Here is a 56917-nt window from a genome sequence, read left to right on the forward strand (position 1 = left end):
GTAAATACCTCGGTCAGGCCGCCCGCCTGATGGTCGGCATGCCCGACTACGACAACTACGTCGAGCACATGCAAACCAAGCACCCCGACAAACCGCTGATGGACTACGAGGCGTTCTTCCGCGAACGCCAGGAGGCCCGTTACGGTGGCAAGGGTGGGCCCAAGTGTTGTTGAGTTGAGGTAAATCCTGTGGGAGCGAACTGTTCGCTCCCACAGTTGTTTTGTGCGCCTTCCTTCATTTCAAAACAGGAGATCCAGTTTGTCCTCTCCCATCCCGGTCACGATCCTCAGCGGCTTCCTCGGTGCGGGCAAGACCACGTTGCTGCGCCACCTGCTCAAGGCCGAGCACGGCCTGAAAATCGCTGTGATCGAAAACGAATTCAGCGACGCCGGGATCGACACCCAGCTACTGGGTGACGAGCCGGTGCAAGTCATGACCCTGGCCAACGGTTGTGTCTGCTGCACGATTCACACCGACCTGACCAAGGCCCTTTATCTACTGCTGGAACGGCTGGACAGCGGAGAAATCCACTTTGATCGCCTGGTGATCGAATGCACGGGACTGGCCGACCCGGCACCCGTGGCCCAGACCTTTTTCATCGACGAGGATCTGCGCGAGCGCTATATCCTCGACGGCATTCTGACCTTGGTAGACGCGGCCCACGCCGAAATCCACCTGACCCAGGCCATCGCCCAGGCCCAGGTCGGATTTGCCGACCGGTTGCTCCTGAGCAAGACCGATCTGGTGGATGCGGCTCAGGTCAAGGCACTGGGCGAGCGGTTGACGCGCATTAACCGACGGGCGCCGATCCGGGTCGTAGAACACGGCAACATCGACTTGGCCGAACTGCTCGACATCCGAGGATTCAATCTCAACGCGGACCTGGGCGCCGGGTTCAGTCTTCGTCCGGTTGGCAAGGCAACCACAGGCGATCGAATCAGCAGCCTCGTGCTGCGCACCGACAAGGCGCTGAATATCGACAAGCTCAGCGAGTTCATGAACCAGCTGCTGGAAGAGCACGGCAAACAGCTGCTGCGCTACAAGGGTGTGCTGAACATTGCTGGTGAACCCCGTCGACTCGTCTTCCAAGGGGTACTCAAGCTGTACGGTTTCGACTGGGACACCGAATGGGCCCCAGGCGAAACCCGGGAGAGCGTGATCGTATTCATTGCCGATGAGCTGCCCGAAGAGAAAATTCGCGCGGGTTTCGAAGCCGTGCTGCTTTAACTGGAGATGTCCCACGGACTTGCCTTGATACAGCAGCTGGGCGGCCACACGTCGCCGCTGTACCACCTTTGTTAAAGAAGACTCAGGATAAACGTTATCTTGGATTTTCCTTCTGACTCAGCCAGATAAAGATAAGGCGAACCGCGTACCTTTAATGCGCCTATATAGTTATTGTTTTGTGTCCTTAACGAGACTGGTAAGTGCACGGCGGTGATGCTTTCCCGAGTGATCGTTCGGTTCTGATGATCCAAGAGGGTAAACACTGTTGGAGTCTTGGTATCTGGGCCCTTGGCACCAAATACTTCCGACCAGCTTTGGCTGATGAATTTGTCGTAATGCTTGCCGGTATTTTTTATAACCAGATTATAGCCACCCGCGGTGGGGCGAAACTGTAACGTCAGGGCTGCGGCGGTAATGCCTTGGCCTTTGGGCCTCATGCCAAGCAGGTTGGAGTGGTCATGGGTTTGCGGCCTGCCGCTGTAGAAACCACCGCTGAATGCGCTGACGGTGGCCAGGGTCGGTTGACCGTGCAGTATTTCAAGCAAGTTGACGTGAGCATCAAACATCCTGAGTGTTGCTTCAAAAGATTTATTGTCCATTGGCCATCGATTCCTTTCTGGCTATTTGAAGGGGAATCGAATGTTAATGGGTTTTCTTTAAGTAGCGAGGGTGTGTGTATTGCAAGTCGTAAGTTGCCAATAGATGTTCGGTTTGGATTAAATAATAGGGGCGTTAAAACAGAACTAATAAAAAAGCCCGCGTCTTTCGACGCGGGCCCTTTTTATGGCAAGTTGAATTAAGCGCCGTACACCGGCAGCTTCTTGCAGATAGCCTTGACCTTCTCACGCACGGCGTCGATCACCGCTTCGTTGTTCAGGTCAGCCAGGATGTCGCAGATCCAGCCGGCCAGTTCCTTGCACTCGGCTTCCTTGAAGCCGCGAGTGGTCACGGCCGGGGTGCCGAAGCGCAGGCCCGAGGTGACGAACGGGGAGCGCGGATCGTTTGGCACCGAGTTCTTGTTCACGGTGATGAACGCCTTGCCCAGCGCCGCATCGGCGTCTTTGCCGGAGATGTCCTGCTTGATCAGCGACAGCAGGAACAAGTGGTTCTCGGTACCACCGGACACCACGTCAAAGCCGCGTTCGATGAATACACCGGCCATGGCCTTGGCGTTTTTCACCACTTGCTGCTGGTAAGTCTTGAACTCAGGCTGCAGGGCCTCTTTGAAGCAGATCGCCTTGGCTGCGATCACGTGTTCCAGCGGACCACCTTGCGCGCCTGGGAAGACAGCGGAGTTCAGCTTCTTCTCGATGTCGGCGTTGGCACGAGCAAGGATCAGGCCGCCACGTGGACCGCGCAGGGTCTTGTGGGTGGTAGTGGTGACCACGTCGGCGAACGGTACGGGGTTCGGGTAGACGCCCGCGGCGACCAGACCGGCAACGTGAGCCATGTCGACGAACAGGTAGGCACCGACTTTATCGGCGATTTCGCGAAAGCGCGGGAAGTCGAGGATCTGCGAGTAGGCGGAGAAGCCGGCCACGATCATTTTCGGCTTGTGCTCGAGGGCCAGGCGCTCGACTTCGTCGTAGTCGATCAGGCCGTTGCCGTCGATACCGTACTGGATCGCGTTGTACAGCTTGCCGGAGGACGAAACGCTGGCGCCGTGGGTCAGGTGACCGCCGTGGGCCAGGCTCATGCCCAGGATGGTATCGCCGGCCGACAACAGCGCCAGGTACACCGCGGCGTTGGCTTGGGAGCCGGCGTGGGGCTGGACGTTGGCGTAATCGGCGCCGAACAGTTGCTTGGCACGGTCGATGGCCAGTTGCTCGACCACGTCGACGTACTCGCAGCCACCGTAGTAGCGCTTGCCTGGGTAGCCTTCGGCGTACTTGTTGGTCAGTACCGAGCCTTGAGCTTCCATCACCGCGGGGCTGGTGTAGTTTTCCGAAGCGATCAGCTCAATGTGCTCTTCCTGGCGCTGAGCTTCTTGCTCCATGGCGGCAAAGAGATCGGCGTCGTACTTGGCAATAGTCAAATCACGGCTGAACATGGCGGTCCTCAAGGATCGGGGCAGAAAAGGGGGGCATTCTAACCCAACCGGTTTTGGAAGGCATATGAAAGGAATTCAGCTTCAAGCTGCAAGCGACAAGCTGCAAGTGGAAGCCGATTCGCGTTAGCTTGAAGCTTGCCGCTTGAAGCTCGCAGCTGCTTCAATCAATCTGCAAGCCAACGCAGACCGGCTTCTGCCTTTAGCTTGAAGCTTACCGCTTGAAGCTCATAGCTGCGTCAATCCAACATAAACAACGCATCATTGCTGAACTGCGCTTCAAACCGATTGGCCGGCATCGGCCGACCGAACAGATAGCCCTGGACTTCGTCGCAGCCATGCTCACGCAAAAATTCCAATTGCTCGTGGGTCTCGACGCCCTCGGCGATCACCGCCAGGTTGAGGCTGTGGGCCATGGCGATGATTGCCCGGGCGATCTGCGCGTCCTGTTCGCCGGACGGCAGGCCATCGACGAAGGTACGGTCGATCTTCAGCACGTCGATCGGGAATTGCTTGAGGTAGTTGAGCGATGAATAACCGGTGCCGAAGTCATCCACCGCGATGCTCAGCCCGAGGTTTTTCAAACTGGCCAGGATCTGCATCGCTTCGCTGACCTCACGCATCAGGATGCTTTCCGTCAGCTCCAATTCCAGGCATGCCGGCGGCAGGCCGGTGCTGCGCAGGATATTGGCGATGCGCGTGCCCAGTTGACCATCGGAGAACTGCCTGGCCGAGATATTGACCGAGACTTTCGGCACCCTGACCTTGGTCTGGTGCCAGGTCTTGAGTTGGCGACAGGCCTCGCTGATCACCCAGTCGCCGACGTCCACCACCAGCCCAAGCTCTTCGAGCACCGGGATGAAATCCCCCGGCGGCACCAATCCGCGACGCGGATGACGCCAGCGCAGCAAGGCTTCGGCACCGGTCAGGCGCTTACCGTCGCCGCTGAACTGGGGCTGGTAATACAACACGAATTCGTTTTGCTCCAGCGCATGGCGCAGGTCGCTCTCCAGTTCCAGGCGCTCCAGGGCGCTGGCGTTCATGTCGGCCTGGTAGAACTGGAAATTGTTCTTGCCGCGCTCTTTGGCGTGATACATGGCCGTGTCGGCGTTTTTCATCAATTGGCTCAGTTCGTTGCCGTCCTGGGGGCTCAGAGCGATGCCGATACTGGCGGTAACGAAAAACTCCCGGCCTTCGAGCACGAATGGCCGGACCAGGCTGGCAAGAATCTGTTCGGCCACGGTAATCGCCCGGTTCAGCGCCATTTCCCGACTGGCTCTTGGTTGCAGCAGCAAGGTGAATTCGTCGCCGCCCATGCGCGCCACGGTGTCGTCGTCAGCCACGCAGCCGAGCAGGCGCGTGGCCATTTCCTTGAGCATCCGATCGCCAGCGGCATGGCCCAGGGAGTCGTTGATCGGCTTGAAACGGTCGAGGTCGAGGAACATCAGCACGACCCAGGTTTTCTGCCGCTCGGCCGATTGCAGTGCAGTGTGCAGGCGGTCCTGGAACAGCGTGCGGTTGGGCAGGTGGGTCAGGGCGTCGTAGTAGGCCAGGCGATGAATGCGCTGTTCGCTGGCCTTGCGTTCGCTGATGTCGCTGAAGAAGCACACATAGCTGGCCAGGTCGCCCTCGTCATCCAGCACGGCGGTGATGCCGACCCAGGCCGGATAGTGTTCGCCGTTGCGGCGCTTGAGCCAGACTTCGCCTTCCCAGGTGCTGTGCTGTTGCAGTTGCTTGAGCACGTAGCGCAGGTGGGCTTCCTGCTGGTCGTCCACGGTCAGCATGTTGGGCAACTGATCCAGCACTTGCGACACGGCGTAACCGCTGACGCGACTGAACGCTTCGTTGGCCTGGACGATGTAGCCGGCCGGGTCGGTGATCAGGATCGCCGAGGTCGAGTGCTCGAATACCGTCGCGGCCATGCGCAGGTCCTTTTCGGCGCGACGCTGCTGGCTGATGTCCCGGCCTACGCCCAGTACGCCTTCGAACGCGCCATTGTCATCCCAGACCAGCACCAGCCGCAGCTCGATGGGAATCTTGCGCCCGTCGGCACGCAGGCAGTCGAACAGGAACAACTGGGTCTGCATCTGATTGCGCAGCTCGGCCAGTTGTTCGGGCTTGTCGAGGGCCTTGCTGACCCGGTCCATGAGGGAATGGATACCGGTCAGTTGGGCCGGATTGGCGATGGTCGATTGCCAGCCGCTCTGGAAGATCCAATCGGCGGTATAGCCCAGCACCGCCTGGACCGACGGACTGACGTAGTTGAGCGACAGCTTGCTGTCGGTGGAGAAAATCACGTCGCTGATGCTTTCGGCGAGCATCCGGTAGCGTTGCTCGCTGTCGCGCAGCGATTCGCTGGCCTCGATCTGCTCGGTGATGTCCTTGGCCACGCCGATGATCCGGGTTACCTGATCGTAGCGGTCACGCGCGAGGGCCTGTTCGCGAACTTCGAAGCGTCGCCATTTGCCGTCGCGATGACGAAAGCGCAACTGGCATTGAAGCAGTTGCGTATACCCACCCCGTCGCTGCTCCTGCCGCAGGTTGTGGTAGTGATCGGCATCGTCGCTGTGCAGCAGGATTTCCCAGAAATATTCGCCCATCTGGTGCAGTTCGGTACGGTCGTAACCGAGCGTCTGGCCCAGGTGATGGTTGCTGAAAATCATCCGCTGGCTGATGACGTCCTGCACATAAAGATGATCCGGGACGGTGCGTACCACGTCGGACCAGAAACCCTCGCGCTCAAGCAGCGACAGCTCGATCAGCTTGCGACTGGTGATATCGCTGATGCTCAGGATGACGGCGTTGTAGTCGTCCTGTGTTTCGGGCAGGCGCAGCACCAGCCACAAGTGCTGATCCCGCCCATGGGCGTCCTGAAGCCGGATTTCCAGTTCCAGTTGCTTGTGCTGGTCAAGCAACGCTTCGAGCAGTTTCGAGCCGATCGGGTTGTTGTCCTTCGGGGCGTTGCCGACCAGCAATTGCCACGCTTGCCCACAGGAGTCGACATTGAGCAGCTTCAAGGCCATCTGGTTGACTTCGGTGACGTGCACTTGCTGTTGCAGCTGTTCGAGCTGTTGCCCAATCTGCAGCCAGGCCCGCAGTTGCTCCCCGTCATGCAGGCCGGCCTTGGCGAAGAACGCCTTGAGTCCGGACAGGTCAAGCACGCAGAGGGCCACGCCGGTGCCCTCGAAGATGTCCTGGTAGCGACGACGTCCTTCATGCAATTGACGCTGGCGCCGACGCATGTTCAGCAACGCAATCACCGGCAGCATCGAAAACGCCAGGCCCAGCAAGCATTTGCCGATAAAGGCGGGCAGCAGTTGCTCAAGCACCTGGCTTCGATCGAACAGCCCGCGCAGCTGCCAGTCGCTGCTGCTCAGCGGTACGGTCAACACGGTGTTGCTGAGGTCCTGCGTGGTCAACTGGGCGCGGCTGGACGTCGGCAGGCTTTCGTCGCGGCTGATGATTTGCTGGTTGAGACGGTTCTCCACCAGCCACAACGGACGCAGGCCCGTATCGGCCTGCTTGGTCAAGGTCGAAAAGAAGCTCGGGTTCAGGCGCAACGCCCAATAGCCACGAGTGCTGCCGCTGGCCTGGTGCAACAACAGATGCACGACGGAGCCGTCTTCGGCGTTGCTGAAATAGTGCGCCTGGGCGCGGCTGCGCCGTACGAGTTCGCTCAGGTACTCGGCGTCGTGGCTGTTGGCGTCGCTGTCACTGAGTACCCTGCCGGAGGGGCTCAGCAAGGCGAGGCTGCGCAACTCGGGCAGCGATTGCTGGAGCTTGCGCAACAGCGACTGCTGTTCGTCGGCGCTTTGCGGTTGTTCGACGATCGGTAACAGATTGAGGGCGATTTGCGCATTCAGGGCCATGTTCAGGCTGACTTGCGCGGCCAGGTCGGCGGTGTAGTCAATGGTGTATTGGCGCTGTTGCTGCTGGGTTTCGCGCAGTTGATCGAGCAACTGCCAGAAAAGCAGGCCCAGTAGCAACAGCACAAGCGAGGCCAGTCCGCCCTTCAATGTCCCGCGCAGGGGCAGGCCAGGCACAGCAGTCGGTGCACGTGGGGACGAGGGCGGCGTGACATTGGACAAGCTGTAATCCTGCGGTTTGCTGGACTGGCGCGACGTGCACTATAAGCCGGACGCCCAAAGGGCGGCTAGCATGCCTCGGCTTGTGGCAAAGTGCCAGCCCTGGGCGGCTGGACCTTGACCGACGGTTGAGGTAGCTTTGCCGGTCAAACAAGAGCGTTCCAGCTCCAGATTCCCAGGCTCTATCCGTCCGCAGGCATTGATGATCGTCAAGAGCCCGCGCCGCGCATGGCCTGGCTCGTTCTTTTCACCTGTCACTGACGCTAGGTTCACCATGGCTCAATACGTCTTCACCATGCATCGGCTGAGCAAAGTTGTTCCGCCGAAGCGGGAAATCCTGAAAAACATTTCTCTGTCCTTCTTCCCTGGCGCCAAGATCGGCGTGCTGGGCCTCAACGGTTCGGGTAAGTCCACGCTGTTGAAAATCATGGCCGGCGTCGATAACGAATTCGACGGCGAAGCCCGTCCGATGCCGGACCTGAACATTGGCTACTTGCCGCAAGAGCCGCAGTTGGACCCAACCAAGACCGTCCGTGAAGTGGTCGAGGAAGCGGTCAGTGTGATCAAGGACGCCCAGGCGCGTCTCGACGAGGTCTACGCCGCCTACGCCGACCCGGATGCCGACTTCGACAAGCTGGCCGCCGAACAGGCCAAGCTCGAAGCGATCCTGCAGGCCAGCGACGGCCACAACCTCGACCGTCAGCTGGAAGTGGCTGCCGATGCACTGCGCCTGCCGGCCTGGGACGCCAAGGTCGAGCACCTCTCCGGTGGTGAGAAGCGCCGCGTGGCCTTGTGCCGCCTGCTGTTGTCGGCCCCGGACATGCTGCTGCTCGACGAACCGACCAACCACCTGGACGCCGATTCCGTCGCCTGGCTCGAACACTTCCTGCACGACTTCCCAGGCACCGTGGTTGCGATCACGCACGACCGGTACTTCCTGGACAACGTCGCCGGCTGGATCCTGGAACTCGACCGCGGCGCGGGCATTCCGTACGAGGGCAACTATTCGGGTTGGCTGGAAGCCAAGTCCGATCGTCTGGCCCAGGAATCCAAGCAGCAGTCGGCCCATGAAAAAGCCATGAAGGAAGAGCTGGAGTGGGTGCGCAAAGGCGCCAAGGCCCGCCAGTCGAAATCCAAGGCACGCCTGCAACGCTTCGAGGAAATGCAGTCCCAGGAATTCCAGAAGCGCAGCGAAACCAACGAAATCTACATCCCGGCCGGCCCGCGCCTGGGTGACAAGGTCATCGAGTTCAAGAACGTCAGCAAGGGCTACGGCGACCGCGTGTTGATCGACAACCTGTCGTTCTCCATGCCCAAAGGTGCCATCGTCGGTGTGATCGGTGGTAACGGCGCGGGTAAATCCACGCTGTTCCGCATGCTGATGGGCAAGGAAACCCCGGATTCGGGCAGCATCGAGATCGGTGAAACCGTGCAACTGGCCTGCGTCGACCAGAGCCGCGAGGACCTGGACGGCAGCAAGACCGTGTTCCAGCAGATCTCCGATGGTTCCGACCAGATCCGCATCGGCAACTATGAAATCCCGTCGCGCACTTATGTGGGCCGCTTCAACTTCAAGGGCGGTGACCAGCAGAAGTTCGTCAAGGACCTCTCCGGTGGTGAGCGCGGTCGCTTGCACCTGGCGTTGACCTTGAAAGAGGGCGGCAACGTCCTGCTGCTCGACGAACCGTCCAACGACCTCGACGTTGAAACCCTGCGTTCCTTGGAAGAAGCGCTGCTGGACTTCCCAGGCGCCGCCATTGTGATCTCCCACGATCGGTGGTTCCTCGACCGTGTGGCGACCCACATCCTGGCGTACGAAGACGACTCGCAAGCGGTGTTCTTCGAAGGCAACTACACCGAGTACGAAGCCGATCGCAAGAAACGCCTCGGCGAAGCGGCCGCCCAGCCGCATCGTGTACGCCACAAGAAGCTGGCTTGATAAGGTTGGTTGCATAAAAAAAACGGAGCCCTTCAAAGCTCCGTTTTTTTATGCGCGCAATTTGCCGGGCCGTCTAAATGGGGGCCGCGAAATCGAGCGAGAGTATGTTGGGGATCGTTGGATCGATCTCATACAGCAAGGCATAACCTGCACCCGTAATGCCCGTCAGCAGGCTGACGTCGGGAACACGATCGCTGTCGAGAAAGGGGCCTTCGAAAAACCGCCGGGCGACTTCGCCAAGGGCCTGTTTGACCCTGCTGATGCCCTCGGGATTGTTAGCGTGTCGATACAAGTCATACAGGCAGATCAGATTGCCAAAATCGCCATGGCACAGGTTATATCCGTCGCTCAGGCCGTGCTGCCAGAGATTGTCCTCGCAGCGCTGGATGTCGTCGAGCACCGTCTGCCGGGTCGTTTCGTCCAAGACATCGCCCATCGACTTCATGAGTTGCTGCCTGGCGATGAGGATACCGCCATCTCCGTGGCACCACTTGGAGGCATGGTCAATGGGGCCCAGGTCCCTCAGGTCGAGCCAGAAACCGTCTCGACTCAAGCGGTTTTCACCCTCCAATACCTGGATGGCCAAGGTCACCAATGTCACATCGCCGGTCACGTCATAGGCTTTGCACAATGCGTGAATCACGCCGGAGAGCCCGTGGGAGAGGCCCGTCAGAATGACGGAGCGGTCATCGCGTCGCAGAAGCTGGCCGTCTTCAACCAGGACCTGATCCTTTATGTAGTCAACCATACGCCGTATGGTCGGCAGCACGTCCGCTTGCGTCGAGAGCGCATGGATGTTGGCCAGCAGCGTCACCGCGCCACAACAGCCGCCCAGGAAGTCGAAATCGTAGTTTTCCAGTGGGACTTCAGTCAGTTGGGTCAGCAAACTGGCAATTTTTTCATCGTATTTCGCATCGCCCGTTATTTGGCGACGATTGATGAGTAAATAAAGATAAGAGCCGAGGCCGTGATAAACACTGACGGTCAGGTCGGCTTTGAAGAAGCCAAAATGTTGTTCCAGTGAGTCCAGTACCTGGTCCACGAGCGACAGCACGTGTGGTTGACCGCTTACCTTGAACAAGCTCAGATAAAACAACCCAATCCCGGCGATACCGGAGTACAGCCCGTGATCCATGGGGGAAGGGTATTTTCCATGAGTCGTTGGGTGCGTATGAAAAGCCAACCAGCGGATATCCGTGGCCGTTCCCTTGAACGCAAGCGCTTCGAGGCGGGAGCTGATGCGCAGTACGGCGTCGAGTTGATCCGCTTGGAGCGCTTTGTTGGCGATGGCATGTGATGGCGGCTGTTCATTGGGCTCTGGAAACAAGCACATTTCGAGTAACGTGAGTTGTAATGCCCTGTCGGCTGTAGACAGGTCGGCTAGTTTTTGTAGGCAGCTTTTTATCGGGGGTTGTATTTGCGTCATGTCTATCGTTTCACCTTGTGCGCTCTTCAGAGCGTTGGAGTTGAGCGGCATGGTGAAACACGGAATGCTGGATCTTTGCAGGTCGTCTATTTCATAACGCGGGATGCCCTTTGCTCGATAGGGCTCCTTCAAGTCTTTCCACAGGGTTGCAAGTAGAAGCTCCCGGTCCAACATGTTTTTCATGAAGCGTGGATGGCGGCTCAGCCCGATAAAGTCAGCATAGCGTTGAGAATTTTTGAGTAATACACGGGTTGATAGTTCGCCTGCGGATAGCTCAAGCATCTGCATTATCGTTCGCCGATGTGTGATCAATTCGCCATAGGCATATTCAAAGCCGTGGATAAGTTCGGCTTTATGAATTTCATGCCCCTGGTGTTTTCCGTGAAAGAGCGGCAAATGCTTTTGCACCAGAAGGTGTTCGAACTCGACCTTACGTAAATGATAAAAGCCCTCTTCGAAAACCAGGGAATGGCGGGTGGAAGTGAATAACTCCTGACGAGTCAGCCCGCTCTGGTCGTTATTGGAGTTTTGTGAAAAGGGCACAAAACCGCTGGAACACACCGACTGCTGGATCAATTTAAAGGTGTTGGACAATGCACTGTTGGCGGGCAGGTTGATCAGCAGTTCACTGGTGGACGCGGTGAACAAGCACTCCAGGTCAATCATGACCGGGCTGTTGCCACAGGCGATGATGTTCTCGTAATGGAAGTCGATGCCATTAAGTGCATGAATGACGGCGATTTGTGAGCCCATTTTTTTATAGAACAGCGCCACGTCCGCTGCGCTGGCACAAGGCGTGTTGTCGATCTTTTCTATCCAGCTGTGTCGCTCACGGCTGAGAATTTTAGGCGCGTGGATGGCAAAACAATCCGCGCCTGTCCACTCGTGTAGTTGTTCAAGCAGTTGATTGTAAAAAAGTGCTTCGCGGCTTGCTCTTGGCTTGTAGACCAATGAAGTTGCGCAGACCTTGACCTGGCAGACCGTTTCGCCGCGACCGTGGGGGTCACCCAGGCCGAACTCGATAGCCTCGATTTTCCGAGAAGGGATCGAGAATTCCGCTTCCAGCGCTTCAACATCGTTGGCGAAGTCGAGAATGACCGCATAAAGGTAGTTGAGGGTGTCTTCCAGCAAATCCAGCAGCAATGTCGCCAGCACGGGATAGGATTCAAAATACTTCAGCAACGACAATGTGCGCAGGTGTTCGTTGAATCCGCTCAGGTCAATGTCGTTGCCTTCCGCGATCCGCGTATTCAGATAATGAACCAGGCTTTGTTCCGACGTGCGTCCGACTCGGGCCAAGACATAGCGCTCAAGGCTTGCCAGCAGGCCGGGTTCGTCAATGTACCTTGAGGCGTTGTTGTAGCGCTCATCTGTCTTGAACATGTCGACGAAATAAAGAAAAAAACGGTAGCCGAACCAATAAAAATTGTCTTTGCTGTTCAAGGCTTCAGTGTCGACCTGAATGCTGTCAAGCCGAGTGAGCTTTCCCTGCAAGGCCATCAAGACGGTTTCGCCGTCGTCAGGCAGGCGCTGTGGCTTGATGGGGTTCTTGGCGTACGACGCTAGTTGTTGCCTGTTCAACCCGAAATGATCCAGCAAGGCCTGGTCATCAGCATGCAAACGGGTCAGGTTGTTTTCAAAAAGGGCGATGTCGCCGTCGGAAGAGAATCTGTACCGGCCTCGCTGATCCAACTTCAAAGCATTAACAAGCATGCCGTTGCTCCTGACATGGATAGAGCAGGCGATGCCTGCTCTATGTTGATAGGTGTTGCGACGATTGGTTAGCCGTGGTTAAAAACCCAAAGCCGAACATCCAATGTTGGTACACGTACCAAAGGTGTTGCATTCCATCGTGGTTATCAGGATCGACCCCGTGTTATTGGCGGGCGCTTGATAAGCATCGAACTCGCCAAAGAAATCGCCGGACATGTTCAGGATCTGTTCGCTCATGGTGTTTTCCTCATCGGTTACCCAACATCAAGTGCAGTCGATTGGGCGCAAGTAAGCGCATTCGAGCTGTAGAATGTAGAGGGATCTTTATAGGTGGGATTAGGGCGTATCAAGGACCCGTTGTGCAGGTCTACCTTGATGGGAAAGGATTTAGCATAAAATAGCGGTACAGTTTACGGTGCCGCATTCGACGATGGATACTACTGCTGACTCGAAGCCGAGGTCAGAGACCTGTTGGTACGACTTGAAGTCGCTGTCGAAGTCGCCTGACATCGCCAGAATTTGTTCGCTCATTAGTGCATCTCCTTTGTTGTTGTGGTGCACCGAATATGGCGCGGGAAAAACAGTAGCATGGTCCTGTTTTAATGCAAATTTGTTGTTATTAGCTTATGTTGCGGTTACCTATGGCTACAGGTAAGTAACCGATTGTTGTTGTATCTGGATATTAGAGGCTTTAATTGTGTTTAAGGAGGCCGGCAATATTATTGGAGATCTATCGCAACGACCTCGATGGTGAGATCTCCCAGGGGGCGCTTCCATGTCACTTCATCCCCAACCTTCGCCCCCAACAACGCCCGTCCCAGCGGCGAGCCCCAGTTGATCAAGCCACTGGCCGCATCGGCCTGGTCTTCACCCACTAACTGCACTCGTTGTTCGTGATCATGTCCATCGACAAAGGTCACCCAATGCCCGATCCGCACTTGATCGGACGGCGTCGGTGCAACGACCTGGGCGCTTTGCAGGCGCTGCTTGAAATAGCGCAGATCCCGTTCAAGGTCGGCGATCCGTTGTTTGTCCGCCAGGTCCCCTTGGGCCGCCTGCTGGCCGTGCAACGCCTGCAACTCGGCGACCCGCGCCTGAAGCTGGGAAAGCCCGGTGGGCGTGACGTAATTGGGTTGCGTGCTGACCTGGCGTTCGACCGGCTGGTCGGCCTGGGCGGCGGCGTTGTCTTCGTTGACGAAAGCGCGGCTCATGGCATGTGCTCCTCTGTTGGAGTTTGGGCCATGGTCGCAAGGTTTTGGTTTCGACGAATGTCTCTGAGCGACTCACTGCGAGCGATAAGCCCGGGCGGCGTCGCGATCTTTCTCTTGTCGCCAGGCCCGTTCGCGCTCGTCCCAATGACGTTCACGGTAGGCGTCGCGCTCTTCGCTCTCGCGCATGGCCTGGCACTGACGAAAGCCGTCGCCCCAGCCTTCTGCGTATTGCGCGTCCTTGAGATAACGCGGCACATCTTTCCTGAACTGGCCGGTGATGACGCCAGCCGCTTGCCGGCCACTGCTGCAACCATCGTCGTAGCCGTCGGCGAACGCTGGTGGATAACCCCGGGCGATCAAGTCTTGGTGGGTGGTTTCACAACCGCTGATCAGCAACGTCACAGCCAACATCATTACCACGCGCCACATGCCTGTCTCCCTGCCGCATTGGCGGCCTGACAGGAAGTCTAGAGGCGAGGTTGTTGACGAGTGGTGAAATAATGATCAAAAAGTCTGCTGTTACAGGCCAATGGGCCTGCTTTCAGAGGGCCGCTTTTTCAACGGCATCCGCAATCAGCGGAGCAACTTCACGGAGCCCTTCGAGGGTCAGTCTTTTTTGTTTGTACATGTTGTACCAGCTCTGGCGCCAGCGAATGATGCGCTCACCGTCACGCAACTTAAGTCGCTTGAGTGTGTACTCGGCTTTTTCGCGATAAGCCGCAGGTATCGCTTCCGTGGTGCGCATCTGAAGCGACGGCAAAATGATTTCAAACCAGCCTGGGCCCACATCGTAGGGGTCGAGCACCGTGTCATCAGCCGTTTTCTTGCTGGAATTCAAAGTGCCGGAGGCGAAGCGGTAATTGCTCCATTCATAGGTCAGGCCTGGGAAGTTCTTGTAGCTGAGGTAGTGGTCGACCGTTCCGCCGGTAGGATCAAGCATGGCCGCGTAGGCACATAGGTTGGCGTAGTGGTCGGCCAGCGCTTGCGAGCATTTGTTCCAGAGTGGCGAGGGACGAGGAGCGCCCGGATTATCCTTGAGCCATTGCGTTCCCGGGGTTCTGACCTTTTTACCAAAGTCGGCGGGTTCCTTTGGTCTGGTCACCGGAATCATCGATTGCTCTCGCCATTGAGCGTCAGCAGGCCGCTCTCGATCAGCCAGCGTGGCCAGAATTCATCGTGGGCAGGAAGCAGCTTTTGTAGCGACCTGTGGATGGATGCACGGGTCTTGAGTCCTTCAGGTAGTTGCTTTTCGCCACGCATGAACGCTTCGGCGGCCTCGATAGCTTTTTCTGCCTCCAGCGAGCGCGCCTGTTCCAGTCCGAACGTGTCGGAGACCAACCAACTGCTGGCGTCACCCTGGGCCGCCCAGTGCCCTTGTGTCAGTGTGACTTTATGGTCCTGGATCGACAATTGAATCTGATCGTCCTGTTCTTCATCGAATACTGGCTCAAGGGAGGCGGCGACAAGCGGCGAGTGCGTAGCGATCAGGAGTTGGGGAGGCGCGGCGCCGTGGTTCCCGCGCAAGGTCTTGATAGCTTGCAACAGGCTGGGCATCAGCGTGCGTTGCCACCTCGGATGTAAATGAGTCTCGGGTTCGTCGAACAGGATGACAAACCGGCGCTCGGGTTTTTTATCGAGCAGCGCGGCAGCTGCCTGGTGTTCATACCAGGCCCACACAAGAAAATAAGCGAGCCCCAATATTCGTCTTACGCCTGCCGAGGCCAGCGTGACAGGCACGTTCTGATTGCCGATGGTGAGTGTCGGTCGTTCTCGACCCTCGCCCAGATAAACTCTTCTGGGCGCTCCGACGCATAACGGTTCAGTGGTGGGGGAGAGGTCGCGCAACGCATTTTCCAACGCATTGAATTGGGGTTTGCGGCCGTTTTGCCAGTTGACCCAGTCACGCTCCAAACCTTCACAAACTCTTTGCCCGTTGACATCGAGGCCATCCCATACGGCCTCGGCAGAGAAGTGATACGCCGCGGGTCGATCCTTATCGGAGCGCCAGTAATTGCGGGCTGGATCCCAGACGGAAAAACCGCCGTCGATGCGTACGTAAACCACGATGCCGGGCATGGTGGGACGGCTTTGTTTCAAGGGCCAGGAGCTGTCTTCGCGCTTATAAGTCGATACAACGGGCTGAGCGACGCCGGATTTACCTTGTACAACGTATTCGATTGAGGACTTGCCTGGATTTACAGGAAGCGCTGGCGTATTGGCCCAAGTGCGCGTCAGTGCCCACCAGGCCAGGTCCAGCAAAAAACTTTTTCCCAGCCCATTGTCACCCGTGATCAGATTGATTCGTGGCGCCCAGTTTACTTCGAGCTCAGGAGCGGGCCCCACGTTTTTCATGTGCAGATAATCAAGCATCGCAGCATTCAATTCCGATTAAAGGTTTATCCAAGCCAATCTACTTGATTTTGGCTGACTTCGAAATGAGCCCGGACTCTCGCCTGATTCGACTTGAGGTTGTGCTTCGTTTCCTCCTTATCTCGCTCAGATTCAATAGTGGTACCACTTCACTTCGAGCATCACCTCGTTCTCCGGCGAGGCCAGTTGGCTGAACTCCCGCTGGGCGCTCAGGCGCAAGCCGAGGTTACGGGACAATTCCCACTGCTGATTCAGACTCATGCTACGGCGGACCTCGCCGTTGACGAAGTAATCGCCCTTGGCTTCCAGGCTCAGGTTGCCCAGCGGGTTTTTCCACAGCACGCCGCTATTGAAGCCAGCGGCCGGGGCGATGAATTGGGCGAAGTCGTTGTTGTGCTCGACGCGCACCGTGCCCAGGGCAAAGCCCAGCAGATCCTCGCCCAACGCCCAGGTGCCGCCAGCGCCGCCGTTGACGTGACTGACCAGGGTTTCATCGTCGTGCTTGCCCGGCACCCGTTCCAGCCCGCCCGTCACCTGCCAGGACAACGGTTGCAGCAGCTCGTTGCGCGGGGTCAGCGAGCGAATCGTCGCCAGATCCAGTTGCTGTAGCTGCCAGTCATTGCCTTCGTATTGGCGCAATTTCAGTTGCAGGATTTCAATCTGCGCACCCAGCGGGAAGCTCTCGGCGTTGTCATTGAGGTCGTGATAGGCCATGCGCAGGCCGTATTCACCGAACGCCCGGTCGCCGCGTGTGCCAAGGCCGGCCTGCCAGGTGCGCGATTCGTGGCCATCTTCGGGCAGGCCCGGCTGCGGGATATCCAGTTCCGGCGCGGGGTTCTGGTTGATTGCCCGCAGCAATTCGAAGCTGCGCTGGGAGCGTTTCGGGTCCCGCTCCTGACCGTTGGCGCGGTAGCGTTCCAGTCGATAGGCAGCGTCTATGATCAGCGCCTGGCGGTCGCGCGGCAGCGCCTTGAAAGCGGGTACTTGAAGCTGTTGCTGATCGGCGCTGACCTTCAGTACCCATTGTTGTTCGTCGTCACTGAGGGGGGCGGCACGGCTTAGCAACTCCCGCTCACGGGACGGCCGATACTGGATGCTTTCCACCAGTCCGGCTTCCTTCACGGCCTTGACGGTGTCGGTGGGAATTGCCGTCAGGGGGAATTGTTCGGTCAGCCGCAGGCTGGGGCGAGCGACTTGCAGCAGTTCGAGTAATCGATAGGAGCAGTTTTCATCGAAGAAGAAATAATCAAACTGGATCTGTTTGAGCTCCCAGACGTGCTCGACCATGCGCTCGGTTTCCGCCTGGCTGAGGTTGAGGCGGTATTCCCACAGGTCGCGGTTCTCCAGGCTACGGTACTCGGAGAGTTTTTCCTGGTACGGCACCAGGGCGAACAGGCCAGGATAGCCGCCCATCAAGCCCTTCCAGGCATAGAGAATGCTGTTGTCCGAACCTTCGATGTAGGCGCCAAAGTTAATCGCATAGCTGAGCAGGGCGGTCTTGTCGCTTTGCACGTCGGCCTGGTCGATGCGCAGCAAGGTATGACCAAACATCGATGACGGGCTGTTCAGGTACGCGGCGGGGAAAATCATTACCGCGCTGTGGGGCGATACGTCCTTGAACCATTGGGTGAATTCGCTGCAATCAACGGCTGGCAGATCGGTGAGATTGAGCTGCGCCTTCAGCCAGCGGGTTCGCGCCGGGTAGACGCATTGGGCGTGTTGCTGGCCGGCGCTGGCCGGACCATAGAGCGCTTGCAGCGTGGCGCTCAGCTCGCGGTCGGGGTGTTCGTTGCCGTCCGGGGCGAGGAAGAATTTCTTGTCGCTGATGTAGCTGCGCCAGCCGCCGAGCTTGGCGGTTTCGTAGTGGCCCAGGGAAATCCAGAAGCGGTCGTTGGACAATTGCTGCAAACGTTGAGTGTCGACATGAGGTGCGGCGGACAGCGGGGCGCACACACAGAGCGCCAGCCAGGCAAGGCGTTTGAGCATAGTCGGCTACTTTTGAAGTCGAAAAAAAAGACCAACAGGGGCCCAGGAAAGAAAACCCGCTCCCCGAGAGGAGCGAGTGGTGTCGAGATTAAGCTTGAGTTGCGTACTTGGCCAGACGTGGATCGTTTTTCAGTACCGACAGGGTATTGGTATGCACGTCCTCTGCGGTCACGTCAGCTTTGCTGAAGATCTGCTGGAAGTGCTCGTGGGTGACAGCGGAGAAATGCGCGCGATCTTCCGGCGCAACGCCCAGTACCACGGCATAAGTGGTCAGCGCTTCGCCCTGACCCTTGGCCATGTCTTCGGACAGCTCGTTCATCATGCCATTCATGGCCAGCCACGACTTGCCACCGTAGGTCAGTGCCGCGTTGGTCGAGCAGCCGTTGGTGCCGGAGGTCATGCCAAAGGTGGCGTTGCCGGAAGTGCCGTTGGTGGTGGATGCCAGGAAGTGAGCCGGAGTGCCACGCTGACCTTCGAACAGCATGTTGCCCCAACCGCAATCCGGACCGCCCGGGGCCTGAGCCATGGCGTTGATGGATACAGCGGTGAAGAGAGTACCGAGAAGAATCCGTTTCATAGCTATGTTCTCTTTATGTGCATACCAATGGACAGGGTCTGGCCCCTACTGGCGCCAGTGGGCCGGTTATTGTTCCAGCCGCGCAGTTTGGAGTTTAGGCACGATCCGAGGGTTCCGTGACATTTTGCAAAAACATTAATTGAAATCACCTGTTTACAGGCTCCCTTGCGCGGTTTTTCCATCAACTATGCTTTGGCTCAAGGCGCTCCTTGCCAGTCAGGTGTAGGCAGCGCCAGAATGCCGCTATCTGCCCCGCCTGATGTAAGGAAGCCCGATGCCTGATCCTGTTGCTGCCAGCTTGCGTCTAGCGCCTGAAGCGCTGACCCGTCCGTTTTCCGCTGAACAGTTCAGCTTCTCTACCACCAATGATCTGGAGCCCTTCCGCGGTGTGCTTGGCCAGGAACGTGCGGTCGAAGCCTTGCAGTTTGGTGTGGCGATGCCACGCCCCGGCTACAACGTATTCGTCATGGGCGAGCCCGGCACTGGCCGGTTTTCGTTCGTCAAACGCTACCTCAAGGCCGAGGGCAAGCGCATGCAGACCCCGGCGGACTGGGTCTACGTCAACAATTTCGATGAGCCCCGCGAACCCCGTGCCCTGGAACTGCCGTCAGGCACGGCGGGTGCTTTCATCGGCGACATCAACGGCCTGATCGACAATCTGCTGGCGACGTTTCCGGCGGTATTCGAGCATCCGTCCTACCAACAGAAAAAAAGCGCCATCGACCGCGCCTTCAACCAGCGCTACGACCGCGCCCTCGATGTGATCGAGCGCCTGGCGCTGGAAAAGGATGTCGCGCTGTACCGCGACAGCAGCAACATCGCCTTCACGCCGATGAGCGAAGGCAAGGCCCTGGATGAGGCGGAGTTCGCCCAGTTGCCGGAAGCCGACCGCGAGCGCTTCCATGAGGACATTTCCAGTCTCGAAGAGCGTCTGAACGAAGAGCTCGCCAGCCTGCCGCAGTGGAAGCGCGAGTCCAACAACCAGCTGCGCCAGCTCAACGAAGAAACCATCACCCTGGCGTTGCAGCCCTTGCTCTCGCCGCTCTCGGAAAAATACGCCGAGAACGCTGCCGTCTGCGGTTATCTGCAGGCCATGCAGGTCTACCTGCTCAAGACCGTGGTCGAGCAATTGGTCGACGACAGCAAGACCGACGCCGTCGCCCGCAAACTGTTGGAAGAACAATACGCCCCGAGCCTGGTCGTCGGGCATCCGGCCAGCGGTGGCGCGCCAGTGGTATTCGAACCGCACCCGACCTACGACAACCTGTTCGGGCGTATCGAGTACAGCACCGACCAGGGCGCGCTTTACACCACGTATCGGCAATTGCGACCGGGCGCCCTGCACCGGGCCAATGGCGGCTTCCTGATTCTCGAAGCGGAAAAAATGCTCAGCGAGCCGTTCGTGTGGGACGCCCTCAAGCGCGCCCTGCAATCGCGCAAGCTGAAAATGGAGTCGCCGTTGGGTGAGCTGGGCCGGCTGGCGACGGTGACCCTGACGCCGCAGCACATCCCGTTGCAGGTGAAAGTGGTGATCATCGGCGCGCGCCAGCTCTACTACGCCTTGCAGGACCTGGATTCGGATTTCCAGGAAATGTTTCGCGTGCTGGTGGACTTCGACGAAGACATCCCGATGGGGGACGAGAGCCTGGAGCAGTTCGCCCAGTTGCTCAAGACCCGCACTTCAGAGGAGGGCATGGCGCCGCTGACCGCCGATGCAGTGGCGCGCCTGGCGACCTACAGTGCGCGCCTGGCCGAACATCAGGGACGCTTGTCGGCCCGTATTGGCGACCTGTTCCAACTGGTCAGCGAGGCGGATTTCATCCGTCAGTTGGCCGGCGATGACATGACCGACGCCGGCCACATCGAGCGTGCCCTCAAGGCCAAGGCCACACGCACCGGGCGCGTCTCGGCGCGGATTCTCGATGACATGCTGGCGGGGATCATCCTGATCGACACCGATGGCGCGGCCGTGGGCAAGTGCAACGGGTTGACGGTGCTGGAAGTCGGCGATTCGGCGTTTGGCGTGCCGGCGCGAATCTCCGCCACGGTGTATCCGGGCGGCAGCGGCATCGTCGACATCGAGCGCGAGGTTAACCTCGGCCAGCCGATCCATTCCAAGGGAGTGATGATCCTTACCGGTTACCTGGGCAGCCGTTATGCCCAGGAATTCCCGCTGGCGATCTCGGCCAGCATCGCCCTGGAGCAATCCTACGGTTACGTGGATGGGGACAGTGCGTCCCTCGGAGAGGCTTGCACGCTGATCTCGGCCCTGTCGAAGACACCGTTGAAACAATGCTTCGCCATCACCGGCTCGATCAACCAGTTTGGCGAAGTGCAGGCGGTAGGCGGGGTCAACGAGAAGATCGAAGGCTTCTTCCGCCTCTGCGAAGCGCGCGGGCTGACCGGGGAGCAAGGGGCGATCATTCCCCAGGCAAACGTCGCGACCCTGATGCTCGACGAGAAGGTGCTGGCGGCCGTGCGCGCGGGGCAGTTCCATGTCTACGCTGTGCGCCAGGCCGACGAGGCATTGAGCCTGCTGGTGGGCGAACCCGCGGGCGAGCCGGACGAGAACGGCGAGTTCCCGGAGGGCAGCGTCAATGCTCGCGTGGTAGAGCGGCTGCGGGTCATCGCGGAAATGATCAGCGACGAAGATATCAAGGAAGCGGAAAAGGAACTGGCACAGCAGGCGCTGGTGGAGGCCAAGCCGGCTTGAGCTGTCGTGGCGAGGGAGCAAACTCTCTCGCCACTAAGTCGCAAAAGAGTCACGAATCTGGCGTCAATATTCACACTATGACCGCTCGGCGTATTCTGGTTCCGAAATCCTTCGGCGCCGGAACTTTTCACCTATCCTCAGCTCAAGGATAAACGAGAGCCATCATTGGATCGAAACAGCCCCTTCCTGGAGCTGAATACCGGATCTACCGAGGGGCGCCGCCATGTCGCGCAACCTTTGTCTTACTCGTCATTGCCTAGGCCTTGTGACCCGTATCGAATGCGCCGTCCGTCCCCTGGCTGGAGATACTGGCATGTGGACCGTGCTCTTCGCCGCCGGAATGGCCGGCGAACAACCTTCGGCCATCAAAGCCCAAGGGCCATTTCCCGGCCCGACCGCTGCTGAAACCATTCTTGACACCATCGTCCAGAACCTGACATCCCATGGCTATGAGCTGGCCGACGATCCGCAGATCTGGTCCTTGCACATGCAGGCGCAACTGCGGGAAATCAACGGCGGCCGCTGTCGCAACGTCGGCGGCTTCGAGTTTCGCCCGCTTCACTGAGCCAGCGTCGAGCGTGCTCCGCAAGTAAAGTTTTGACACAACGGCCGGGGCCCAGGACGGGGCCGGCGTTTGTGGGGCAGGTCGCGACTGATATACTCGCCGCGTTTTTACAGCCCTGGTGTGAGACTCAATGGAACGCTTTATCGAAAATGCAATGTACGCCTCCCGTTGGCTGCTGGCGCCGATCTACTTCGGGCTGTCACTGGGCTTACTGGCCTTGGCGTTGAAATTCTTCCAGGAAGTCTTTCACGTCATTCCCAACGTGTTTGCCATGGCCGAATCCGAACTGATCCTGGTGCTGCTCTCGCTGATCGACATGGCGCTGGTGGGCGGCCTGCTGGTGATGGTGATGATTTCCGGCTACGAGAACTTCGTTTCGCAATTGGATATCGATTCCGACAAGGAAAAGCTCAACTGGCTGGGCACCATGGATTCCTCGTCGCTGAAGATGAAAGTCGCAGCGTCGATCGTTGCGATCTCGTCAATCCACTTGCTGCGCATCTTCATGGACGCCAAGAACGTCGATCCCGAACACCTGATGTGGTACGTGATCATCCACATGACCTTTGTGGTGTCGGCATTCGCCATGGGTTACCTGGATAAACTGACCAAGCACTGAGTCCCGTTCATCGTTGAGATGCAGCGCCCGTCTGTCGAGAGTCAGCCGGGCGCTGTCGCTTCTGGCAAGGCGCGCGGATACGCGGCTCGTCACCCGCCACGGCATCTGTGCTAGTCTGCTCGCCCTTTTGGTTCCGGGCGCTCCGGGAGGCGCTGTGTCACGCACGGCATTTCTCGAGCCGTCCGCACAGCGGAGCAGCATCATGTCCGAAGTTAACCTGTCCACCGACGAAACCCGCGTCAGCTACGGCATTGGCCGTCAGTTGGGCGACCAATTGCGCGACAACCCGCCACCGGGCGTGAGCCTTGACGCGATCCTGGCCGGCCTGACCGACGCCTTCGCCGGCAAGCCGAGCCGTGTGGGCCAGGACGAGATGTCCGCCAGCTTCAAAGTCATCCGTGAAATCATGCAAGCCGAAGCTGCCGCCAAGGCTGAGGCCGCTGCTGGCGAAGGCCGTGCGTTCCTGGCTGAAAACGCCAAGCGCGAAGGCATTACCACTTTGGCCTCCGGCCTGCAGTTCGAAGTGCTGACTCAAGGCGAAGGCGCCAAGCCGACGCGTGAAGACCAGGTGCGCACTCATTACCACGGCACACTGATCGACGGCACTGTATTCGACAGCTCCTACGATCGTGGCCAGCCAGCCGAATTCCCGGTGGGCGGTGTAATCCCAGGTTGGACCGAAGCGCTGCAACTGATGAGCGCTGGCAGCAAATGGCGCCTGTACGTGCCGAGCGAGCTGGCCTACGGCGCTCAAGGCGTTGGCAGCATCCCGCCGCACAGCGTGTTGGTGTTTGACGTCGAGCTGTTGGACGTCCTGTAACGCATCGACGCTTGAGCAGACTTTTGTGGGAGCGAGGTTGCTCGCTCTCACATAGTCTGTACGTCGTTATCCATGGAACCTGCCATTGAAATCGCCAGTGGGGCGCAACGCCCGGGCGTAGCAGAACAGGAACAGGTTTCGCACCAGCTCCTTGAGCACCAGCGGTTCGCTGGAGTTGAGGCTGTTAAGGTCCAGATCGCCCTGGTCCTGTAGCTCGTTCAACGCTTCTTCTTCAAGCACCGCGCAGACTTCCCCGGTTTCCCGATGCAGGATCCTGAGGTAGGGATGTGGGCGGTCCAGCCAGGCATCGATCAAATAAGTCATGGGTCTCATCTCCTTGATGGGGTTCGATGAGAATAATTCTTATTCGCTAAATAGCAAGTCTCTATTGGCGTGCCGATTGTTTTTCTGACGATGGGTTGCATCAGCTCGATGCGGCTGGCAAAAGGCGGGGCGTGTGGAATGGGGCGCGTGCCAGGGATGGTTAAGCGCCATCCCACGCAAGGCGCGGGATGGGAATACGGCTTTTTCAGACTTTTCTGACGAACTCGGATTTGAGCTTCATCGGTCCGATGCCGTCGATCTTGCAGTCGATGTCGTGATCGCCATCGCACAAGCGGATGTTCTTGACCTTGGTTCCGACCTTGACCACCAACGACGTGCCCTTGACCTTGAGATCTTTGATCACGGTGATGGTATCGCCGTCCTGTAGGACATTGCCGACCGAATCTTTCTTCACGGTGTCATCGGACGCCGCTTCAGCTTCGCCGCTGGCGGACCATTCGTGGGCGCACTCCGGGCAGACCAGTTGAGTACCGTCTTCGTAGGTGTATTCGGAATTGCAGGCAGGGCAGGGAGGCAACGTGCTCACTGGGGTTCCTTGAGTATCAGGAGGTCAAAAGGGCGCACATTGTATAGGGTTTTGTTGCGAGGAGGGTGATGCGGGGCTTCTGTGGCGAGGGAGCTTGCTCCCGCTGGGTTGAAGCAGCCCCAATTGGATTGCTGCGATCATTCAGAAGGATCGCGTCAGCCGGTTTTACGACGGCTGCGCCGCCGAGCGGGAGCAAGCTCCCTCGCCACAAAAATCCGCTGTGGATCAGTGCGTACGCGCCACCGCAAACTCGCTCAATTCCACCAGCGCGTCGCGATACTCGCTGGCAGGCAGGGCGTCGAGGCATTTGATTGCCCGAGCCACATAATCCCGGGCCAGGTTTGCGGTGTATTCCAGCGAGCCGGAAGCTTCGACTGCGGCGCGGATGCTTTCCAGGTCTTCGATTCCGCCTTTCTGGATCGCCTGGCGCACCAGGGCGGCCTGTTCAGGCGTGCCTTCGCGCATGGTGTAGATCAGCGGCAGGGTCGGCTTGCCTTCGGCGAGGTCGTCACCGACGTTCTTGCCCAGGGTCTCTGCGTCGCCCTTGTAGTCCAACAGGTCGTCCACCAACTGGAAGGCCACGCCCAAGTGATCGCCGAAGGTGCGCAGGGCTTCGCTCTGCTCGGCGCTGGCGCCGGCCAATGCCGCTGCGCTGTGGGTCGAGGCTTCGAAAAGCATCGCGGTCTTGCCGCGGATGACTTCCATGTAGGTTTCTTCGGTGGTGCTGGCGTCGCGGACCTTGGACAGTTGCAACACTTCGCCTTCGGCGATGATGCGAGTGGCCTGGGACAGGATCTTCATCACCGGCATCGAGCCCAGTTCGACCATCATTTCGAACGAGCGCGAATACAGGAAGTCACCCACCAGCACGCTCGGGGCGTTGCCCCACATTGCATTGGCGGTCGAGCGGCCACGGCGCATGCCGGACATGTCGACCACGTCGTCGTGCAGCAGCGTCGCGGTGTGCAGGAATTCGATGGTGGCGGCCAGCAGGCGCATATCGTCGCCTTCGCGACCCAGGGCCTTGCCGCACAAAAGCACCAATAAAGGACGCAGGCGCTTGCCCCCGGCCGAAGTGATGTAGTCGCCGATTTTCGACACCAGCGGCACTCGGGAAGTCAGCTGCTTCTTGATGATACCGTCGACGGCGCTAAAATCGTCCGCCACAGCGCGGTAGAAAGCTTGGGGTTGCATCAGCGACAGGCGCTCCAGAAGGGTTGCGCGGCATGCTAGGACCCACGTCCGCAGGTGTCAAGGCGCATGCTCTTGCAGTGCGAGCGGCTACTTGCAAGGCTCGACGGGCTTGCGTACAATCGCGCACCCTGAACTTCCTGGGCAGCACCTGCCTTACGCAATTGCATCCGGGCCTTCCAGCCCATGCAGCCATGCCAGCCAATACCTCTTCTTATAAAGCGCTGGGTGAGCAGGATTATCGGAGAAATACCATGTCGTACGCAGTAATTGTTACTGGTGGCAAGCAATACAAGGTCGCCCCAGGTGAATACCTGAAGATCGAAAAACTGGAAATCGCTACCGGCGAATCCGTGACTTTTGATCGCGTTCTGTTGGTCGCCAATGGCGATGACGTGAATATCGGCGCTCCAGTCGTTGCTGGCGCTACCGTTGTGGCTGAAGTGATCTCCCAAGGTCGTCACGATAAAGTCCGCATCATCAAGTTCCGTCGTCGTAAGCACCACATGAAGCGTATGGGCCACCGCCAGTGGTACACCGAGATCAAAATCACCGGTATTCAGGCTTAATTTTCAGCCTAATTCCTCACTAGGAGAATTGAACTCATGGCACACAAAAAAGCTGGTGGTAGTACCCGTAACGGTCGCGACTCAGAAGCCAAACGCCTTGGCGTGAAGATGTATGGCGGCCAGAAAATTATTCCGGGCAACATCATCGTGCGTCAGCGCGGCACCCAATTCCACGCCGGTTACGGTGTTGGCATGGGTAAGGATCACACCCTCTTCGCGAAAATCGAAGGCGTGATCAAGTTCGAAGTAAAGGGCGCGTTCAACCGCCGTTACGTGAGCGTTGTCGCAGCTTAATTGCGAGATCGCTGGAAAAGCCCTGTCTTGCGACGGGGCTTTTTCGTTTGTGGGGTGAGTCTCTTGCAAAACTGTTTGTATGGGCTGTCGGCGCTGCGGTTGGGCGTGTTTTCAGGTCGCTGCGCTCATTTTTGCAAGAGTCTTATGTCTTGTTTTTTTCGGCTCGTCCGTACGGCGAGAGGCGTGTGTCATGAAGTTTGTTGATGAAGTATCGATTCGAGTAAAGGCTGGCGACGGCGGTAACGGTTGCATGAGTTTCCGTCGGGAAAAATTCATTGAAAACGGTGGTCCGAACGGTGGTGACGGGGGCGATGGTGGCTCGATCTACATGCTCGCCGACGAAAACCTCAACACCTTGGTCGACTACCGTTACACCCGGCACTTCGATGCCGAGCGTGGCTCCAACGGCGGCAGCACCGACTGCACCGGCAAGAAGGGCGAAGACCTGATCCTGCGTGTGCCGGTCGGCACCACGGTGATCGATTCGGCCACCCAGGAAGTCATTGGTGACCTGACCAAGGCTGGCCAGCGCCTGCTGGTCGCCCACGGCGGTTGGCACGGCCTGGGTAATACCCGTTTCAAGTCGAGTACCAACCGTGCGCCGCGCCAGACCACGCCAGGCAAGCCAGGCGAGCAGCGCGACCTGAAGCTGGAAATGAAAGTGTTGGCCGACGTGGGCCTGCTGGGCCTGCCGAACGCCGGTAAAAGTACGTTCATTCGCTCGGTGTCGGCAGCCAAGCCGAAAGTGGCCGACTACCCGTTCACCACCTTGGTGCCGAACCTGGGTGTGGTCAGTGTCGACCGCTGGAAGAGCTTCGTCATCGCCGACATCCCGGGGTTGATCGAAGGCGCTTCCGAAGGGGCTGGCCTGGGGATTCGCTTCCTCAAGCACTTGTCCCGTACCCGCCTGTTGCTGCACCTCGTCGACATGGCGCCGCTGGATGAAACCAGTGCTGCCGATGCCGCCGAAGTCATCGTCAACGAGCTGACCAAGTTCAGCCCGGCCCTGGCCGAGCGTGACCGCTGGCTGGTGCTGAACAAATGCGACCAGATTCTCGAAGAAGAGCATGAGGAGCGGGTCAAGGAAATCGTCGATCGCCTGGAGTGGGAAGGTCCGGTCTATGTGATCTCGGCTATCGCTAAGGAAAACACCGAGCGCCTGTGCCACGACATCATGCGGTACCTGGAAGATCGTGCCGACCGCCTGGCCAACGACCCGGCCTATAAGGAAGAACTGGCCGAGCTCGACCAGCGCATCGAAGACGAGGCGCGCGCCCAGTTGCAGGCGCTGGACGACCAGCGTGCGTTGCGCCGCAGCGGCGTCAAGTCGGTCCATGACATCGGCGACGACGATTGGGACGAAGAAGACGTGGATGACGAAGACGGTCCGGAAATCATCTACGTCCGCGACTGATCGTTGCTGATCCCGCTCCCGCAGGTTTAAGTGGTCGGGCGCGGTGTTATCATCGCAGCCAGCCGGTTTCCAAGGCGCCGCTCATTCGAGCGGCGTTTTGGTGTCTGCAGAACGCAAATACGAATAATCCCATGGGCGGCGCTGGGTCGCGCCGTTCGCTGGCAAAGGTTGAAGAACATGCGGAGCAAGGTGACGGGTGCGCAGCGCTGGGTCGTGAAGATCGGCAGCGCATTGCTGACAGCGGATGGCAAGGGCCTGGATCGCACGGCGATGGCGGTGTGGGTCGAGCAAATGGTGGCCTTGCATGAAGCCGGCGTCGAGCTGGTATTGGTTTCTTCCGGGGCCGTGGCCGCCGGTATGAGCCGTCTGGGCTGGACGTCGCGACCCAGTGCGATGCATGAGCTGCAGGCCGCCGCCGCCATCGGCCAGATGGGCCTGGTGCAAGCCTGGGAATCAAGCTTTGCCGAGCACGGTCGCCATACGGCGCAGATCCTGCTGACCCACGACGACTTGTCCGATCGCAAGCGCTACCTCAACGCCCGCAGCACATTACGAGCGTTGGTGGAGCTCAAGGTCATCCCGGTGATCAACGAGAATGACACGGTGGTTACTGACGAGATCCGTTTCGGCGACAACGACACCCTTGCGGCATTGGTGGCGAACCTCGTGGAGGCGGACCTGCTGGTCATTCTCACGGATCGCGACGGCATGTTCGATGCCGATCCGCGCAACAACCCTGACGCCAGGCTTATCTACGAGGCGCGCGCCGATGACCCGGCGCTGGATGCGGTTGCCGGAGGTACTGGCGGAGCGCTGGGCCGTGGCGGCATGCAGACCAAGCTGCGCGCAGCGCGTCTGGCTGCTCGTTCCGGGGCTCATACCATTATTGTTGGCGGGCGCTTGGAGCGAGTGCTGGATCGCCTGAAGGCCGGCGAGCGTATTGGCACCTTGCTGTCGCCCGAGCGCGGCATGCTCGCGGCGCGCAAGCAATGGCTGGCCGGGCATCTGCAAACTCGTGGCACGCTGGTGCTGGACGCCGGCGCTGTGTCGGCCTTGTCCCAGGGCAACAAGAGCCTGCTGCCGGTGGGTGTTAAGTTGGTCCAGGGTAGTTTTCGTCGGGGTGAAATGGTGGTGTGCGTGGCGCCAGACGGTCGCGAGATCGCCCGGGGCCTGGCCAATTACAGCGCGCTGGAGGCGCAAAAGATCATCGGTCAATCGTCTGATGCGATTGTCGGTCTGTTGGGTTACATGGCTGAACCTGAATTGGTGCACCGTGACAACCTGATCCTCGTCTAAGGAAAAATCATGAGTTTGGCAAAAGGATTGATCGGCTTGCTGGTGGCGTTGCCGCTGCTGGCTTCGGCCGAGGAAATCGGTCAGGTATCGACCGTATTCAAGTTTGTCGGACCGAACGACCGGATCGTCGTCGAAGCGTTCGACGACCCCAAGGTGGACGGGGTGACGTGCTACCTGTCGCGCGCCAAGACGGGTGGTGTGAAGGGCGGTCTGGGCTTGGCCGAGGATCGCGCCGAGGCATCCATTGCCTGTCGTCAAGTGGGGCCGATCAGCTTCAAGGGCGAGCTAAAGGACGGTGACGAGGTTTTCAGGGAGCGCACTTCGCTGGTGTTCAAGACCATGCAGGTGGTGCGTTTCCTCGACAAGAAGCGCAATACGCTGGTGTACCTGGTCTATAGCGATCGGGTGATCGAGGGTAGCCCGCAGAATGCGGTGACGGCCATTCCGATTCTGCCGTGGGCGAATGCCCAGTAAAAAGTGTGGGCGGGCCTGCTCGCCCTCATGGTTGCGGTGCTTGAATCGCAGGCAATAAAAAACCGACCCTGGGGTCGGTTTTTTAATGAGCGTGTCGCTTAGGCAGCAGCGGCAACGTTCAGGGCCTTTACGTGGCCATTCAGGCGGCTCTTATGGCGAGCAGCCTTGTTCTTGTGGATGATGCCTTTATCGGCCATGCGGTCGATAACTGGCACAGCCAGAACGTAAGCAGCTTGAGCTTTTTCAGCGTCTTTTGCGTCGATGGCCTTGACTACGTTCTTGATGTAGGTACGGACCATGGAACGCAGGCTGGCGTTGTGGCTGCGACGCTTCTCAGCCTGTTTTGCACGTTTTTTGGCGGAAGGTGTGTTGGCCACCGTCGAGCTCCTCGAAAGACTTTTTGGGAAATAGCAAACAAAATAGGCCGCGAATCATGCCGATGAGTTGAAGTCTTGTCAAGGGCGGGTGACGCGTTCCGCTGAATGGCAGGTGCGGCGCACCGAAGGATTTCTTTCCGGCGTGCGACCTGTAAACTCGCGGGCTTTGGCTCTGCACTGTTTAGCGGCGCGGAGTATCGCACAAGTGGGCGCGTTGTTCGCCTGCTGTTTATCGACAGGCAAAAACTCTTTTCATGAATCTGCTCAAATCGTTGGCCGCCGTCAGCTCTATCACGATGCTTTCCCGGGTCCTGGGGTTCGTTCGCGATACGTTGATCGCACGGATATTCGGCGCCGGGATGGCCACCGACGCCTTCTTCATCGCCTTCAAGTTGCCCAACCTGTTGCGACGGATCTTCGCCGAAGGGGCATTTTCCCAAGCCTTCGTACCGATCCTGGCTGAATATAAAAGCCAGAAAGGCGACGAGGCGACCCGCACATTCATTGCCTACGTCACCGGCCTGCTGACCTTGGTGCTGGCGCTGGTCACCGCCGCCGGCATGCTCGCCGCGCCCTGGGTGATCTGGGCCACCGCGCCGGGCTTCACTGATACGCCGGAAAAATTCCAGCTCACCTCCGACCTCTTACGGGTGACCTTTCCTTATATATTGCTGATTTCCCTGTCATCCCTGGCCGGAGCGATCCTCAATACCTGGAACCGCTTCTCGGTACCGGCCTTTGTGCCAACGCTGCTCAACGTCAGCATGATCGTCTTTGCGGTGTTCCTGACGCCTTACTTCGATCCTCCGGTAATGGCCCTTGGCTGGGCCGTGCTGGTAGGCGGTCTGGCGCAACTGTTGTATCAACTGCCGCACCTGAAAAAGATCGGCATGCTGGTGCTGCCGCGGCTGAACCTGCGCGACAGCGGCGTATGGCGGGTGATGAAGCAAATGCTGCCGGCGATCCTGGGGGTGTCGGTGAGCCAGATTTCCTTGATCATCAACACCATTTTCGCCTCGTTCCTGGTGGCCGGCTCGGTGTCGTGGATGTACTACGCCGACCGCCTGATGGAGTTGCCGTCCGGCGTGCTGGGCGTGGCCCTGGGCACGATCCTGCTGCCGACCCTGGCCAAGACCTACGCCAGCCAGGACCGCCATGAATATTCGCGGATCCTCGATTGGGGCCTGCGCCTGTGCTTCGTGCTGGTGTTGCCTTGCGCCCTGGCGCTGGGAATCCTGGCGGAGCCGTTGACCGTTTCGCTGTTCCAGTACGGCCAATTCAATGCCTTCGATGCCCTGATGACCCAGCGGGCGCTGATCGCCTATTCGGTGGGTTTGCTCGGAATTATCGTGATCAAGGTCCTGGCGCCGGGCTTCTATGCCCAGCAGAACATTCGAACGCCGGTGAAAATCGCTATTTTCACCCTGGTGATGACGCAGTTGTTCAACCTGTTGCTCATCGGCCCGCTGGCCCATGCCGGCCTCGCGCTGGCGATCAGCGCCGGCGCCTGCCTCAACGCCGGGCTGCTGTTCTACCAATTGCGCAAACAAAAGATGTATCAACCGCAGCCTGGCTGGGCCAGGTTCGGTTTCAAGCTGTTGGTCGCCGTGACGGTGATGTCGGCGGTATTGCTGGCCGGGATGCATTTCATGCCGCCCTGGGGCGAGGGGCAAATGCTCGAGCGTTTCCTGCGCCTGGGCGCGCTGGTTGTTGCGGGCGTGGTGGCGTATTTCGGCATGTTGCTGCTGATGGGGTTCCGTCTGCGCGACTTCAATCGCAAGGCCTTGAGCTGAGCGTTAGCCTTCGATAATCCCGGGGCGGGCTGCGGTTTTGTCGGTTCGATCACTTTGGGTTACGGTGTTGCCTGTCACCGACCGCCGGGTGTGGTTATAATCGGCCACTTTATGAGCAAGAAGCGCGTTATGCAGCTGGTTCGAGGCCTCCACAACCTGCGTCCCCGGCATCGGGGCTGTGTCGCCACTATTGGCAACTTTGACGGTGTTCACCGTGGCCACCAGGCTATCCTGGCGCGGCTGCGCGAGCGTGCGTTGGAGTTGGGCCTGCCCAGTTGCGTGGTGATCTTCGAGCCGCAGCCCCGGGAGTTTTTCGCCCCGGACACCGCCCCGGCCCGTCTGGCCCGGCTGCGGGACAAGCTGCAACTGCTGGCCGCCGAAGGCGTCGATCGGGTCCTCTGCCTGGCCTTCAACCAGCGCCTGAGCAAGCTCAGTGCCGCCGAATTCGTCGATACCATCCTGGTGGACGGTCTCGACGTGAAGCATTTGGAAGTCGGCGACGATTTCCGTTTCGGTTGTGACCGGGCAGGTGATTTCGATTACCTGCAACAGGCTGGCATCGCCCAAGGGTTCACCGTCGAAGCCGCTCAGACCGTCGAGATGGACGGCCTGCGAGTCAGTAGTACGCAGGTTCGCAATGCCTTGGCCGCTGGCGACTTCGAACTGGCCGAGCGCTTGCTTGGCCGGCCATACCGGATTGCTGGACGGATCCTGCACGGGCAGAAACTGGCGCGCCAATTGGGCACGCCGACGGCCAACGTGCAACTCAAGCGCCGTCGTGTGCCGCTGACCGGGGTGTTCCTGGTGAGTGTCGAGACCGACGGCAAGACCTGGCCCGGCGTCGCCAATATCGGCGTACGGCCCACGGTGCAAGGAGATGGCAAGGCCCATCTCGAAGTACACATTCTGGATTTTGCCGGCGATCTGTATGACCGGCGTTTGACGGTGGTTTTCCACCAGAAGCTGCGTGAAGAGCAGCGTTTTGCCTCTCTGGAGGCGCTCAAGACGGCGATCCATGCAGATATCGCCGCCGCCCGTGCCCTTGTCGCAACCAGCGCCAATCGCTAATGAAGAGCCTTAAATGACCGACTATAAAGCCACGCTAAACCTTCCGGACACCGCCTTCCCAATGAAGGCCGGCCTGCCTCAGCGCGAACCACAGATTCTGCAGCGTTGGGACAGCATTGGCCTGTACGGAAAGTTGCGCGAAATTGGCAAGGATCGTCCGAAGTTCGTCCTGCACGACGGCCCTCCGTACGCCAACGGCACCATCCACATCGGTCACGCGCTGAACAAGATTCTCAAGGACATGATCATCCGCTCCAAGACCCTGTCGGGTTTTGACGCGCCGTATGTGCCGGGCTGGGACTGCCACGGCCTGCCGATCGAACACAAGGTCGAAGTGACCCACGGCAAGAACCTGGGCGCCGACAAGACCCGCGAGCTGTGCCGCGCCTATGCCACCGAGCAGATCGAAGGGCAGAAATCCGAATTCATCCGTCTCGGCGTGCTGGGCGACTTCGCCAACCCGTACAAGACCATGGATTTCAAGAACGAAGCCGGCGAAATCCGTGCCCTGGCGAAAATCGTCGAGGGCGGCTTCGTATTCAAGGGCCTGAAGCCGGTGAACTGGTGCTTCGACTGCGGTTCGGCCCTGGCCGAGGCGGAAGTCGAATACGAGAACAAGAAGTCCTCGACCATCGACGTCGCGTTCCCGATCGCCGATGAAGACAAGCTCGCCGCCGCTTTCGGCCTGGGCAAGCTCGCCAAGCCCGCCTCGATCGTGATCTGGACCACCACGCCGTGGACCATCCCGGCCAACCAGGCGCTGAACGTTCACCCGGAATTCAACTACGCCCTGGTCGATGTCGGCGACAAGCTGCTGGTATTGGCCGAAGAATTGGTCGAGTCCTGCCTGGCCCGCTACAACCTCGAAGGTTCAGTGATCGCCACCGCCCCGGGGTCGGCGCTGGAGCTGATCAACTTCCGTCATCCGTTCTATGACCGCCTGTCGCCGGTGTACCTGGCCGACTACGTGGAGCTGGGCGCAGGCACTGGGGTGGTTCACTCCGCGCCGGCCTATGGCGTCGACGACTTCGTGACTTGCAAGAAGTACGGCATGGTCAACGACGACATCCTCAACCCGGTGCAGAGCAATGGCGTGTACGTGCCATCGCTGGAGTTTTTTGGCGGCCAGTTCATCTGGAAAGCCAACCCGGCCATCGTCGACAAGTTGACCGAAGTCGGCGCGCTGCTGCACACCACCGTCATCGAACACAGCTACATGCACTGCTGGCGTCACAAGACCCCGCTGATCTACCGCGCCACCGCGCAGTGGTTCATCGGCATGGACAAGCAGCCAACCAGCGGCGACACCCTGCGCCAGCGTTCGCTCAAGGCCATTGGAGAAACCCAGTTCGTGCCGGCCTGGGGCCAGGCGCGCCTGCATTCGATGATCGCTAACCGTCCAGACTGGTGCATCTCCCGCCAGCGCAACTGGGGCGTGCCGATCCCGTTCTTCCTGAACAAGGAAAGCGGCGAACTGCACCCGCGCACCGTCGAACTGATGGAAGACGTTGCCAAGCGCGTCGAAGTCGAAGGCATCGAAGCCTGGTTCAAGATGGACGCCGCCGAGCTGTTGGGCGACGAAGCGCCGCTGTACGACAAGATCAGCGACACCCTGGACGTCTGGTTCGATTCCGGCACTACCCACTGGCACGTGCTGCGCGGCTCGCACCCGATGGGCCACGAGAGCGGCCCGCGCGCCGACTTGTACCTGGAAGGTTCGGACCAGCACCGTGGCTGGTTCCACTCGTCGTTGCTGACCGGTTGCGCCATCGACAACCATGCGCCGTACCGTGAACTGCTGACCCACGGTTTCACCGTCGACGAGTCCGGCCGCAAGATGTCCAAGTCCCTGGGCAACGTGATTGCGCCGCAGAAAGTCAACGACACCCTGGGCGCCGACATCATGCGCCTGTGGGTCGCGTCCACCGATTATTCCGGCGAGATGGCCGTTTCCGAGCAGATCCTGCAGCGCAGTGCGGACGCCTACCGGCGTATTCGCAATACCGCGCGCTTCCTGCTCTCGAACCTGACCGGTTTCAATCCGGCCACCGACCTGCTGCCAGCCGAAGACATGCTCGCGCTGGACCGCTGGGCCGTGGACCGGACCCTGTTGCTGCAACGCGAATTGCAGGAGCACTACGGCGAATACCGCTTCTGGAACGTCTACTCCAAGATCCACAACTTCTGCGTGCAGGAGCTCGGTGGTTTCTACCTCGACATCATCAAGGACCGCCAGTACACCACCGGCGCCAACAGCAAGGCGCGCCGTTCGTGCCAGACCGCGCTGTTCCACATCAGCGAAGCGCTGGTGCGCTGGATCGCGCCGATCCTGGCGTTCACCGCCGACGAACTGTGGGAGTACCTGCCGGGCGAGCGCAACGAATCGGTGATGCTCAACACCTGGTACGAAGGCCTGACCGAACTGCCACAAGGCTTCGAACTGGACCGTGCATATTGGGACCGGATCATGGCGGTCAAGGCTGCGGTCAACAAGGAGATGGAGATCCAGCGCGCGGCCAAGGCCGTCGGCGGCAACCTCCAGGCCGAAGTGACCTTGTACGCCGAAGAGGCGTTGAGTGCCGACCTGGCCAAGCTGGGCAACGAGCTGCGCTTCGTGCTGATCACCTCTACCGCCAGTGTCGCCCCGTTTGCGCAGGCGCCGACCGATGCGGTGACCACTGAAGTCAGCGGCCTGAAGCTGAAGATCGTCAAGTCGAACCACACCAAATGCGCCCGTTGCTGGCACTGCCGCGAAGACGTCGGCGTGAACCCGGAGCATCCGGAAATCTGCGGCCGTTGCGTCGACAACATCAGCGGCACCGGCGAGGTTCGTCACTATGCCTAATGTGGCGGGCCGCTTCGGGCGGCTGGGCTGGCTCTGGTTGAGCGTGCTGGTTCTGGTCATTGACCAGGCCAGCAAGCACTACTTCGAAGGCTCGCTCACGATGTACCAGCAGATCGTGGTCATTCCCGACTACTTCAGCTGGACGTTGGCATACAACACCGGTGCGGCGTTCAGCTTCCTGGCCGACAGTTCGGGCTGGCAGCGTTGGCTGTTCGCGCTGATCGCCATCGTTGTCAGCGCCGTGCTGGTGGTCTGGCTCAAGCGCCTGGGGCGTGACGAGACCTGGCTTGCCGTGGCGTTGGCGTTGGTCCTGGGTGGCGCGCTGGGCAATCTCTATGATCGGATTGCCCTGGGCCACGTGATCGATTTCATCCTGGTGCATTGGCAGAACCGCTGGTATTTCCCGGCGTTCAACTTTGCCGACAGCGCCATCAGCGTGGGCGCCGTGATGCTCGCACTGGACATGTTCAAGAGCAAGAAAACCGGAGAAGCCGTCCATGACTGAGCAGCGTATCGCTCAAAACACCGAAGTGAAGCTTCACTTCGCCCTGCACCTGGAAAACGGCGACACCGTCGATAGCACCTTCGACAAGGCGCCGGCGGTGTTCAAGGTCGGTGATGGCAACCTGCTTCCGGGCTTCGAAGCGGCGATCTTCGGCTTCAAGGCCGGCGACAAGCGCACCGTGATCGTGCCACCGGAAAACGCCTTTGGTCAGCCCAACCCGCAAAACGTGCAGACCATGCCACGCTCCCAGTTCCAGGACATGGAATTGTCCGAGGGCCTGCTGGTGATTTTCAATGACGCGGCCAACGCCGAGCTGCCGGGCGTGGTGAAGGCTTTCGACGATGCCCAGGTGACCGTTGACTTCAACCACCCTTTGGCGGGCAAGACCTTGAATTTCGAAGTGGAAATTCTCGAGGTCAAAGCGGTTTGACGCTTGATGGGCAGTTCTGCTGCCACCCGGTTCACTGATTCAATTCTTGCGCGCAAGACACGAGGCACAGCATGCAAATCAAACTCGCCAACCCCCGTGGCTTTTGCGCCGGCGTGGACCGGGCGATCGAAATCGTCAATCGCGCCCTGGAAGTCTTCGGGCCGCCGATCTATGTCCGCCATGAAGTGGTGCACAACAAGTTCGTCGTCGAAGACCTGCGCAGCCGCGGGGCCATTTTCGTCGAGGAACTGGACCAGGTTCCGGACGACGTCATCGTGATCTTCAGCGCCCACGGGGTTTCCCAGGCGGTACGGACCGAAGCCGCCGGCCGTGGCCTGAAAGTGTTCGATGCCACCTGTCCGCTGGTGACCAAAGTGCACATCGAAGTGGCGCGCTACAGCCGCGACGGTCGCGAGTGCATCCTGATCGGCCACGCGGGCCATCCGGAAGTCGAAGGCACCATGGGGCAGTATGACGCCAGTAACGGCGGCGCGATCTACCTGGTCGAGGACGAGGAAGACGTGGCGGCCTTGCAGGTGCGCAATCCGGAAAAGCTCGCTTTTGTCACCCAGACCACATTATCGATGGACGACACCAGCCGGGTCATTGACGCCCTGCGTACGCGTTTTCCGGCCATCGGCGGGCCGCGCAAGGACGACATCTGCTACGCGACCCAGAACCGCCAGGACGCGGTCAAGCAATTGGCCGACGAGTGCGATGTGGTCCTGGTGGTCGGCAGCCCGAACAGCTCAAACTCCAATCGCTTGCGCGAACTGGCCGAACGCATGGCCACCCCGGCGTACCTGATCGACGGTGCCGAGGACATGCAGCGCAGCTGGTTCGACGGTGTCGAGCGGATCGGCATTACCGCCGGTGCCTCCGCGCCGGAAGTACTGGTACGCGGTGTGATCCAGCAGTTGCAAGCCTGGGGGGCGACGGGGGCGGATGAGTTGTCCGGCCGCGAGGAGAACATCACGTTCTCGATGCCGAAGGAGTTGCGCGTCCGCTCGCTGCTTTGAGTCCTTTTTCGCAAAGGGCCTGCTCGGCTTTGATACTTTCCAGGCGGACGCGGCCGGAGGGCGCCAGTATCACTTGATGGTGGCTGACCGGCCCGCGTTTGGCGCAGACATGCAGCGTGCCGGCCTGGAAAGAGCCATTGGCGTGTAATGCCGCCCCATGGCTACCGAACCTTACCCGGCGTTTCACCGGCGAGTTGCCAGCCACTCGAGCGCGACTGCTGCGCTCCATCAGCAAGGTTTTCTCCTTGTTGTCCAGCATGATCCGCCAGCCGTTGCCCCAATCATTGTCTATCCCTTGTATCAACACCCTTCGGTTGCGCGTGATGGCTTCGCTGCGGGCGCTGCGCAAACCGCTGATGAGCAACTGCGCGGCGTCCTTGCGTTCGATGGATTCGATCAGCTCTTTGTAGCCTGTACCGGCCCACGGCAGAACAATTGCGGCGATTGCCAGTCCCATGAGCAGTTCGATCAGGCTGAAACCCTGTTGGCGCATGATGTCTCCTCCCTGGAGTACGAAAAACGACGCGATCCGTGCGCCGTCAAACCGAAACAACTGCACACACGGCGGTTGTTTGTTCTAGCGTGTAGAAGCAGGTATAGCTGACGGCAACGGAGGGCATCGATGGATCTTCGTACAAAAGGTTTCACGCTGATCGAGGTGTTGGTGGCCCTCGGCGTGCTGCTGATCCTGATCACCATGGCGGTGCCGGCATTCACCGGGGCGATGCAGGCCACCAAGGCCGATACCGAGGTCGGCGACCTGCGCCGGGCACTGAACTTTGCCCGGATGACGGCGATTGACCGTGGCATCACGGTACGGATTTGCCCGACGGCGGGGGGCAGCGCCTGGGGTGGCGAACTGGCGGTATATGCCGGTGCTTGCATTGCGCCCAATGTATTGCGGGTTGTTCCAGCCATGGGCAGCGGAGCGACTCTGACGCTACCCTCGGAAGTGACCAGCATCGACTTCAACAACCTGGGCGGATTATCGGCACCGGCGACGCCGGTGAGCTTCACTTACGTAAGAGGGGCGCAGAGCAGGACGCTCAGTGTTTGCCTCAATGGACGAATCGTATTGGGTGGAAATTGCGGATGAAGGGTTGCAGTAAAAGCGCACAGGAGGGCATGACACTTATCGAAGTGCTGGTGGCGGTGCTGATTCTCGGCGTGGGCCTGCTGGGCGCGGCGATGATTCAACTCAATGCCCTCAAGTACACCGACAGCTCGCGCATGACCAGCCAGGCCAGCTTCATCGCCTACGACATGCTCGACCGCATCCGCGCCAATTCCGGTGCCGACTACACCGGTACCCCGCCCAGTTCGCCCAACCTCAGCGTGACCCGGGACCAGGACCTGTACGATTTCAAGACCAACATCGTCGCCTTCGGCGGAGCCACGGCCACCGGCACGATTGCGTTGAACCAGCGGGTCTACACCATCACCATTGCCTGGGACGATGCCCGGGCCGCCAACACGATCGACCCGGCCGAGGCGCGGCGCACCTTCGTGCTGACCAGCCGTGTCGCCGTCGATCCATTGGCGACGACGCCATGAATAGACATAGCCGGGGCTTCGGCCTGATCGAACTGATGATCGCGCTGGTGATCAGCCTGGTCGTCGTGCTGGGCGTGGTGCAGATATTCATCGCCGCCAAAAATACCTACGCCAGCCAGAGCGCCGCCGCAGTGATGCAGGAGGACGCGCGGTTTGCCATGAGCAAGATGGTCCAGGAAATTCGCATGGTCGGCATGTTCGGTTGCCTGGCGACCATTACGGATGCCTCGACGGATAACAGTTTCGCGGCCAGCCAGATCACCCCGATCCGCTGGGACAATGCGAACCGGAGATTGACCCTGGTGACGGCGGACATCGGCAGCGGCGGTAACGCACCGACCTGGACCGTCGTCTCCGATTGCCGCACCTTGGCGACCGCCTACTCGGAAGCGCGGGCGCCCGCGGCGGGACAGTTGGCCTTCCCGATCCGCCGACTGGTCTATGGCTTCAGCAACAATCAACTGCTACTGGGCAGCGGCGTCGGCAATCCGCCGACCCTGTCGGTGCTGGTGGACAACGTGCGGGAGTTCGAGGTGACGTTCGGCGTGGCCGCCAGCGCGACGGACATCGCGGCCACCAGCTACACCGGTAATCCGGGCGACCCGGCGCTGATCCGCAGCGTGCGCCTGACGCTGACGCTGTTCGATCCGAAGGACGCCGTGCGCGAGCAGACCTTCAACGTGGTTGCCGCCTTGCGCAACCGGCTGCTATGAGGAGGCGATTGATGACTTCGACAGGTCTCAAGCACCGCCAGCGGGGCATGGCATTGCTGGTGAGCCTGGTGTTCTTGTTGTTGCTGACGCTGATCGGCCTGTCGTCGATGCAGAGCGCCACCCTCCAGGAAAAAATGACCAGCAGCGTCATGCAGCGCAACCAGTCGTTCCAGATGGCCGAGGCTGCGCTGAGGGTCGGTGAAAGCGCGGTGCAGGCCGAGAGCTACTCGCTGCCGGTGTGCAACACCACGGCCCAATGCGCGCCGCCGGCCGAGTCGGCGACGGTGACGGCGGCCGGGCGCAATTCATCATCAGGAGTGCTCTGGGTGGCCGCCGCTGGCGGGTTTTACGGCGTGCAGAACATTGGCACCACGCTGGCGGCGGTCAATGTACCCGTCAATACCTCGGCGACGCTGTATCGGATCACGGCGGTGGCGGTGGTGGGCAATAACCAGCGCAGCGTGGTGGAGAGCATCTATGCGAAGTATTAATGGGCTGCGAGGCTGGCGACAGGCGTTTTGCGGGGCGTTGCTCAGCCTGTATCTGGCGGCTCCGGTCTACGGCTTCACGCCTTCGGAATCGCCGTTGCTGAGCGCGGCGGCGGTGACGCCCAACGTGATGCTGCTGATTGATGATTCGGGGAGTATGAACAACATTATCTGGGCGGCGGGGTTTGATCCGGCGGCGGCGCAGACGCGCACGTTTGCCTGCAATTCCAGTAGCAACTGCAATGACAGGTATGAGCTGGACCTGGACGATTCGAACATCCTCTTGATGAGTCTTTTGCGCGGCGGCTGCTCGTCTGGCTGGCACGGCTTCTATCGATCCGGCATCGGGCGGATCTGCCTGCGTTTGCCGGATCCCGTGGGCGACGGTAATACCCGTTACACCGCCAGGTACCTGGCCTATCTGGTGACCCTGGCCAATGGCGCCAGTCGGGACTTCACCACGGGTACGATTCCCAACGACTTTCGAATCAACGTCGCACGGGATGTCTCGACTGACCTGGTCTCCAACAACCGCGCCCTGCGCATCGGCCTCGCCACCTTCAACCCGCCCAACAGCAGCAACTCCGGCCCAGGGGGTTACATCGCCCGTGCCATCAGCGATTTATCGCCAGTCAGCGGCAGCGTCACCCAGACTCAAGCCAATACCAACTACAGCGCCCTGATTAGCGCCATCAACGGCCTGGGCGCCGTCGCAAACACCCCATTGGCCGAAAGTTACTACGAAGTCACTCGCTATTTCCGTGGCATGGCGCCGTACTACAACGGCACCCCCAGCACCTACACCAGTCCGATCCAATACCGATGCCAGAAGAATTTCGGTGTCGTGATCACCGACGGGCTGCCCACTTACGACCGAACGTTTCCGACCAATGACCCTCAAGGCACATCCCGCTTGCCTAATTGGGACGGTATCAGCAGCAACGACGGCGCCGACCCCTTCGGCAATGCGGAGGGCGACACGCTTTACCTGGACGACATCGCCAAGTTCGCCTTCGACATCGACATGCGCTCCACCGGCACTGACGTCACCGGGAAAAGCTGGGACGGGGCTGAGTTTCGTCGGCAGTATCTCAATACCTACACCGTAGGTTTTGCCGTCACTAACCAGATGCTTTCCGACGCTGCCCGCTACGGTGCAGGCAGGTATTATCCGGCGGCCGACAGCGAAGGCCTTAACTCAGCCCTGTCATCGGCCCTCAGCGACATCACCTCCAAGGCCGGCTCGGGGGGCGGCGGCACCAGCAATGGCGCCACGCTGTCCAGCACCTCCAGTTACTATCAGACGACGTACGATCCCAAGGACTGGCGTGGCACCATCAAGGCGTTCGGTTTCACCTCGACCGGAACGGTCAACACGGCGGCAGTGCAATGGACCACCGATACCGCCATCGTGCCTGGCGCCACGGCGCCGATCTATCAGTCCTGGAACACCGCGACCAACGTGCCGGTGACCCTGGCCTACGGCAACTTTTCACCGGCCCAGCAAACCAGCCTGGCCCAGGGCTTGCCCACCGGGATTACTGGCATCGATCTGGTGGAGTGGAGCAAGGGCGTCAACAAGACCGGGCTGAAGGTGCGCAGCGTCTTGCTCGGGGACATCATCAATTCGCCGCTGGCGCTGGCCTCGCCCAACGACCAGACCGCCTCGGACCTGTTGAACGACACCAGCTACAGCACGTACCTGACCACCAAGGCGGCGAACATGAGCAGCAGCCTGGTGGTGAACGGCAACGACGGTTTTTTCAGCGTCATCAACAGCACAAACGGCACCCGGCGCTACGCCTACATGCCGTCGAACGTGCTGCCTTCGTTGCGGCTCATCGCCGATCCCAACTACATCAACGGTGTGACCCACAAGTTTCTGGTGGACGGACAGGTCGGTGTATTTGACGCGCAAATGGGCAGCGCCTGGAAAACCCTTGCCTTGGGTGGCACCGGGGCGGGTGGCCGGGCGTTTTATGCGGTGCAATTGTTCGACGCATCGGTCGGTAACGCGATCCGCGCGCTGTGGGAAATCAGCGCGCCGACAGTCGCCAACACAGCCCATGCCTTCAATGATCTCGGTTACGCCTACGCGCGCCCCGAAGTCGCGCGTCTGTCGGACGGTCGCTGGGCGGCGTTCATTTCCAATGGCTACGGCAGCAACACCGGCGTGGCGGCGTTGTACGTGGTGGATATTCGCGACGGCTCGCTGATCCGCAAGATCGTCATCAACAGCAGTGAGACCGATAACGGCCTCTCGTCGGTCAAGCTGCGGGTCAACTCGCAGAACGTGGTGCAAGCGGCCTATGGCGGAGACTTGAAAGGACGGATGTGGAAATTCGACCTCAGCGGCGCGTCTCCCAACACTTGGGGGCTGGCGTTTGCCGGTCAGCCATTGTTCACCGCCCCAGGCGGAGCGACCCAGCCGATCACCGCCCAGCCCCTGCTGGCGGAGAATCCCCAAGGCGGCATCCAGGTGTTTTTCGGCACGGGCAAGTTCAACGAATCGGTGGACAAGCTCAACAAGGACTTGCAGGGGTTCTATTCAATCTGGGACGCCACGGGTGGCGCCGGACAAATCACCGTGTCGAGCCTGCAGGCGCAATCGATCACCGGCATTTTTTCAGGCGCCACGGGGCAATTCGTGACCACCAGCCAGAACGACGTGGCTTATCCCGCGAAGAAGGGCTGGTATTTGCCGCTGATCTACAATAATGCGCTGACCGGCGAGAGGGTGATCAATCCAGCCAACCTGGTGCTCGGGCGCGTTGTCTTCACCACCGCCGCCGTCGACACCACCGACCCTTGCGCCAGCTTCGGTACGGGCAAACTCATCGAAGTGGATGCGTTCAACGGTAAGATGCTCAACTATGCGGTACTCGATACCAACAACGATGGCGCGCTCAACAGTCTCGACACGATCTCCGCCGGCGTGGTGTTCACGGGCGGTATCCCAACCCTGAGCGCCGTCGTCAATGCCAACGGGGCCACTAACATGATCGTGAACGACTCCGGTGGCGGTATCACCGACCTGTTGGGCAAATCCGTGGGCGGCAGTCGCCGTATCATGTGGCGGCAAATACAGTGAGAGGTTAGGCATGCGTAGATCCAACCGGGGTTTCACCTTGATCGAAATCATGATCGTGATCGCGATCGTCGGTATCGTGATCACCATCGGATATCCGAGCCTGAGCGAATACATGAAGAAAGGTCGGCGTACCGAAATCGCCGGGCTCTTGTCGGAGCAGGCGCAGATCCTCGAGCGTCACTACTCGAAGGCCAACGCCTACACCAATGCAACCGGCCTGAGCGGCGGCAACGACTTCTACAGCATTACCGCGACGACGCTGACGGAACAGGCCTTTACCCTGACCGCCATGCGCAGGAGCGGTTCGTCCATGGCGACCGATAAGTGCGGTGATTTCACGATCGACAACACGGGCAAGCGGGACAATGTCAACGCCGCTGCCGGCGTGACCGCCAAGGACTGCTGGGGCCGCTGAGTTTTATTTTTCGGGCGCAGTCTTGCGCCTCTGTCTTGAGAGTCGAAACAGAACATGACCAGGCAACAGCAAGTGGTGATTGTCGGCGGCGGGGTCATCGGCCTGCTGACCGCATTCAATCTCGCCTCGGAAGGGCAGCGCGTCATGCTGCTGGATCGCTCCGGCGTTGGCCAGGAGTCGTCCTGGGCCGGTGGCGGTATCGTTTCGCCGTTGTATCCGTGGCGCTATAGCCCGGCGGTCACCGCGTTGGCCCATTGGTCGCAGGATTTTTATCCACAGCTGGGCGAGCGTTTGTTCGCCGCGACCGGGATCGACCCGCAAGTACACGTCACCGGTCTGTATTGGCTGGACCTGGATGATCAAGACGAAGCACTGGCCTGGGCCGAGCGGGAAGGGCGTCCGCTGCGGGCTGTGGATATCAGCGCGGTGCATGACGCTGTACCGGTGCTCGGTTCGGGTTTTTCCCGGGCCATCTACATGGCCGATGTGGCTAACGTGCGCAATCCTCGGCTGGTCAAGTCCCTCAAGGCTGCCTTGCTGGCGATGCCAAACGTCACGCTTCACGAGCGTTGCGAAGTCAGCGGTTTTATCCGTGACGGTGGGCGTGTCGTTGGCGTTGAGAGTTCGGCGGGGGAGGTTCGCGGTGATCAAGTGGTACTGGCCGCCGGCGCCTGGAGCGGCGAGTTGCTTGGAACGCTGGGGCTGAAGTTGCCGGTTGAGCCGGTGAAGGGCCAGATGATTCTGTACAAATGCGCTGAGGATTTTCTGTCGAGCATGGTCCTGGCCAGGGGCCGTTACGCAATTCCCCGTCGTGACGGGCATATTCTGATTGGCAGTACGCTGGAGCGTGAAGGCTTCGACAAAACGCCGACCGATGCGGCGCTGGAGAGTCTCAAGACTTCGGCGGTGGCGCTGGTTCCGGCGCTGGCCGATGCCGAGGTGGTGGGGCATTGGGCCGGGTTGCGGCCGGGGTCGCCGGAAGGTATTCCCTTTATCGGCGAGGTGCCGGGGTTCGAGGGTTTGTGGTTGAACTGCGGGCATTATCGCAATGGGCTGGTGCTGGCGCCGGCTTCGTGTCGGTTGTTTGTCGATCTGATGTTGGGGCGTGAGGCGGTGATTGATCCTGCGCCTTATGCGCCTGTTGGGCGGTTGTAGGTTTGGCTTTGGATTGAAGCGCCTTTGCCCCACCACTCGGTGCCTCGCCTAGGCTCGGCATGCCCGCACTCCGGCATTGTTTCGTGGGCCCGCCGCGAAGGGCCATCCATGGCCCAGCGCGGCTATCCCGGCATCCATGCCGGGATACCCACTCCACAATGCCTGCGTGCGGCCATCGTGGTTAACGGGGCGCCGAGATCAACGTCCGCCGCGAGGCGGCCTGATAGCCGACCTGGTTTTGGGTGGGATTGCGTTTCTCCTGTGCGAGCCTGCTCGCTGCGGCACTCAAGAAAAACGATACCCCCGTGGCGAGGGAGCTTGCTCCCGCTGGGCTGCGCAGCAGACCCAGAACCATTCAGCAAGGTGTATCTGGATAATCGCAGGGTGGTTTTTTACGACTGCTTCGCAGCCGAGCGGGAGCAAGCTCCCTCGCCACGGTTTCACCGTTTCCTTAAGAAAAACGGTACTTCCTTGGGGGAGTGAAGGCTTCGCACATTCGATGAAAGCAGACCCACCGCTATTGCGAGCAAACCCGCACTCATAGGAAAAACGCGGTCCTACCCAAAACCAGGTCGGCTATCAGGCCGCCTCGCGGTGGACGTTGATCTCGCCGTCAGGGCGAAACCCTAAGTGGCCGTTGCCCGCAGAAACGGATATACACACCGCCCTAACAGCCAACCAGGCTTTGTGGGAATGGTCGGACAAGATCCTGATTCGAACCGAATTTTCCGACGCGTTCTGGCGGTTGCCGGGTGGGAAGAGCTCCGGCTAACCTTTTCCCGTCGCTGCCAATTCAGCGACCGGGCGTCGCGGCCCGCTAACTTGGTAATCCATTTTTCCTTTGGAGTACCGCAATGAGTGAAAAACCTCCATCACCTTCAGAGCCTAACCCGAACGGGCTCGATGAAGCCGCCAAACGCGTCATCGATTCTTACCTCGCCCCAAAACCTGAAACCAAAAAGAAACCAGCCCCGTACCAGCTGTTCACCGTCGTGGACGGCATCGACGTCGAATGCCTGCTGACCAACCTCAGCGAAACCCTAGCCTCTGCCAACGCAACGATCAGCGACCTGGCCTTCGAACTTGAAGGCTTCCGAAGGCATGTCGCCTTGGGGGTACAGCAGCTGATTGAACTGTGTGCATTACTGGCCAATCGAGTGCTGGACGAACGGGTGCCGGTGGCGGAAGGCTAGAAGAGCTGCGAAAGCGAACGCCGAACCTGTGGCGAGGGAGCTTGCTCCCGCTGGGTTGCGAAGGGGCCGCCAACCTGAGACCTCGGTGCATCAGGTTGATCGAGTCGCTGCTTTTGGGGCTGCTGCACAGCCCAGCGGGAGTAAGCTCCCTCGCCACAGGGGAATACATGGGCTTCGAAACCGCGGCTCAATCCAGTCCGAGTTTCTTCAACCGATACCGCATCGACCGAAACGACAACTTCAATCGCTGCGCCGCCGCCGTGCGGTTCCAGCGGGTTTCTTCCAATGCCTGGAGAATCACCTTGCGCTCGACCTCTTCGAGATAGCCGTCCAGATTGTCGACCTGCATCAAATCGGGACTGCCCGAGTCGCCAGCGCTACTGCCCTCGGCCAGTCGCAGATCTTCGGCCTCGATCTGTTGGTGTTCGCAGAGGGTGTAGGCCCGCTCGAGCATGTTTTCCAGCTCCCGCACGTTGCCTGGGAAGCGGTAATTGCGCAGGGCGTCCAGCGCGCGTGGGTGCAGCTTGGCCGCAGGGCTGCCGGTGCTGGTGGCCAGGCGCTGGAGCATGTGGTTCGCCAGCGGTTCGATGTCTTCTCGGCGTTCACGTAATGGCGGGACACGGAGTTCGATGACGTTCAGTCGGTAATACAAATCCTGGCGAAAGCGCCCGGCGGCAACTTCGGCGTCGAGGTCCTTGTGAGTGGCGCAGAGGATTCGCACGTCCACCACCTCTTCCTGCTGGCCGCCGACGGCGCGCACGGCTTTTTCCTGGATGGCACGCAGGAGTTTGACCTGCATCGCCAGCGGCAGGTCGGCCACTTCGTCTAGGAACAGTGTCCCGCCGTGGGCAGCCTGGAACAATCCGGGTTTGTTTTCGATGGCACCGCTGAAGCTGCCTTTTCGGTGACCGAAGAACTCGCTTTCCATCAGCTCCGTAGGAATCGCCCCACAATTGACAGGTACAAAGCCCTGGCTGGCGCGGGGGCCTTGTTCGTGGATCAGACGGGCGACCAGTTCCTTGCCGCAACCCGACTCGCCACTGATGTACACCGGCGCCTGGCTGCGGGCGAGTTTTTCGATCTGTTTGCGCACGTTGCGCATGGGCGGGGAGTCGCCCAGCAGGCAGCGCTCGACGGTCGCTCCCGGTGAAGCGACGGGCGGCATGCGCAAGGCGCTACCGACCAACTCCCGCAGGCGGGCCAGGTCGACGGGCTTGGTCAGGAAGTCGAAGGCACCGGCCTTGAGGGCGTCGATGGCGACTTCCAGGCTGCCATAGGCGGTGATCATCGCCACCGGCAGTTGGGGCTGACGTTGCTGGATGTGTTGCACCAGTTCCAGCCCGGTGCCGTCGGGCAGGCGCATGTCGGTCAGGCACAGGTCGAAGGCTTCGCCCGCCAGCAGCGACTGGGCCTCGGCAAGGTTCTTGGCGCTGCGGGTGTCGAGTTTCATCCGTCCCAGGGTGATTTCCAGGAGTTCGCGGATGTCCGGCTCGTCGTCGACGATCAGGATTCGTTGCCGTGAGCGTGTATTCAAATCTGTTTCCGTCCGTGAGCAAAAGTGATGCGAAAGCAGCCGCCGCCTTGGCGTGGTTTGAAGTCTAGGCGGGCCTGGTTGCTTTCGCACAGCTCACGGGACAGATAAAGCCCAAGGCCGGTGCCCTGGCTGCTGGTAGTGAAGAAAGGCTCGAACAAGTGCACCTGTTGATCGGGTGTTACACCGGGGCCGTTGTCGATGATGTCCAGCGTGGCCAGTTGGCTGTGGGGGTCGACGAACAGTTTCAGCCAGGCCTCGGCCTGCCCGTGAACCATGGCGCTGTGGCGCCAGGCATTGCGCAGCAGGTTGTCGAGCACTTGGGTCAGTTGGTCGGGATCCATCAGCGTGACGTACTCGCCCGGGTCGATGCTCAGGTGCAGATGCTGCTGTTCGGTCACGCTTTCGCGGGCCTGTTGGACGTACTGCTCCAGCCATGTGCGCAAATCCAGGCGTTGGGGCGCGGTTTGCTGGCGGCGTGACAGTTGCAGGACGTTTTCGATGATGCGATTCATTCGTTGGGAGTGATCTTGAATAATCTGCGTCAGACGCCGGTCCGCGTCGTTCAGTTCCTCGGATTCGCGCAGCAATTGCGCGGCGTGGCTGATCGCCCCCAAGGGATTGCGGATTTCATGGGCGATACCGGCAGTGAGGCGCCCGAGGGAGGCGAGCTTCAGTTGCTGGGCGTGCTGGGCTACCTGGGCCAGGTCTTCGAGAAAAACCAGGATCTGTTGCTGGTCCTGCGGCCCCAGGACGATGAAGCTGGGTTGCAGCGTCAGGCCCGTGCCGCTGATGGTCAGGCTTTGCGGCCGCAGGCTGGGATTGTTCAGCCATCCTTGCAGCCGTTCGACCAGCGCGTTGGAATAGTCGTCGATCCGCTGGCCGATCAAGTCGTGCATGCCCAGCAGGTTCAGGGCGCTTTCGTTGGCCAGTTGCACCTTGCGCTGGCGATCCAGCACGAGGATGCCCGTGCGCATGCGTTGCAGGATCAGCGCGTTGAGCGCTTCGAGGCTGAGGACTTCGCTGGCTCGTTGCTCGGCCAGGCTTTCGCTGGCTTCCAGACGTCGGGTCAGGCCTTGCACCAGCAACGCGGCGGCAAAGCACAAGGCGCCCAGGGTGCCGGCCTGCAAATAACTGCTGGGGCGGCTCGAATCGCTGAGGCCGAGGAACAAGCTTGAACCGACGATACCAATCGTCGCGACGGCGGCGAGCAACAGGCCGATCCGACCGCGCAACAAGGTATTGCCAATCGCCACTGAGACAATGATCAGGTTGCCGATGGCGCTGGGAGCACCGCCTGCGACAAAGAACAGCCACGACAGCAGCAGGACGTCGGTCAGTGCCAGGCCGAACAGCCGGGCAGGGCGGCGGGTATTCTCAAGAAACACCACCAGCAGGATATTCAGCACCAGATACAACCAACTGCCACTGCGCAGCAGGTCGTCGTTGGCAAACTCCAACAAGCGGTTGTCCATGTTGCTGGAGATCAATAGCACCAGGGTGATGCCGATGCTCAGGCGGTACAGGTGATAAAGGCGCAGCAGGCGCTGCGCCTGTTTGACGCGAGGGCGTGAAACCTCAGCGATCACGAGTGCCCGGGCCTTGCTCAAGGTGAGCCTGGCTGCAATACCACTGTTGCTGGAGCGTCAGCGCCCGGTCCCGCGGCAGATGGACGCCGCAATGAGCACAACGAACCATGGGCGGTGCGTCCTGTTCCCGGTGCGAGTTCGGTGCGGAGGTGGCCCCCTTGAATTTGCGCCACAACCATATCGCGGCGGCAATCAGGACAATCCAGAACAGTAAACGAAGCATGATGGGCGGCTTTTCGGCTAGAGATCAGGCAGTTTAGCCAAGGACTGGAACGGCGCACAGCGCAATAAAACCCAGGCACAAAAAAGGAGACTCGCAGGTCTCCTTTTTCGTCAGGCCTTGTCTCAGTCGAACATGCCGAAGGTCATGTAGCTGAACCAGGAGCGGTCGCTGGATTCGCCCTCAGGCTCTTCTTCTTCGATCACGTCGCCATTTTCGTCCTTGGGCTTGAGCTCGTTCGGAATGGCTTCCTTGGCATCCTGGAACTGGCGCTGGACGTCCTGGTTGGCGCGGGTTTCGCCCGGCGGCAGCGGTGGACGGGATTCGATCAGGCCCAGGGTGGCCTTGCTCAACCACGAACGGTTGTCGGCTTCGTCGACGCGCGGGTTGAACTGGCCGTCGGCCAGCGAAGGGTGGTCCGGATAGTTCAGCTTCAGGGTTTCCAGGCTGGTGGCCGCGAGGTCATCCAGGTGCAAACGCTGGTACGCCTCGGTCATGACTGCCAGGCCGTCGCCCACCGAAGGGGTTTCCTGGAAGTTTTCCACCACGTAGCGGCCGCGGTTGGCGGCTGCGACGTAGGCCTGGCGGGTCAGGTAGTAGTCCGCCACGTGGATTTCGTAGGACGCCAGCAGGTTGCGCAGGTAGATCATGCGCTGCTTGGCATCTGGCGAATAACGGCTGTTGGGGAAGCGGCTGGTCAGCTGGGCGAACTCGTTGTAGGAGTCGCGCGCGGCACCCGGGTCACGCTTGGTCATGTCCAGCGGCAGGAAGCGCGCCAGCAGGCCGACATCCTGGTCGAAGGAGGTCAGGCCCTTGAGGTAGTAAGCGTAATCGACGTTGGGGTGCTGCGGGTGCAGACGAATGAAGCGCTCGGCGGCGGACTTCGCGGCTTCCGGCTCGGCGTTCTTGTAGTTGGCGTAGATCAACTCCAGCTGGGCCTGGTCGGCGTAGCGACCGAACGGATACCGCGACTCCAGCGCCTTCAGCTTGGCGGTGGCGCTGGTATAGCTGTTGTTATCCAGGTCGTTCTGCGCCTGTTGGTACAGTTCGACTTCGCTCAGGTTTTCGTCTACGACTTCCTTCGACGAGCAAGCAGCAGTCAATGCGAGGATGGCGATCAGCAGCAGGTGTTTCACTTGCATGGCGGCTTGCGTCCCTATGACGGCCGCTGTCTTGGGCGGGGCCGTCCTGTTATGATGAGCGCCCCGTTGAAAGCCTCGGGGCAAAAGACGCCGTATTTAACCACAAGCGCGCAGCCGAAACCAAAGGCTGTGCCGACGCCCAGTCCGAGCATGTCCGATAAAATAGAACTTCGCGCAGAGGTGCCGTCCGAATTGGGCGGCCAACGCCTCGATCAAGTCGCCGCCCAACTCTTCGCAGAGCACTCGCGCTCGCGCCTTTCCGCCTGGATCAAGGACGGTCGCCTGACGGTGGACGGCGCGGTGATCCGCCCGCGGGACATTGTCCATGGCGGTGCCATCCTCGAACTCACCGCCGAGCAGGAGGCCCAGGGAGAATGGGTCGCCCAGGACATCGCCCTGGACATCGTCTATGAAGACGATGACATCCTGGTGATCAACAAGCCTGCCGGCCTGGTGGTCCATCCGGCGGCCGGTCATGCCGATGGCACCCTGCTCAACGCCTTGCTGCACCACGTGCCGGACATCATCAATGTGCCACGCGCCGGTATTGTGCATCGCCTCGACAAGGACACCACCGGCCTGATGGTGGTGGCCAAGACCATCCAGGCGCAGACACAGCTGGTCACACAGCTGCAGAGCCGCAGTGTCAGCCGCATTTATGAATGCATCGTCATCGGGGTCGTCACCGCCGGTGGCAAGATCAACGCCCCGATCGGTCGTCACGGCCAGCAGCGCCAACGCATGGCGGTGATGGAAGGCGGCAAGCAGGCGGTCAGTCATTACCGCGTGCTGGAGCGTTTCCGTTCCCACACACATGTGCGGGTCAAGCTGGAAACCGGTCGTACCCACCAGATCCGCGTGCACATGGCCCACATCAACTTCCCGTTGGTGGGCGACCCGGCTTATGGCGGTCGTTTCCGCATTCCGCCGGCCGCCAACCAGACCATGGTCGAATCGCTGAAGAATTTCCCGCGCCAAGCGCTGCATGCGCGTTTCCTGGAGCTGGATCACCCGACGACCGGCAAGCGCATGAGCTGGGAATCGCCGTTGCCGGATGACTTCGTCTGGCTGCTGACGTTGCTCAAGCAGGATCGCGAGGCGTTCATCGGATGAATGACTGGCTGACACCCGACTGGCCCGCGCCGGCCTGGGTCAAGGCCTGCGTCACCACCCGGGAGGGCGGCGTCAGCCTGGCGCCGTTCGACAGCCTCAACCTGGGCGATCACGTGGGCGACGACCCCACCGCTGTTGCCGAAAACCGTCGCCGTCTCACTGATCGCTTCGCCATGCGTCCGGCCTGGTTGCAGCAAGTCCACGGCACCGACGTGGTCGAGGCCGATCCGGTCCAGGTCGTCACCGCCGATGCCAGTTGGACTGCCACGCCGGGCATTGCGTGCACCTCGATGACGGCCGACTGCCTGCCCGTATTGTTCTGCAATCGCGCCGGCACCCGTGTCGCGGCGGCCCATGCCGGTTGGCGTGGGTTGGCGAATGGTGTGCTGGAAGCCACCCTTGATTGCCTTGAAGGACCCGCCGATGAAATCCTCGCCTGGCTCGGCCCGGCCATCGGTCCGCAAGCCTTCGAAGTCGGACCGGAGGTGCGTGAAGCTTTTATCGCGCACCTGCCCGAAGCAGAGCAAGCCTTCACGCCCAGTCACAACGCCGGCAAGTTCCTGGCGGATATCTACGCGCTGGCACGACTGCGCCTGGCGGTACGTGGCGTAACGGCCGTGTACGGTGGCGGCCTGTGCACCGTGACCGACCCGCGCTTCTTTTCCTACCGCCGCAATTCGCGTACCGGTCGCTTCGCTTCCCTGATCTGGCTCGAACGCTAGACTCCCCTGATCTGTATCAACAGCGCGCTGCTTGAATCTTCCAGAATCGACCACATCTATAGCGGTATCTGGCAGGTTTCTTCATTCAGGACGTTTCAAAGGTCCGGCCTGCTCAAAAGGAAGGTGACCCATGCGTATTGATCGTTTAACCAGCAAATTACAGTTGGCCCTCTCCGACGCCCAGTCCCTGGCCGTCGGCCTGGACCATCCCGGTATCGAACCGGCGCACTTGATGCAAGCGATGCTCGAGCAGCAAGGCGGTTCGATCAAGCCCCTGTTGATGCAGGTGGGCTTTGACGTCGGCAGCCTGCGCAAGGAGCTGGCCAAAGAACTCGACCAGTTGCCAAAAATCCAGAATCCGACCGGTGACGTGAACATGTCCCAGGATCTGGCGCGGCTGCTCAACCAGGCCGACCGCTTGGCCCAGCAGAAGGGCGATCAGTTCATCTCCAGCGAGTTGGTGCTGCTTGCCGCGATGGACGAAAACAGCAAGCTTGGCAAGTTGTTGCTCGGCCAGGGTGTCAGCAAGAAAGCCCTGGAAAACGCCATCAACAACCTGCGTGGCGGTGGTGCGGTCAATGACCCCAACCACGAGGAGGCACGCCAGGCGCTGGACAAATACACCGTCGACCTGACCAAGCGCGCCGAAGAGGGCAAGCTCGACCCGGTGATTGGCCGTGACGATGAAATTCGCCGCACTATTCAGGTCCTGCAACGCCGCACCAAGAACAACCCGGTGTTGATTGGTGAGCCTGGCGTGGGCAAGACCGCCATCGCCGAGGGCCTGGCCCAGCGCATCATCAATGGCGAAGTGCCGGATGGCCTGCGGGGCAAGCGCTTGCTGTCCCTCGACATGGGGGCCCTGATTGCCGGCGCCAAGTACCGCGGCGAATTCGAGGAACGGCTCAAGGCCTTGCTCAATGAACTGTCGAAGCAGGAAGGGCAGATCATTCTGTTCATCGACGAATTGCACACCATGGTCGGGGCCGGCAAGGGCGAGGGCTCGATGGACGCCGGCAATATGCTCAAGCCTGCGCTGGCCCGTGGCGAGTTGCATTGCGTCGGCGCCACGACGCTCAACGAATACCGCCAGTACATCGAGAAAGACGCGGCCCTGGAGCGGCGTTTCCAGAAAGTCCTGGTGGAGGAACCGAGCGAAGAAGACACCATCGCGATCTTGCGCGGCCTGAAGGAGCGCTACGAGGTCCACCACAAGGTGGCGATCACCGACGGCGCGATCATCGCGGCGGCGAAGCTCAGCCACCGCTATATCACTGACCGGCAATTGCCGGACAAGGCCATCGATCTGATTGACGAGGCCGCCAGCCGCATCCGCATGGAAATCGACTCCAAGCCTGAAGTGCTGGATCGTCTGGAGCGGCGTCTGATTCAGCTCAAGGTCGAGTCCCAGGCCCTGAAGAAAGAAAGCGACGAAGCGGCGAAGAAGCGTCTGGAAAGGTTGCAGGAGGAAATCGTCCGGCACGAGCGCGAATATTCCGATCTCGAAGAAATCTGGAATTCGGAGAAAGCCGAAGTCCAGGGCTCGGCGCAGATTCAGCAGAAGATCGAGCAGTCTCGCCAGGAACTGGAAGCGGCCCGCCGAAAGGGCGATCTCAACCGCATGGCCGAGCTGCAATATGGGGTGATCCCGGATCTTGAGCGCAGCCTGCAGATGGTCGACCAGCACGGCAAGAGCGAAAACCAGCTGTTGCGTAGCAAGGTCACTGAGGAGGAAATCGCCGAGGTGGTTTCCAAGTGGACCGGTATTCCGGTCTCGAAGATGCTCGAAGGCGAGCGCGACAAGCTGCTTAAGATGGAAAGCCTGTTGCACCAGCGCGTGATCGGCCAGGAAGAAGCCGTGGTGGCGGTCTCCAACGCCGTGCGCCGGTCCCGCGCCGGTTTGTCTGACCCTAACCGCCCGAGCGGTTCGTTCATGTTCCTCGGTCCGACCGGTGTGGGGAAGACCGAGCTGTGCAAGGCCTTGGCCGAATTCCTCTTCGATACCGAAGAGGCCATGGTGCGCATCGATATGTCCGAATTCATGGAGAAACACTCCGTGGCCCGGCTGATCGGTGCTCCGCCGGGATATGTCGGCTATGAAGAGGGTGGCTACCTGACCGAGGCTGTGCGGCGCAAGCCGTACTCGGTGATCCTGCTCGATGAGGTCGAGAAGGCCCACCCGGACGTGTTCAACATTCTGTTGCAGGTGCTTGAGGACGGTCGCTTGACGGACAGTCACGGGCGGACGGTGGACTTTCGCAACACCGTGATCGTGATGACCTCCAACCTGGGCTCGACGCAGATCCAGGAACTGGTGGGTGACCGCGAGGCGCAACGTGCTGCGGTGATGGACGCAATCTCTACCCACTTCCGGCCGGAGTTCATCAACCGGGTCGACGAAGTGGTGATCTTCGAGCCGTTGGCCCGGGACCAGATTGCCGGCATTACCGAGATCCAGTTGGGCCGCCTGCGCAGCCGCCTCACCGAGCGCGAGCTGAAGCTGCAACTGAGCGATGAGGCATTGGACAAGCTGATCGCCGTGGGTTACGACCCGGTCTACGGCGCACGGCCGCTGAAGCGGGCGATCCAGCGCTGGATCGAAAACCCGCTGGCGCAGTTGATCCTGTCCGGTCGCTTCATGCCGGGCGAAACCGTGACCGGCACCGTGGAAAACGACGAAATCGTCTTCAACTGAAAGCCCTAATAGCCTGTGATTGGAATGGCCTCGTTTTGCGAGGCCATTTTTTTCGTCAGGCCGTTGAACTCAAAGGAAAAGGCTTGTAAAGTGCGCCCCGCAGTACGTCACCCCCAAGGGCGACTTCTCGTTGAGAGGGAACCCAAAATAAGTTGCAAATCATTGTCTTGAAAGCAATTTAAGGGGTTGACAGAGGTTTTGAAGATTGTAGAATAGCGCGCCTCAGACACACGAACGCAGCGATGCAGACGGGTCGAAGAGGTTGAAGCTAGCTTCAATGCAGTAACTTGAAATATCAGTTCCGTGATAGCTCAGTCGGTAGAGCAAATGACTGTTAATCATTGGGTCCCAGGTTCGAGTCCTGGTCACGGAGCCATTTCAATCGGGGTATAGCGCAGTCCGGTAGCGCGCCTGCTTTGGGAGCAGGATGTCAGGAGTTCGAATCCCCTTACCCCGACCATATTTGGGTCGTTAGCTCAGTTGGTAGAGCAGTTGGCTTTTAACCAATTGGTCGTAGGTTCGAATCCCACACGACCCACCATTTTTGAAACCAGCTCGCTGGAATCGAATCTTAAGATCAGAGGCCAAAAGCGCTGATCGAAGAAGGCGACTTGCGAAGGTCGCCTTTTTTTTACCGGGGTATAGCGCAGTCCGGTAGCGCGCCTGCTTTGGGAGCAGGATGTCAGGAGTTCGAATCCCCTTACCCCGACCATATTAAAAATCCTCGTATCGAAAGATACGGGGATTTTTTTTTGCGTGCGAAAAAGCGGATTGACTTAAGTCATCGTACAACCCGCCGATAACCCACCGACAGGGGCATGGCCCCACTTCAGGCCAACAATAAAAAAAGGCACTCCCTATGGTTCTTCGTCAGTTGAATATCGCCCCCCGTGCCGCGTTGGGTTTTGCCTTGATCGCCGTGCTGGTGGCGCTGCTTGGCGTATTTGCGCTGGGGCAGATGTCGAGTATTCGCGACAGCGAGGTCGCGGTGGAAACCCAATGGTTGCCGAGCATCCGGGGCGGCGACGAGATCCGCGAATTGATGTTGCGCATTCGCACCATTTCCCTGCGCATGGCCTTGGATGAAGACCCGAAGAATATCCCGGTGTATCGCGGGCAGATGGATACCCGCGACAAGGAACTGAGCGAGAAAATCGCCAGTTACGACAAGCTTGTAGTGACACCGGAAGGCAAGGCGCTCTACGAGCAGTTCAAGCAGACCTTTACCGCCTACCGCGCGGGGATCGCCCAGTCGTTCACCCTGGCGGAGCAGGGGCGACGGGATGAATTGATCAAGCTGTTGCTGGTGGACATGAAAACCGTGGTGGATGGTTCCGGCAAGCAACTCAACGACCTTGCGCAACTGTTCTCCCAACAGGTGTCCATCGAGAGCCAGAAATCCCAGGAGCACTACGTCAACTCGCGGATGATCGTCAGCCTGTTCGTGGTGCTGGCGGCCCTGGCCACGGTAGTCCTGGCAATGCTACTGACCCGCAGCATCGTCAAACCGCTGGGTGAGGCGCTGACTGCCGCGGAGAGCGTCGCCCGCGGTGACCTGACTCGGCCGATCGAGACCCAGGGCAACGACGAGGTTAGCCGCTTGCTCAACGCGCTGGCGACGATGCAGCACAATCTGCGCGATACGTTGCAGGGCATCAGCGGCTCGGCGACGCAATTGGCCACCGCCGCCGATGAACTCAACGCGGTGACCCTCGACAGCACCCACAGCTTGCAACAGCAGAATAACGAAATCGAACAGGCCGCCACGGCGGTTACGCAGATGACCACTGCCGTGGAAGAGGTCGCGCGCAATGCGGTTTCCACCTCCGATGCTACGCGTCAGTCCAGCGAG

51 protein-coding genes and 4 tRNA genes (1 of these 55 cut by a window edge) are annotated in these 56917 nt (G+C 59.9%); 34 read left to right on the plus strand and 21 right to left on the minus strand.

Features of this window, described 5'->3' with window-relative positions:
• Positions 1-173 (plus strand): YbdD/YjiX family protein (locus tag HU806_RS18165; RefSeq protein ID WP_186609947.1); only part of this gene is annotated, 173 nt, incomplete at its 5' end.
• An 85-nt stretch (positions 174-258) separates the two neighbouring features.
• Complete coding sequence (gene yjiA / locus HU806_RS18170) at positions 259-1227, plus strand: GTPase (RefSeq protein WP_186612993.1); 969 nt, start codon at positions 259-261, stop codon at positions 1225-1227.
• 71 nt (positions 1228-1298) lie between these two features.
• On the opposite strand, the gene HU806_RS18175 is transcribed toward yjiA, so the two are convergent.
• From HU806_RS18175 to HU806_RS18185, 3 genes are all read right to left on the minus strand, one after another.
• Positions 1299-1826 carry a hypothetical protein gene (locus HU806_RS18175; protein WP_186612995.1) on the minus strand — a complete coding sequence of 176 codons (528 nt, stop codon included), beginning with the start codon at positions 1824-1826 and terminating at the stop codon, positions 1299-1301.
• A gap of 197 nt (positions 1827-2023) precedes the next feature.
• Positions 2024-3277, minus strand: a complete 1254-nt coding sequence (glyA, locus tag HU806_RS18180) for a serine hydroxymethyltransferase (RefSeq protein ID WP_186612997.1) — start codon at positions 3275-3277, stop codon at positions 2024-2026.
• A gap of 236 nt (positions 3278-3513) precedes the next feature.
• Positions 3514-7362 (minus strand): sensor domain-containing protein, encoded by a 3849-nt coding sequence (locus tag HU806_RS18185; RefSeq protein ID WP_186612999.1) that lies wholly within the window; start codon positions 7360-7362, stop codon positions 3514-3516.
• A 271-nt stretch (positions 7363-7633) separates the two neighbouring features.
• Here HU806_RS18185 and ettA point away from each other — a divergent pair, with 271 nt between their 5' ends.
• A complete protein-coding gene (gene ettA, locus HU806_RS18190; protein ID WP_186613001.1) occupies positions 7634-9298 on the plus strand; it encodes an energy-dependent translational throttle protein EttA in 1665 nt (554 codons plus the stop codon).
• Positions 9299-9371: 73 nt separating this feature from the next.
• Here ettA and lanM read toward each other — a convergent pair whose 3' ends face one another.
• The 9 genes from lanM to HU806_RS18235 form a co-directional block, all read right to left on the minus strand.
• Positions 9372-12437: a type 2 lanthipeptide synthetase LanM gene (lanM, locus tag HU806_RS18195; RefSeq protein ID WP_186613003.1), complete on the minus strand. Its 3066-nt coding sequence runs from the start codon at positions 12435-12437 to the stop codon at positions 9372-9374.
• 78 nt (positions 12438-12515) lie between these two features.
• Positions 12516-12674 (minus strand): hypothetical protein, encoded by a 159-nt coding sequence (locus HU806_RS18200; RefSeq protein ID WP_186613005.1) that lies wholly within the window; start codon positions 12672-12674, stop codon positions 12516-12518.
• Between the two features lie 150 nt (positions 12675-12824).
• On the minus strand, positions 12825-12968 hold the full coding sequence (locus tag HU806_RS18205) for a hypothetical protein (RefSeq protein WP_186613007.1): 144 nt from the start codon (positions 12966-12968) through the stop codon (positions 12825-12827).
• Between the two features lie 188 nt (positions 12969-13156).
• A complete protein-coding gene (locus tag HU806_RS18210) occupies positions 13157-13648 on the minus strand; it encodes a GreA/GreB family elongation factor (protein WP_186613009.1) in 492 nt (163 codons plus the stop codon).
• A 72-nt stretch (positions 13649-13720) separates the two neighbouring features.
• On the minus strand, positions 13721-14077 hold the full coding sequence (locus HU806_RS18215; RefSeq protein ID WP_186613012.1) for a hypothetical protein: 357 nt from the start codon (positions 14075-14077) through the stop codon (positions 13721-13723).
• Positions 14078-14189: 112 nt separating this feature from the next.
• On the minus strand, positions 14190-14759 hold the full coding sequence (locus tag HU806_RS18220; RefSeq protein WP_186613014.1) for a hypothetical protein: 570 nt from the start codon (positions 14757-14759) through the stop codon (positions 14190-14192).
• Positions 14756-16018 (minus strand): AAA family ATPase, encoded by a 1263-nt coding sequence (locus HU806_RS18225; protein ID WP_186613015.1) that lies wholly within the window; start codon positions 16016-16018, stop codon positions 14756-14758. The genes HU806_RS18220 and HU806_RS18225 overlap by 4 nt, the downstream gene beginning before the upstream one ends.
• 132 nt (positions 16019-16150) lie before the next feature.
• On the minus strand, positions 16151-18004 hold the full coding sequence (locus HU806_RS18230) for an Lnb N-terminal periplasmic domain-containing protein (RefSeq protein WP_186613017.1): 1854 nt from the start codon (positions 18002-18004) through the stop codon (positions 16151-16153).
• A gap of 88 nt (positions 18005-18092) precedes the next feature.
• Complete coding sequence (locus tag HU806_RS18235) at positions 18093-18581, minus strand: DUF3015 domain-containing protein (RefSeq protein ID WP_186613019.1); 489 nt, start codon at positions 18579-18581, stop codon at positions 18093-18095.
• A gap of 274 nt (positions 18582-18855) precedes the next feature.
• On the opposite strand from HU806_RS18235, the gene HU806_RS18240 reads away from it, so the two are divergent.
• The 4 genes from HU806_RS18240 to HU806_RS18255 all read left to right on the plus strand — a co-directional run bounded on the left by HU806_RS18240 (position 18856) and on the right by HU806_RS18255 (position 23298).
• Complete coding sequence (locus HU806_RS18240) at positions 18856-21294, plus strand: Lon protease family protein (RefSeq protein WP_186613021.1); 2439 nt, start codon at positions 18856-18858, stop codon at positions 21292-21294.
• 223 nt (positions 21295-21517) lie between these two features.
• Positions 21518-21859 carry a PA4575 family protein gene (locus tag HU806_RS18245; protein ID WP_186613023.1) on the plus strand — a complete coding sequence of 114 codons (342 nt, stop codon included), beginning with the start codon at positions 21518-21520 and terminating at the stop codon, positions 21857-21859.
• Positions 21860-21989: 130 nt separating this feature from the next.
• On the plus strand, positions 21990-22478 hold the full coding sequence (locus tag HU806_RS18250; protein ID WP_025215565.1) for a TIGR00645 family protein: 489 nt from the start codon (positions 21990-21992) through the stop codon (positions 22476-22478).
• 202 nt (positions 22479-22680) lie between these two features.
• Positions 22681-23298 carry an FKBP-type peptidyl-prolyl cis-trans isomerase gene (locus HU806_RS18255; RefSeq protein ID WP_186613025.1) on the plus strand — a complete coding sequence of 206 codons (618 nt, stop codon included), beginning with the start codon at positions 22681-22683 and terminating at the stop codon, positions 23296-23298.
• Positions 23299-23364: 66 nt separating this feature from the next.
• Here the strand turns inward: HU806_RS18255 and HU806_RS18260 are convergent, their stop codons facing one another.
• From HU806_RS18260 to HU806_RS18270, 3 genes are all read right to left on the minus strand, one after another.
• Positions 23365-23622: a PA4570 family protein gene (locus tag HU806_RS18260; protein WP_186613028.1), complete on the minus strand. Its 258-nt coding sequence runs from the start codon at positions 23620-23622 to the stop codon at positions 23365-23367.
• Between the two features lie 205 nt (positions 23623-23827).
• Positions 23828-24169, minus strand: coding sequence for a zinc ribbon domain-containing protein YjdM (locus tag HU806_RS18265; protein ID WP_186613029.1), 342 nt, complete (start codon positions 24167-24169; stop codon positions 23828-23830).
• Positions 24170-24394: 225 nt separating this feature from the next.
• Positions 24395-25363, minus strand: coding sequence for a polyprenyl synthetase family protein (locus HU806_RS18270; protein ID WP_186613031.1), 969 nt, complete (start codon positions 25361-25363; stop codon positions 24395-24397).
• Positions 25364-25614: 251 nt separating this feature from the next.
• Here HU806_RS18270 and rplU point away from each other — a divergent pair, with 251 nt between their 5' ends.
• The 5 genes from rplU (at position 25615) to HU806_RS18295 (ending at position 29407) form a co-directional block, all read left to right on the plus strand.
• Positions 25615-25929: a 50S ribosomal protein L21 gene (gene rplU / locus HU806_RS18275; RefSeq protein ID WP_003176051.1), complete on the plus strand. Its 315-nt coding sequence runs from the start codon at positions 25615-25617 to the stop codon at positions 25927-25929.
• Positions 25930-25965: 36 nt separating this feature from the next.
• Complete coding sequence (gene rpmA, locus HU806_RS18280; protein WP_003176049.1) at positions 25966-26223, plus strand: 50S ribosomal protein L27; 258 nt, start codon at positions 25966-25968, stop codon at positions 26221-26223.
• Positions 26224-26413: 190 nt separating this feature from the next.
• Positions 26414-27637 (plus strand): Obg family GTPase CgtA, encoded by a 1224-nt coding sequence (gene cgtA / locus HU806_RS18285; RefSeq protein WP_039593902.1) that lies wholly within the window; start codon positions 26414-26416, stop codon positions 27635-27637.
• A 177-nt stretch (positions 27638-27814) separates the two neighbouring features.
• On the plus strand, positions 27815-28933 hold the full coding sequence (proB, locus tag HU806_RS18290; protein WP_186613033.1) for a glutamate 5-kinase: 1119 nt from the start codon (positions 27815-27817) through the stop codon (positions 28931-28933).
• 9 nt (positions 28934-28942) lie between these two features.
• Positions 28943-29407 carry a CreA family protein gene (locus HU806_RS18295; protein ID WP_186613035.1) on the plus strand — a complete coding sequence of 155 codons (465 nt, stop codon included), beginning with the start codon at positions 28943-28945 and terminating at the stop codon, positions 29405-29407.
• A 98-nt stretch (positions 29408-29505) separates the two neighbouring features.
• Here HU806_RS18295 and rpsT read toward each other — a convergent pair whose 3' ends face one another.
• Positions 29506-29784: a 30S ribosomal protein S20 gene (rpsT, locus tag HU806_RS18300; RefSeq protein WP_003185593.1), complete on the minus strand. Its 279-nt coding sequence runs from the start codon at positions 29782-29784 to the stop codon at positions 29506-29508.
• A 254-nt stretch (positions 29785-30038) separates the two neighbouring features.
• On the opposite strand from rpsT, the gene murJ reads away from it, so the two are divergent.
• The 6 genes from murJ to ispH all read left to right on the plus strand — a co-directional run bounded on the left by murJ (position 30039) and on the right by ispH (position 37444).
• A complete protein-coding gene (gene murJ / locus HU806_RS18305; protein WP_186613037.1) occupies positions 30039-31577 on the plus strand; it encodes a murein biosynthesis integral membrane protein MurJ in 1539 nt (512 codons plus the stop codon).
• A gap of 129 nt (positions 31578-31706) precedes the next feature.
• The gene (gene ribF, locus HU806_RS18310; RefSeq protein ID WP_186613039.1) at positions 31707-32645 is read left to right on the plus strand and encodes a bifunctional riboflavin kinase/FAD synthetase; all 939 of its coding nucleotides are present in this window, start codon (positions 31707-31709) and stop codon (positions 32643-32645) included.
• A gap of 13 nt (positions 32646-32658) precedes the next feature.
• Complete coding sequence (gene ileS, locus HU806_RS18315) at positions 32659-35490, plus strand: isoleucine--tRNA ligase (protein WP_186613041.1); 2832 nt, start codon at positions 32659-32661, stop codon at positions 35488-35490.
• Positions 35483-35995: a signal peptidase II gene (gene lspA / locus HU806_RS18320; protein ID WP_186613043.1), complete on the plus strand. Its 513-nt coding sequence runs from the start codon at positions 35483-35485 to the stop codon at positions 35993-35995. The genes ileS and lspA overlap by 8 nt, the downstream gene beginning before the upstream one ends.
• Positions 35988-36425, plus strand: coding sequence for an FKBP-type peptidyl-prolyl cis-trans isomerase (gene fkpB / locus HU806_RS18325; RefSeq protein WP_186613045.1), 438 nt, complete (start codon positions 35988-35990; stop codon positions 36423-36425). The genes lspA and fkpB overlap by 8 nt, the downstream gene beginning before the upstream one ends.
• Before the next feature lie 71 nt (positions 36426-36496).
• Positions 36497-37444, plus strand: coding sequence for a 4-hydroxy-3-methylbut-2-enyl diphosphate reductase (gene ispH / locus HU806_RS18330; RefSeq protein ID WP_186613047.1), 948 nt, complete (start codon positions 36497-36499; stop codon positions 37442-37444).
• Here the strand turns inward: ispH and HU806_RS18335 are convergent.
• Positions 37398-37937, minus strand: a complete 540-nt coding sequence (locus HU806_RS18335) for a GspH/FimT family pseudopilin (RefSeq protein ID WP_186613049.1) — start codon at positions 37935-37937, stop codon at positions 37398-37400. The two genes, ispH and HU806_RS18335, sit on opposite strands and share 47 nt — an antisense overlap.
• A 129-nt stretch (positions 37938-38066) precedes the next feature.
• Here HU806_RS18335 and HU806_RS18340 point away from each other — a divergent pair, with 129 nt between their 5' ends.
• The 8 genes from HU806_RS18340 to HU806_RS18375 all read left to right on the plus strand — a co-directional run bounded on the left by HU806_RS18340 (position 38067) and on the right by HU806_RS18375 (position 46053).
• A complete protein-coding gene (locus tag HU806_RS18340; RefSeq protein WP_186613051.1) occupies positions 38067-38540 on the plus strand; it encodes a GspH/FimT family pseudopilin in 474 nt (157 codons plus the stop codon).
• Positions 38537-38998, plus strand: a complete 462-nt coding sequence (pilV, locus tag HU806_RS18345; RefSeq protein WP_186613053.1) for a type IV pilus modification protein PilV — start codon at positions 38537-38539, stop codon at positions 38996-38998. The genes HU806_RS18340 and pilV overlap by 4 nt, the downstream gene beginning before the upstream one ends.
• Positions 38995-39711, plus strand: coding sequence for a PilW family protein (locus HU806_RS18350; protein WP_186613054.1), 717 nt, complete (start codon positions 38995-38997; stop codon positions 39709-39711). Before pilV ends, HU806_RS18350 begins: the two co-directional genes overlap by 4 nt.
• Entirely contained in the window at positions 39708-40202 is a 495-nt protein-coding gene (locus HU806_RS18355; RefSeq protein WP_186613056.1) for a pilus assembly PilX family protein, read from the plus strand. Before HU806_RS18350 ends, HU806_RS18355 begins: the two co-directional genes overlap by 4 nt.
• Entirely contained in the window at positions 40189-43290 is a 3102-nt protein-coding gene (locus HU806_RS18360) for a pilus assembly protein (protein WP_186613058.1), read from the plus strand. Before HU806_RS18355 ends, HU806_RS18360 begins: the two co-directional genes overlap by 14 nt.
• 10 nt (positions 43291-43300) lie before the next feature.
• Complete coding sequence (locus tag HU806_RS18365; RefSeq protein ID WP_186613060.1) at positions 43301-43705, plus strand: type IV pilin protein; 405 nt, start codon at positions 43301-43303, stop codon at positions 43703-43705.
• Between the two features lie 54 nt (positions 43706-43759).
• A complete protein-coding gene (gene thiO, locus HU806_RS18370) occupies positions 43760-44860 on the plus strand; it encodes a glycine oxidase ThiO (protein WP_186613063.1) in 1101 nt (366 codons plus the stop codon).
• An 854-nt stretch (positions 44861-45714) separates the two neighbouring features.
• On the plus strand, positions 45715-46053 hold the full coding sequence (locus HU806_RS18375) for a DUF6124 family protein (RefSeq protein WP_186613065.1): 339 nt from the start codon (positions 45715-45717) through the stop codon (positions 46051-46053).
• A gap of 187 nt (positions 46054-46240) precedes the next feature.
• Here HU806_RS18375 and HU806_RS18380 read toward each other — a convergent pair whose 3' ends face one another.
• From HU806_RS18380 to bamD, 4 genes are all read right to left on the minus strand, one after another.
• Positions 46241-47587, minus strand: a complete 1347-nt coding sequence (locus HU806_RS18380; protein WP_186613067.1) for a sigma-54-dependent transcriptional regulator — start codon at positions 47585-47587, stop codon at positions 46241-46243.
• Positions 47584-49173, minus strand: coding sequence for an ATP-binding protein (locus HU806_RS18385; protein WP_186613069.1), 1590 nt, complete (start codon positions 49171-49173; stop codon positions 47584-47586). The genes HU806_RS18380 and HU806_RS18385 overlap by 4 nt, the downstream gene beginning before the upstream one ends.
• Positions 49163-49396 (minus strand): PP0621 family protein, encoded by a 234-nt coding sequence (locus tag HU806_RS18390; RefSeq protein WP_186613071.1) that lies wholly within the window; start codon positions 49394-49396, stop codon positions 49163-49165. The genes HU806_RS18385 and HU806_RS18390 overlap by 11 nt, the downstream gene beginning before the upstream one ends.
• Before the next feature lie 122 nt (positions 49397-49518).
• The gene (gene bamD / locus HU806_RS18395; protein WP_186613073.1) at positions 49519-50535 is read right to left on the minus strand and encodes an outer membrane protein assembly factor BamD; all 1017 of its coding nucleotides are present in this window, start codon (positions 50533-50535) and stop codon (positions 49519-49521) included.
• A gap of 150 nt (positions 50536-50685) precedes the next feature.
• On the opposite strand from bamD, the gene rluD reads away from it, so the two are divergent.
• The 8 genes from rluD to HU806_RS18435 all read left to right on the plus strand — a co-directional run.
• Positions 50686-51648 carry a 23S rRNA pseudouridine(1911/1915/1917) synthase RluD gene (rluD, locus tag HU806_RS18400; RefSeq protein ID WP_186613075.1) on the plus strand — a complete coding sequence of 321 codons (963 nt, stop codon included), beginning with the start codon at positions 50686-50688 and terminating at the stop codon, positions 51646-51648.
• Positions 51645-52370 (plus strand): peptidoglycan editing factor PgeF, encoded by a 726-nt coding sequence (gene pgeF, locus HU806_RS18405; protein ID WP_186613076.1) that lies wholly within the window; start codon positions 51645-51647, stop codon positions 52368-52370. The genes rluD and pgeF overlap by 4 nt, the downstream gene beginning before the upstream one ends.
• 130 nt (positions 52371-52500) lie before the next feature.
• Positions 52501-55065, plus strand: coding sequence for an ATP-dependent chaperone ClpB (gene clpB, locus HU806_RS18410; RefSeq protein ID WP_186613078.1), 2565 nt, complete (start codon positions 52501-52503; stop codon positions 55063-55065).
• Between the two features lie 300 nt (positions 55066-55365).
• Positions 55366-55441: transfer RNA gene (locus HU806_RS18415), tRNA-Asn, on the plus strand.
• A 7-nt stretch (positions 55442-55448) separates the two neighbouring features.
• A tRNA-Pro gene (locus HU806_RS18420) sits at positions 55449-55525 on the plus strand.
• A 5-nt stretch (positions 55526-55530) separates the two neighbouring features.
• A tRNA-Lys gene (locus tag HU806_RS18425) sits at positions 55531-55606 on the plus strand.
• A 94-nt stretch (positions 55607-55700) separates the two neighbouring features.
• Positions 55701-55777, plus strand: a tRNA-Pro gene (locus HU806_RS18430).
• A gap of 147 nt (positions 55778-55924) precedes the next feature.
• Positions 55925-56917: the 5' portion of a methyl-accepting chemotaxis protein gene (locus HU806_RS18435; RefSeq protein WP_186613080.1), read on the plus strand. Its footprint extends 633 nt past the window's final position; 993 of the gene's 1626 nt are visible here — the first part of the coding sequence; the start codon lies at positions 55925-55927; its stop codon lies off the right edge, out of view.

Source organism: Pseudomonas sp. SWRI154 (genome assembly GCF_014268645.1).
GTDB lineage: Bacteria > Pseudomonadota > Gammaproteobacteria > Pseudomonadales > Pseudomonadaceae > Aquipseudomonas > Aquipseudomonas marvdashtae.

Excerpts from the sequence above, each read along its gene's own strand:
- HU806_RS18175 (WP_186612995.1), bottom strand. The coding sequence starts at position 1,826 with ATGGACAATAAATCTTTTGAAGCAACACTCAGGATGTTTGATGCTCAC.
- glyA (WP_186612997.1), bottom strand. The coding sequence starts at position 3,277 with ATGTTCAGCCGTGATTTGACTATTGCCAAGTACGACGCCGATCTCTTT.
- ettA (WP_186613001.1), top strand. The coding sequence starts at position 7,634 with ATGGCTCAATACGTCTTCACCATGCATCGGCTGAGCAAAGTTGTTCCG.
- lanM (WP_186613003.1), bottom strand. The coding sequence starts at position 12,437 with ATGCTTGTTAATGCTTTGAAGTTGGATCAGCGAGGCCGGTACAGATTC.
- HU806_RS18200 (WP_186613005.1), bottom strand. The coding sequence starts at position 12,674 with ATGAGCGAACAGATCCTGAACATGTCCGGCGATTTCTTTGGCGAGTTC.
- HU806_RS18205 (WP_186613007.1), bottom strand. The coding sequence starts at position 12,968 with ATGAGCGAACAAATTCTGGCGATGTCAGGCGACTTCGACAGCGACTTC.
- HU806_RS18210 (WP_186613009.1), bottom strand. The coding sequence starts at position 13,648 with ATGAGCCGCGCTTTCGTCAACGAAGACAACGCCGCCGCCCAGGCCGAC.
- HU806_RS18215 (WP_186613012.1), bottom strand. The coding sequence starts at position 14,077 with ATGTGGCGCGTGGTAATGATGTTGGCTGTGACGTTGCTGATCAGCGGT.
- HU806_RS18220 (WP_186613014.1), bottom strand. The coding sequence starts at position 14,759 with ATGATTCCGGTGACCAGACCAAAGGAACCCGCCGACTTTGGTAAAAAG.
- HU806_RS18225 (WP_186613015.1), bottom strand. The coding sequence starts at position 16,018 with ATGCTTGATTATCTGCACATGAAAAACGTGGGGCCCGCTCCTGAGCTC.
- HU806_RS18230 (WP_186613017.1), bottom strand. The coding sequence starts at position 18,004 with ATGCTCAAACGCCTTGCCTGGCTGGCGCTCTGTGTGTGCGCCCCGCTG.
- HU806_RS18235 (WP_186613019.1), bottom strand. The coding sequence starts at position 18,581 with ATGAAACGGATTCTTCTCGGTACTCTCTTCACCGCTGTATCCATCAAC.
- HU806_RS18240 (WP_186613021.1), top strand. The coding sequence starts at position 18,856 with ATGCCTGATCCTGTTGCTGCCAGCTTGCGTCTAGCGCCTGAAGCGCTG.
- HU806_RS18245 (WP_186613023.1), top strand. The coding sequence starts at position 21,518 with ATGTCGCGCAACCTTTGTCTTACTCGTCATTGCCTAGGCCTTGTGACC.
- HU806_RS18250 (WP_025215565.1), top strand. The coding sequence starts at position 21,990 with ATGGAACGCTTTATCGAAAATGCAATGTACGCCTCCCGTTGGCTGCTG.
- HU806_RS18255 (WP_186613025.1), top strand. The coding sequence starts at position 22,681 with ATGTCCGAAGTTAACCTGTCCACCGACGAAACCCGCGTCAGCTACGGC.
- HU806_RS18260 (WP_186613028.1), bottom strand. The coding sequence starts at position 23,622 with ATGACTTATTTGATCGATGCCTGGCTGGACCGCCCACATCCCTACCTC.
- HU806_RS18270 (WP_186613031.1), bottom strand. The coding sequence starts at position 25,363 with ATGCAACCCCAAGCTTTCTACCGCGCTGTGGCGGACGATTTTAGCGCC.
- rplU (WP_003176051.1), top strand. The coding sequence starts at position 25,615 with ATGTCGTACGCAGTAATTGTTACTGGTGGCAAGCAATACAAGGTCGCC.
- rpmA (WP_003176049.1), top strand. The coding sequence starts at position 25,966 with ATGGCACACAAAAAAGCTGGTGGTAGTACCCGTAACGGTCGCGACTCA.
- cgtA (WP_039593902.1), top strand. The coding sequence starts at position 26,414 with ATGAAGTTTGTTGATGAAGTATCGATTCGAGTAAAGGCTGGCGACGGC.
- proB (WP_186613033.1), top strand. The coding sequence starts at position 27,815 with ATGCGGAGCAAGGTGACGGGTGCGCAGCGCTGGGTCGTGAAGATCGGC.
- HU806_RS18295 (WP_186613035.1), top strand. The coding sequence starts at position 28,943 with ATGAGTTTGGCAAAAGGATTGATCGGCTTGCTGGTGGCGTTGCCGCTG.
- murJ (WP_186613037.1), top strand. The coding sequence starts at position 30,039 with ATGAATCTGCTCAAATCGTTGGCCGCCGTCAGCTCTATCACGATGCTT.
- ribF (WP_186613039.1), top strand. The coding sequence starts at position 31,707 with ATGCAGCTGGTTCGAGGCCTCCACAACCTGCGTCCCCGGCATCGGGGC.
- ileS (WP_186613041.1), top strand. The coding sequence starts at position 32,659 with ATGACCGACTATAAAGCCACGCTAAACCTTCCGGACACCGCCTTCCCA.
- lspA (WP_186613043.1), top strand. The coding sequence starts at position 35,483 with ATGCCTAATGTGGCGGGCCGCTTCGGGCGGCTGGGCTGGCTCTGGTTG.
- fkpB (WP_186613045.1), top strand. The coding sequence starts at position 35,988 with ATGACTGAGCAGCGTATCGCTCAAAACACCGAAGTGAAGCTTCACTTC.
- ispH (WP_186613047.1), top strand. The coding sequence starts at position 36,497 with ATGCAAATCAAACTCGCCAACCCCCGTGGCTTTTGCGCCGGCGTGGAC.
- HU806_RS18335 (WP_186613049.1), bottom strand. The coding sequence starts at position 37,937 with ATGCGCCAACAGGGTTTCAGCCTGATCGAACTGCTCATGGGACTGGCA.
- HU806_RS18340 (WP_186613051.1), top strand. The coding sequence starts at position 38,067 with ATGGATCTTCGTACAAAAGGTTTCACGCTGATCGAGGTGTTGGTGGCC.
- pilV (WP_186613053.1), top strand. The coding sequence starts at position 38,537 with ATGAAGGGTTGCAGTAAAAGCGCACAGGAGGGCATGACACTTATCGAA.
- HU806_RS18350 (WP_186613054.1), top strand. The coding sequence starts at position 38,995 with ATGAATAGACATAGCCGGGGCTTCGGCCTGATCGAACTGATGATCGCG.
- HU806_RS18355 (WP_186613056.1), top strand. The coding sequence starts at position 39,708 with ATGAGGAGGCGATTGATGACTTCGACAGGTCTCAAGCACCGCCAGCGG.
- HU806_RS18360 (WP_186613058.1), top strand. The coding sequence starts at position 40,189 with ATGCGAAGTATTAATGGGCTGCGAGGCTGGCGACAGGCGTTTTGCGGG.
- HU806_RS18365 (WP_186613060.1), top strand. The coding sequence starts at position 43,301 with ATGCGTAGATCCAACCGGGGTTTCACCTTGATCGAAATCATGATCGTG.
- thiO (WP_186613063.1), top strand. The coding sequence starts at position 43,760 with ATGACCAGGCAACAGCAAGTGGTGATTGTCGGCGGCGGGGTCATCGGC.
- HU806_RS18375 (WP_186613065.1), top strand. The coding sequence starts at position 45,715 with ATGAGTGAAAAACCTCCATCACCTTCAGAGCCTAACCCGAACGGGCTC.
- HU806_RS18390 (WP_186613071.1), bottom strand. The coding sequence starts at position 49,396 with ATGCTTCGTTTACTGTTCTGGATTGTCCTGATTGCCGCCGCGATATGG.
- bamD (WP_186613073.1), bottom strand. The coding sequence starts at position 50,535 with ATGCAAGTGAAACACCTGCTGCTGATCGCCATCCTCGCATTGACTGCT.
- rluD (WP_186613075.1), top strand. The coding sequence starts at position 50,686 with ATGTCCGATAAAATAGAACTTCGCGCAGAGGTGCCGTCCGAATTGGGC.
- pgeF (WP_186613076.1), top strand. The coding sequence starts at position 51,645 with ATGAATGACTGGCTGACACCCGACTGGCCCGCGCCGGCCTGGGTCAAG.
- clpB (WP_186613078.1), top strand. The coding sequence starts at position 52,501 with ATGCGTATTGATCGTTTAACCAGCAAATTACAGTTGGCCCTCTCCGAC.